The organism is Paenisporosarcina quisquiliarum (assembly GCF_043641925.1).
GTDB lineage: Bacteria > Bacillota > Bacilli > Bacillales_A > Planococcaceae > Paenisporosarcina > Paenisporosarcina quisquiliarum_A.
This window is the reverse complement of record NZ_JBHZRU010000002.1, coordinates 1-57,671: the sequence shown is the minus strand read 5'-3', so window position 1 is coordinate 57,671 and position 57,671 is coordinate 1. Positions and strand designations below refer to the sequence as shown.

Sequence of the window (57,671 nt, the reverse complement as noted above, 5' to 3'; positions counted from 1 at the left end):
GTTTTGAATAAAAAGCACTAATTATAGTAATGTCTCATTGAATATGTAGACATTGTCTATCAAAAAAAGAAAAGGTGATTTTCATGAAGATGGAAGCTTCTATTGCTAATGAAGCCAGTATTTCAAAGTAGCTGTCTTGTGATGTGTTGGGCTTAAATCTTTAATAATCTAAAATCAAGTAACCGCTCTTGATTTCCCTGGAAATAAATCGGATAACAATATTTTGGTGTTATATACCAGAGCTATTGCTAAACAATCGATGTTTATATACTCGTGGTGCGACTCCTGGGGGAATTAGTACGTGCTTTATACCCTGGACTGAGCACCGCGAGGGAAGCGGCTAAGCACGTGCTCCCGGAAAGCGTACACCATAAAGATAATCACCTGCTAAGTTCTGATATAAAAAAGACCATCTCTAAGTCACTAAACGACTTAAGAGATGGCCCCGTAATAATTATTTAGCAAAGATTGCTTTGATTTTTGAAAATACACCTTTACGTTCTAAATCCATAGACATTAATGGAACCGATTCACCTAAAATACGTCGAGCAATATTTCGGTAACCTAACGCAGCCCGATTTGTAGGATCCATAACTACAGGTTCCCCTTTATTAGAAGAAGTAATGACACTTTCGTCATCAGCAACAATTCCTAATAAATCGATTGATAAATGAGTCGTAATTTCATTAATATCTAAAGCATCTCCAGATTTCATTAAATGTTGTCGAATGCGATTGATAATAAGTTTAGGTGGAGCAATATCTTCTTGTTCTAACAATCCGATGATACGGTCAGCATCTCGAACAGCAGATATCTCAGGAGTTGTTACGACAATCGCACGATCAGCTCCAGCAATGGCATTTTTATACCCTTGCTCAATACCAGCGGGACAATCAATCACAACATAATCGTAATCGCGTTTTAATTCTGTCACTAATTCTTTCATTTGTTCAGGATTAATAGCGTTTTTGTCAGTTGTCTGTGCTGCGGGTAGTAGAAATAACTTGTCATCAAAACGCTTATCTTTAACAAGTGCTTGATGCACTTTACAACGACCCTCAATAACGTCAACGAGGTCATAAATGATTCGATTTTCTAAACCTAAAACAACATCCAAATTTCTTAAACCAATGTCCGTGTCAATCAAACAAACTTTCTTGCCTTGAAGTGCTAATGCAGTTCCAAGGTTAGCGGTGGTCGTCGTCTTACCGACCCCCCCTTTCCCTGAAGTTATAACGATGGCTTCTCCCACATCAGCTTCCTCCTTTAAATGTAGATAATTGCGGTCTTAATAAACGTAATTCTTGCAAACGATCAATCGCAATAAAACCATTAGCATGTAAATAAGCACATTCCATTTCAGGTTGCTCTGATAATATGGTTAATTCATCTGTCATAATCTCAAGAGCATCAGCAATCATTAAATGCGTAGCTTCTAACCAAGAAGCAGCAATGACAGCATCTGTGTTACCGTTAGAACCTGCGTGAGCAATCCCTTTTAATCGACCAAGCACGAAAATATTTCCGCCTGCTACAATTCGACCGTTTGGATTAACGTCACCTACAACAACTAAATCACCTTCAGCTGTAACAACTTGTCCAGATCGAACAATTCCTACATACGTTTCGGATTGTCGTTCTAAAATTCGTCGATTGCTTTCTTCCACAGAAATCACATCGCTTTGAACTTTAGAAACCCGAAGATGCGGAGAAGTATGAACGCAGGCTATTAATTCTTTGATTTGTTCTTCTGAACAATATCGATGTCCCACTTGCAATAGAACCTCTGCTTGTCCTTCAATACCTTCGTCAGATACTTTGTTTTTAAGTTCTTCAACTATATCAGCGTAAGCGCATTGATCATCTAGCCGAAGCACTAGGCCGTCTTTTGTCCCTTTAATATAGACAAGTTGCTTTTTCGTCAAATGCGTCACCTCACGCGTAAAATTCGAATTTATGATGGTTGATTCAAACGTTGAATGAACCTTGCATTTATTAAATACTTAAATGCCCATCCTAGCATAATAAGAAAAATAGAATTGGCAATCATCGTTGGAATCAGTTTTCCATAAACAAAATTGCTCATGGACATATCAGTTAATCCGATTAATAAGAAAAATTGATACAAAACAAACTCAAGTAAAGCTACCAACAATAATGACAATGTGGTCGTGACCAGTAAATGTTGATGAATATATCGAACAATGAAACTCGCAATTAAACATATTAATGGATATAAAAATGAATACAATCCAATAATATCAATGTAAGTCACATCATACAATAGACCAAATACTAAACCGTAAATCATAGCTACATTCCGGCTATAGTAAATCGAGATAAAAATTAAGTACATAATTAAGAATCGAGGGACTAAAAAACGGTATTCTCCATACAATTCAATTGGAGAAAACAAGCCAAATACCGGTTCTAAAAAAAACAAAACTATGGCGATAAGAGGAACAACGAATCGAATCATGAAGGATCCTCTTCTTTTTCTGCTTCCTCTTCAACAATAACTTCCCCATCAATTCCACTTGCACTAGGCATTGATCTCTTGGCTACCATTACATGATCTAATAATGCAAAGTCTGCTGCTGGTTTGATATACGCCATTTTAGTTAAGCCAAAATCATCGGTTGTCACTTCCGTAATCTCCCCAATATATAACCCTTCAGGGAAGATTCCACCTAAACCGGATGACATTACTTTTTGTCCTGCTTTAATTTCAATATTTGAATCAATTCGTTTAAGTATCAATTCGTTTCTTTCATCATCATACCCTTCAATTAAACCGAACACTTTTTTCTCTCCATCAACTGTTACCATGGCAGAGACACGATAATTAGGGTTTTGAGTCGATAACAACTCTACTGTTGATGTAAACGATGTCGTTAAAAACACTTTACCAATTAACCCTTGAGAAGTCATGACCGCCATATTAACCTCAACACCATGAATTGTCCCTTTATCAAGTACAACTTTTTCTTCCCACTGATCGGGGTTTCTTGCGATAACTGTTGCTTGAATCGGCTCATATTTTCGAAGGTTTTCTTCTTTGTCTACAATTTCGCGTAATGTCGAATTCTCTAAAGTTAAAACATTTACGTCAGCCTGCAATTTAGCAAACTCTTCTAAACGACTTTTTAATCGTTTGTTTTCATCGTAAGTATTTAACAAAGAATCAACATTTTCGAAAACACCTGTTATGTATTGCGTCGGTTTAGAGAAAATAGATTGTCCAAAACCAACTACATCTTTAATAAATTGTTCAGGTAAAGAAGCATGATCACGATCTCTGAGAGAGAAACTGATCAAGGCCACAAGAAAAATCACCCCGACAAGCAACATGATCAATCGCTTATTCGAAAAAAATTGCGGCATTGGAGCAAACCTCCTTAATGTTTAGACTGTTGTCGAATGACATTCATATGATCTAACGCCATACCTGTACCAATTGCCACACAGTCTAAGGGATTTTCTGCGATAAAGACCGGCATACTCGTTTGGTCGCTGATTACTTTATCTAGATTTTTAAGAAGTGCTCCACCGCCAGTTAAGACGATTCCTCGTTCCATCACATCAGCTGATAATTCAGGAGGAGTTTGTTCCAACGTTTTTTTCACACCCTCAATTATTGCAGCAACTGATTCCTTAAGAGCTTCAGCAATTTCTTGTGATGTAATTTCAATCGTTTTAGGTAATCCTGTAACTAAATCACGACCACGAATTTCCATAGTCTCAATATTATCTATTACTTTAGCAGAACCGATTTCCATTTTAATAGCTTCAGAAGTTCGTTCACCAATTGTTAAATTGTACGTTTTACGAATATAACCTGAAATGGCATGATCCATTGCATCTCCAGCTACACGTACTGATTCGCTAGTTACAATCCCACCAAGAGATATAACAGCTACTTCAGTAGTTCCTCCACCAATATCAACAACCATACTACCTGTAGGTTCCCAAACTGGTAAGTTCGATCCAATTGCAGCTGCAAATGGTTCTTCAATCGTAACAGCTTCACGTGCACCCGCTTGTCTTGCTGCGTCAATAACTGCACGTTGCTCAACTGAAGTTATTCCATAAGGTACACAAATCATGACGTTTGGTTTTTTCCATGATCCGCCAGCTACTTTCATAGCCTCTTTTAAATAATACTGAATCATAGCAGTTGTGATATCAAAATCTGCAATAACCCCATCCTTCATCGGACGAATTGCAACAATCGAACCTGGTGTTCGACCTATCATATTTCTAGCATCTTTACCAACAGCGACGATATCGCCATTATTCGTATTTTTAGCTACTACTGAAGGTTCGCGTAAAACGATCCCTTTTCCTTTAATAAATACCAAAGTATTTGCTGTGCCAAGGTCAATCCCGACATCTTTTGCTCCAAATCCAAACACGTAATTTTCTTCCTTTCTATCCTTAGCCAGTTGTTCTCAGCTTACTTGAAATCATAACTTTCATTATAACGGATAAATGAAGAAAATTATAGTGTCACATGTACCCCTTTTCTTTTAAGCTAATGAATTGATGGTCACCAATGATAACGTGGTCCAATAATTCGATTCCCATAATTTTACCAGCTTCTTGTAATCTTTTCGTTACTTCAATATCTTCGGGTGATGGTGAAGGATTGCCTGAAGGGTGATTATGAGCACATATGATGGAGGCAGCAGAACGTTTTACAGCTTCTCTAAAGATTTCTCGTGGATGAACAATACTGGCATTTAAACTGCCGATAAAAATAGTTTGTCTATGCAAAACTTGATTTTTCACGTTCATGAAAAGAACAACAAAATTTTCTTGTTTTAATGATGTCATGTCTGCCATTAAAAAAGTAGCCGCATCCTTCGGTGAACGAACTGTAAATTTTCCGTCTGTTTTTTGCTGAGCTAAACGTCTTCCTAACTCAATTGCCGCTAATAATTGCACCCCTTTTGCTTCCCCAATCCCTTTAACTGCAGTCATCTCTTCAATCGTCGCAGTTTTTAGTTCGTGAAGTTGTTCAAAATAGGTTAAAACACGGTTTGCTAAATGAAGAACGGATTCTTGCTTCGTACCCGTTCTTAAAAGAATCGCGATTAATTCTTGATTAGATAAACTTTCGGCACCTTGCCTAATTAAACGTTCTCGTGGTCGATCTGCTTCATGTACATCTCGAATCATTAATGTCGGAAAGATTTCAGTTGTCATAGAATTCAACCTCGTCACCAAAGGAAATTAAACCTAAAGACTTTAGCTCTTTAAAAAGTTTCCCAATTGGTAATCCCACAACATTATGATAATCCCCTACAATCTTTTCTACAAAAAAACCTCCAGCACCTTGGATGCCATAGCCTCCTGCCTTATCTGCCCCTTCACCGCTTTCCACATAACATTGAATCCACTCTTCCGTTAATGGATAAAATTGAACATTCGTATGTTCAAAGAATGTATGACATTTTCCTGAATGAAAAATCGAAACACCTGCATATACTGTGTGAATATTTCCAGATAACCTTTTTAAATATTCACTGGCCACTTTATTATCGATTGGTTTATATAAAGGGTCTTCATTCAAAAAAACAATCGTATCTGCGCTTATAACAATGGCATCTTGATATTTTTCCGCAATCGGTAAACCTTTAGCCATCGCCGTATTACATACTTTTTCTCCAGGTGTCGCTCCAAGTATATTTGATTCATCAACCTCAACAGTTTTCACTTTAAAAGGTATTTCTAATAATGATAGTAATTCAAATCTTCTGGGTGAAGCACTTGCTAATATGAGTGGTTTTTTAGTCGTTAATTTAATATCAAACATCTCCTTTTTGACATCATACAAAATCACACAGGAAATGAAAATTAATCGTAAATGGAGATAACTTAAAAACCACAGTTTTTTAGGTATTAAAATTCAATTTTGAGACATTCATTTTGTGTTCCGTAATGTGATAATAGCTGTGCACGAACAACGTTAATTTCCTTTGAAAGCGTAGATATTGCTGCAATGTTCGACTTCCAGTCTTCAGGAATCTTAACGCTCGCCTCTACCCCTTCAAAATAAAATTTTGCACGATCTGTTTCACTAAGCAAAAGAGGTATATTTTTTAAATGATCTTCCGTACAACCAGATGCTGATAATTGAAAAGGCTTAACAAAAGAATCTTTGCTTTCTGCATTTTTCACTTCAGCTTCTACTACACTTACCGCTGACCATACATAATATTTATCCTCTGCTAAAATAACAGCTGAAGATGCTAAAGAAGGATTAGTCTGCATCAAGTTTGCCGCTGCTTCAGCCGTTGAAAAAACACCATACTGTTTTGCGTAAAAAGGAAATACGGTTTTATCATCCGTTGGTGCAACAACAGGTTCTACTTCTTCTTTTTCTTCTACAGGCGTGACTAATTCTGGTGTATCCACCTTTCGAATATCTTGCCACTGAATTAAAAGTGCAAACAAACCGATGGATACAGCTCCAATTAAAAAACCGTGGAGAAGTGCTAGTGTGTAAGAAAACTTTGAAAATGTTCTAGAAATCCGCATATGGTCACCTCATTTTTCTCCACCCTATCACGTCGCCCATAAAAAAAGACGAGACTCATGTCGTCTCGTCAAAAAAAGTTTTCGTCTTATATAAACAAATTTGTATACCATTCGAGTATTATCTCTCCATAAAAATAAACAATCAGTGCAGATGCTGCAATAGATGGTCCAAAAGGTACTGGCGTTTTCTTATCCGCATTTTTTATTTTCAATTGAATAAATCCAGCAATCATCCCAATAAAAGCAGCCAGAAATAAGGTCAGTAAGGTTGGAATCATTCCGAGCACCCAGCCAATCACAAAGAACAGTTTTATGTCCCCTCCACCCATACCACCTTTCGACAAAATGGCAATTAATAATAAAATACCAAATCCTATAAAGGCACCAACTACACTATCCCACCATGGAGTAAGTGGTGAAAGTATTCTTGATACTATTAGTAGGACACCAAAGAAAACTAGTATCTTATCAGGAATTAACATATAAGCTAAATCTGAAACGGTGATGATGACTAACATGGAAATGAAAAGGAGAGCAACGATAAGTTCTTTAGAGAACCCTAGTTTTAAATAGGCAACGGAAAATAGGATTCCCGTACATAATTCCATCACCGGGTAGATCCAGTGAATTTTTTGTCCACAACTACGACATTTTCCATTTAGAAAAATATAAGAAAATACGGGAACCAAATCTAAAATTGTTAATCTCCTTTTACAATTTGAACATGTTGAAGGAGGACTAACAATTGACTGTTTTTTTGGAATCCTTAAACCAACTACATTAAAAAATGAACCAAATAGTAATCCATATAAGAAAAAGAATATGGAAATTGTGATTGTCATAAAAAACCTCAATTCTTTAATAGGAAGGGATTCGTAAAACTTCTCCGACAAATACGGTATTCACTTTTTTATTATTCGCTTTCATTATGATGGTTTCGCCATTTCGATTGCCGTAATAATCCATCGAAATTGAAAACAAGGTTTCCCCATTTTTAACAACATGACTTTTTTCAGCAGGTTGTTGTGATGCTGCAGGTTGTTCTGTAACCTCTGAAGGAGGATCTAAAACTACTTCCTGTTCAGTTATTTCAGATACACTTGGATCACTTGCAGAATTGTTACTACCTTCTACGGAACCAACCGTTTCTTTTACTTCTGTAACATCATGTAAAGGATTCATTTTCTCCGCTTCTTCTGAAGACGCAGGATTATCCATCTTTATCGGTAAATTGATATCAGGAGCATAATACGTCACAAGTTGAATGGAATAGTTAAATAAATCTTCCATTGGACCTACTCTCTCTTCTCCTTCACTAAATCCTGTAAACGCAAATGTTTCAATGGAATAAATTCGATTTAGCTTTTCCATTTCTTCTAGAAACAGCAACATACTCTCATAATCTTTCGATTGAATTTCAAGCTCAACAACAATTGTTTTTAAATCAGGAGGAGCTGTAACTGGTTGCGTTTGTTGGACTGTGTCATCGCTAGTATTAACCAATTCTGTATCTGTTTCAGATGGTGAACCATCTTCATTTTCAACATCAGTGAATTGTTCATTTATCAAACCATCATACTGAAATACAATTGAGTCTAATATTGTGTCAGAGACTAAAGCCGATTTTTCCAAGTCTAATATAATGGATTCTTCTTCTCTAGTAATCGGCACTTTTTGGGTCAAAAGGGCAACTTCACTCTCTGAAAAGGAAACAGCTTCTTCATTCACTGGCTCACTAACTTCAGTTTTTAGACTTTGTGTTTTTAATAGCTCGATACGATCATTTGCTGGTCTTACTAATAAAAAATAAAATAAAACGCTTAAAATAAATAATGCACTAAACACACCTATGATCACTTGCCAATGTTTTCGTTCAAATACAATCATGGAGACCCCTCCTGTTCGGAATCAAGGTCTTTCAATGCAACTTGATTTAAAAGAATTGAATACACTGCAATCGTCCTAGGTTGAACAAATGTTTCTTCATTAACAGCATTTTCTTGGGAAAGCGTATCTTTGGTAACGGATAAAATTCTCGCCTCATTTATGAATGGGGATTGTTGAATCGAAGTTAAATAGAAAGCTGCTTCAGCATGCGTATCAAATTGAACCTCTAACTCAATTGAATTATCACTAAATACATAAGAGGTGAAATACCCACGAACTGGTAGTTTTTTTGATAACTCTACTAGTATTGCAAGTTTAGAATACGGCTGAGTTGATGCCCATTCTACTGCGGATTCATAACGATCAAATTCTACCACCACAGGATCCTCTTCCGTTGCAACTGGAATTGACACTTGAGATGCAATTAAATTCTCTAAGTTCTCAACTTGTTGTTGTTTTTCATGATAAATCGACCATAACCAGGCAAATAGACACAATAGAAGAATCACTAAAAAAACCGAGATAAAAAGCCATTCTTTCGGTCTAGTTTTAGTTTGTATGAGATTGATATCGACATGTCGCATATGTAATACCCCTTTTACTTCCAAGAAAGGCCAACTAATTCTGCAAATGAGTCTGGAATCTTATACCCTGTCTTCGTTCCCCAAGATTGTTTATGTAAGAGAAAAGCATTGATGTCTTCTGAATCTGAATAACTTTCTTTTAACTCAACTAAATGAGGATGATCGCCTGCTAAACAAATCGTGTCGATTTTTTGTTTACCTTGTTGTAAATTGAATTGATAAAATGACTGTAATCGTTCAATTTCTTTTTTCATCATATTCATATGTTCGGTAAACACGACATCTTCTTTTGGGACTTCTATGTATTGAAAACCTGTTCTTGATTCAAAAGCCGTATATTCAGTTGGTGGAGCTAACGTAAATGTTCTAACATAAACCGGTTCATGATTGTGGAACATACTTAACTGAACTCCATCTAACTCCGCATGAATTAATAATATATTCTGTTCTTCAGTTAAATGAAATTGTTCTTGGAATAAACGATAGAGGTTTAAAAATGGAACATCCATAACGATTGGCCGTAGTTTTGACTTCTTAAGTAAGGCCACCATTTTATTGACACCTTCTTCCGGAACAGCCAATGCACGAACCTCTCTCTCTCCATCAACTTCTTCAGTCCCAACGATTTCAATAATAGGATCTTGAAAAGGAAGTTGGAATGATTCACCAAGCGCCATATATAAACTACCTTTTAACTCTTCAACCGGAATACTCAGCGGCAATTTTGTTGAACGAAGTAATAATTCATGTGAGGAAAAGGAGACGTATGTTTTTAATCCTGCCAATTTATATTGTTTTACAACCGAAGTTAAAGCACGAACCAATTGTTCATCTTGAATAATTTCACTTTTGTCAATCCAACCATCTTCAATAATACGTTGAATCGCATGCGTATATTGGTGTTTCCGATTGCCGACCAAAATACGGATATATCGTTTCGTGAATGTAATAAACACTGCTGCATGATTTCCCCAATATGTCGACAATCTTTGTCACCTCTAATTCTATGTATATGTATGTATTAACTATAATAATAGCCCCCTGCTTAAAAGCAAAGGGCTATTTATATCAGATAGTTATGGAGTTGGGTCTGCTCCAGCATTTATTTCGGTTTCTGTTTTTTGGTAATAGTAAGTTTTTGCTGTGGTTTCATCGCTCTGTAGTGTAATTAAATATTTTGCTCCAGTACTATTTGAAGCCGGAGTATATGCAACAAAAGAACTTGATTTATAAGTTTTGCCATCAACTGATGGATCTGCAGGAAGACCATCTAATACTCCTGCTGCAACTAATTCATCTAAAGAAATTTGGTTGTTAGTATCAAGCATTGTTGATGTTACTTCACCACTAACAATACCTAATTTAGCAGCATTTATAATCAACAAAGCATTTGAACGATGTGCATCATCTTTAGAATTATTAATAATATTCCCAATTGCCGGTACAGCGATTGCTGCAATAATTCCTAGAATTACGACTACTGCTAATAGTTCAATTAGCGTTAACCCTTTTTGATTTTTTAAGTGCTTTAACCATTTTCTCATCTAAATCTCTCCCCTAAATGTTTTCAATGGGTGGGTGCACTATTTGCTCAAAATTACCCAAGTGCCCACATACAGGTAATTTGTCCTTGCGTCCATCATTCTTCCTATTACCTATATTATCGGTTAGTAAACAATTATTTCAAGTCGAAATATGTCGAAAGTTATAAAATTATTGAACTTCAGATAAAATCGAGAACATCGGTATCATGATAGATGCCACAACTCCTCCGATAACGACAGCTATAAACAATATAAGCATAGGCTCTAACAATGTTTTCAATTGTTCTGCACTTTGATCGACTTCTTGTTCATAAAAATCTGCGACTTTATCTAACATAAAATCAAGAGTACCTGACTTTTCTCCTAAAATCATCATTTGGGAAACAAATGGTGGCACGGCCCAATGTCCTACAAATGGTTTAGCAATTGAATTCCCTTCTTGCACACTTACACTTGCCTCTCTCAATAATTTTTCAATTACAACGTTTCCTACTACTTTTTGAACTATTTCAAGCGCTTGCGTTACTGGAACACTCGATTCATATAGCGTACTAAGTGTGCGTGTCATTCTCGCGAGAATTGCTTTTTTCATGAGAGGACCAAACACAGGAATTTTCAATATTAAAGAGTCAATTTTATAACGGACAGTAGATTTATTTTTAACCGTTTGATAAACGAATATCAAAATTGTGATAACAAGTATTAACATCCACCAATAGGTTGTTACAACTGAACTTAATGACAAAAGTAATTGAGTTGACCAAGGAAGTTCTGCTCCAAATGATGAAAACATTCCTGCAAATCGAGGAACAATGAATCCAATCATAAAGACAATGACCAATATCGAAACCGCTAACAAGACAAGTGGATAGGTCATTGCTGATCTCACTTTTTGACGAGTCGTGTGAGATTTTTCATAGTACAGGGCAAGTCGATCTAAAATTTCATCGAACTGCCCACCTGCTTCACCTGCACGTAACATATTTGAAAAGAGAGTTGGAAAAACTTTCGGGTGTTTGGAAGCAGCTTCTGAGAAGGGGTAACCCTCCCGTAAGTCATCTAATATTTCCCCAAGAACAATTTTCATTTTTTTAGATGTAGATTGATCTTTTAAAATTGATGTTGCGTCCAAAATTGTAATTCCAGCTTTAATCAAAGTAGAAAACTGTCTAATGAATATAACGAGTTCTTTAAAAGGTATGGATTTTTCCAATAAAGGAATCTCCGTGTAAAGAATCCCTGTTTTTTCTTCAATTTTCTTTGTAGAAATACCTTTAACCATCAATTTTTGTTTTGCATCGGTTATTGAAGTAGCTTTAATATTACCAGCAATCACTAATCCTTTTCGATCTCGACCTTCATATCCATAGTATCCCATTAAATCGTCTTCTCCGATAAATATGGACTAGCACTATCAAAACTAACTTTTTCTTCTTTAACCAAACGTTCTATTTCTGACTCCATTGTTCTCATTCCAATATTTCTACTAGATTGCATAACCGAAGTAATTTGATGAATTTTCTCAGTACGGATTAAATTCTTTACAGCCGGTACATTTAGTAACACTTCAAATGCCCCAACACGACCCTTCCCTTCCTTTTTAGGGAATAATCGCTGAGAAACAACTGCTTGCAGAACAGATGCAAGTTGAATTCGAATTTGCGGTTGTTGACTAGGTGGAAAAACGTCGATGATTCGATCAATGGTCATTACTGCACTCGTCGTATGCAAAGTTGCAAAAACTAAATGCCCCGTCTCAGCAGCGGTAATTGCCGTAGAAATGGTTTCTAAATCTCGCATTTCTCCAACTAAAATTACATCTGGATCCTGTCTTAAAGAGGCTCGTAAACCAGATGAAAATGACTTCGTATCAAAACCTACTTCACGCTGATTAATCATACAGGTTCCATGACTATGTAAATACTCAATTGGATCTTCAAGTGTAATAATATGTTTTTTCATCGATTGATTCATTTCCGATATCATTGAAGCCAATGTCGTTGACTTACCAGAACCAGTGGGCCCAGTCACTAAAACTAACCCTTGGGGACGAGTTGAAATATCTCGAAGGACTGGTGGCAATGATAGTTCATCATAAGTAGGTATATGTGTTGGAATCACTCGAAAAGCAAGACCAATACAATCCCTTTGATGATAAGCGTTTACTCGAAAACGCGAAACGCCAGGTAAGCCATGTGAAAAATCAATTTCCCCTTTTTCAATAAACTTTTCCCACATTTCATTAGTCAGAATGGATCGGGTCATCGTTTCAATATCCTGTGGTTTTAAAACATCTTGTCCAAAACGCTTCAACTCACCATCTAATCTCATAATAGGTGGCATACCGACGGTCAAATGTACATCAGATGTCCCGAGATCGAATGCAGCTCGAAGTAATTGACTTAGTTGTTCATTCATACCAACGTTCCCTTCTTAATTCACTTTCGCGACTTTTAATACTTCTTCTAAAGTAGTGAAACCTGCTTTAACCTTTAATAACCCATCGTCAATAAGCGGAATCATACCTTGTCTCATGGCTTCTTTTTGAATGTCAAACATACTTGCTTCATTAAATAAAAGGTCACGTATTTTTTCATCTAATATAAACATTTCATGTAACGCAATTCGGCCCTTATAACCTGTATTTAAGCATTTACTGCATCCAGACCCTTTATAGATTTTTTCAATTCCGATAAAACGTTTGTCAAACACCACTTTTTCTACTGCAGATGGAATGTGTTCAACCCTACAATTTTCGCAAATTTTTCGAACTAATCGTTGAGAAATGACGCCATTTAATGCGGATATGACTAAGTATGGCTCAATATTCATATCAAGTAGACGTGGCACACTGCTAATCGCATCATTTGAATGCAGCGTACTCATAACAAAATGTCCGGTTAATGCTGCTCTAATAGCGATTTCAGCCGTTTCTTCATCACGAATTTCTCCGACCATTATTATATTTGGATCTTGCCTTAATATCGCACGTAAGCCACTAGCAAAAGATAAATTAATTTGTGGATTAACTTGAACTTGATTGATTCCTTCTATCTGATACTCAACAGGATCTTCGATCGTTATGATATTGGTTGTGTCTCGATTAATATGTTGCAGAGCGGAGTACAAAGTCGTTGTCTTACCTGAACCAGTTGGTCCAGTTAATAAAACCATTCCCGAAGGCTGCTCCACCATTTTTATAAATGCTTGTAAATAACGTTTATTAAAATCTAATTGGTTCATTGGTTTAATCGCTTTGTTTTTATCTAAAATACGTATAACGACTTTTTCTCCATTAACGGTTGGTAAAATCGAAACACGTAAATCGATAATTTGTTCACTTTGAGTAAGCCTAATTCGGCCATCTTGGGGTAATCTCGATTCCGTAATATTCAAATTAGCCATGATTTTTAAACGTGCAATAAGTGACGCGAATTGGGATGCTTGGAGAACTCGATCTGTTTTCAATAAGCCATCCACACGATATCTGACATGTATTTTATCTTCAAGTGGATCAATATGTATATCACTCGCACCTAGTGCTAAACCTTGCATAAATAATTGATTGGTTAGTCTTATGGCAGGTGCTTCTTCTTGACTTTCATCGTCTAGTCTACTGGAAGTTTCAACATGTAAATCTTTATTTACTTGTGAAAATTTATCAATTGATTCTAAAATATCATTTTTTGACGATATAACAGGCATAACAGTAAAACCTGTCCGCAATTCAATATCATCAATTGCTACAAAATCTAATGGATCAGCCATAGCAACTTTCAATTGAATTCCATTTTTTTCGATGGGCAATGCAAAGTTTCTTTTGCAATACTCTACACCCAAAAGTCCCAATAAGGTTTCATCTATTGGAAATAAATTCAGTGAAACATGAGCAATCCCAAGCTGGAATTCAAGAACCTCGATTAGTTGTTGATCAGTAAGAATGCCCCTCTCTAAAAGTGCATCACCAAGACGTTGATCTGCTGACTTTTTTTCAAGAGTTTCCATTAATTGTGTTTCAGTAATAATATTTGCACTAACTAAAATATCTCCTAAGCGTTTACGCTCCAAATTACTCACACACCTTCCATTGGTAAAAGTGTAGTATACTTTCTAGTATATAAGATTCATGAAGTAAATAGATACATAGAACTTAAAAGGATGATTGAAATGCAAAAATCCATCAAGAATGAACAAGGTTTAACGTTAATCGAAGTTCTAGCCTCGATCGTTTTACTTTCAATAGTGATTGTGTCTTTTCTATCATTATTTCCACAAATCACTAACTTCAATAAATCGACTGAAGAGAACTTACAAGCTGCAGCAACTGCTAAGGAAGTTCGGGTTTTAGTGAAAGAAAAATTCACTAATTTCGACTCACCTTTACTGCTAAATGTTTTAGAAAGTGAAACTATTGAAATCTCGGATACTACTATTGAATACAAGGGCACTTATAATAACTTCCCAGTTGGCGTAATTATATGGAAAAATAAAAAAGATGTTTCAGGGGAATTTGAAGATTTATATCAGATGAAAGTCTCTGTATACAATGAAAAGAGTAATGAAATTAGTTATACATACGGATATATATCAAACAGGAAATGAGCGAATAATTAATGGTACAAAACGAAAAAGGAGTAACATTAATAGAATTGCTTGCTGCCATAACAATTTTCGGCATTTTTTCAACTATTATTTGGGCATTTTTCTTTCAATCATTTCACGCGAACAATGTTGAATTGACAAAAAATAGTCTTCAACAAGAAGCAAATTTAATAATAAATACTTTTCAAGAAGTTCATAGGAATTCCGAAAGCTATTTAATTGTAATAGATGCCGACTTTAAGACACTTGAAATTACACCAGATTCTGAAGCGAGTTATCTTTTCAATAAATCAGGGGTACTATATGAAATTTCATCAACAAATTCATTTGAATCAGGTGATCGGATATATCCAAATAATTTCGACTTTCCAATGACACTAATTTTAACTAGTTCTGAAAACAATAATTTGCAAATTAAAATTCAAACCGTATTTTCAAAAATTAAGTAAGGAGTGTTTTCATGAAATCGATATCAAATCAAAATGGTTATACACTCCTCTTAACTCTACTTCTAGTTGTAATCATATCTGGATTTATAGGCACTTTATCATTTTTAACATTAACTCAACAAAAGCAAGTTGAAAAAACGGATGATAGATTGCTTCTTTCTGACATTACAGATATGGGAGTTGAAGCCTACAAAGCTCAAGTGTTAAATCTTTTTTTTGAAGAAGTAAATAAGGCTAAGCTCGAGGTGTCCTTATTGGAAAAAGATTTAGATTTTGAAAAAAACGCAAACGATATTGAAGATTACGCTTTATTAACTATCAAAAATAAAATATTAAACTTAACGAAATATCCTCCCCCAATCTCTGACAATATAAAATATCAACTTGATAAAGAACCAATAATTACTGATAGCGGTAATAACCTATTAGTAACTATGTATATCTCAGGTTTAGTAAATAATAAAACAGAACAATATTTAGTTAAATTTAAGTTACCAAACAATATTTATAATATTACGGTAACCAAAGATGGTTCTACTGGCGAAAGTAACGAATCATTTGTAATACCACCCAATTTTGAAGATACCCTGCCTACACCATTCCCACCAACTGAAAATGATCTTTGTCCATCCAAAAAGAATGAATGGTTCTCAGGGATAATCTGTAATTCCTCAAGTCCTTTTGATATTGATTATTTATATAATTCTACTGTTTATTTAACCAAAAGCTCAACATTTTCTAATGCAAATAATAATAATTATGGAAAATCAACTTTATATGTAAATGGCAATTTAAATATGAGTAATCTAAATTCAAACGGAAATATTTCTTTTTATATTAAAGGAGAAGCTGATTTTGATAATTTAAATAATGCTGAAAATGTTATCATTCAAGGAACTGATAATGCGTCATTTAACAATTTAAATAACATCAATAGTTTATCCATAATGTTAAATGGTTCGGGTTCATTTCATAATATTGGCGGGCAAAATTTCACACTTTACACAAAGGGTGATGCAAGCTTTGGAAACATTAATAACTTATCTGAAAGTAATATAGAAGTGAGAGGAACTACTGTATTTAATCAGAACATACAGTTCAAAAATGTAAAAAGTCACCATGTAGATTCTTCATTAGCTCAACAAATTCAGTTGGATAATACAATAATGATTTTTGAATCATCTCTTTCTCAAAAAGGTGCTTTTCAATTAAAAAATAATTCAAAGGTATGTATTCGTAATTCGTCCTCATTAGGTATGCTTGATATAGATGCAACAAGCAAATTTTATATCAAAGACACTTCATCGGTGACTTATTCACTACAGGGAGGATCTAGACTACCTATTATTTTAGATTCAACAAAATTCGAAGAGTTTTGTACTTTAGGTTCTTCAGGTGATTCAGAAGGACAAAACTATGAAGTAGAGCTAGATGGTTCAATTAATCTCATTTCAATTGAAAATCAGATAGAATATGATATTCAAAATTAAGGGAAGTGCCAAATCGGCACTTCCCTTTTATTTTGTATTTTTAGTTTGATCTTCTTTAAGGATTTCATCTGAATCAGATTCTGTTGACGTTCCCCCTGGAGGAATAATTGGTGTTGGGTTGGGCGTTACTCCACTACCTCCTCCAATAGGAACACTAGGAGTCGGAAATCCATCAACTGAATTATTATTTGTTCCTTCTCCTGTTGACGAATCATTTGAGGTAGGAGGCGTCATTTCAGTTGCTTTGACTTCATGTCGATATTGTATTTCGTGTTTAGGAAAATATAAATCGTTTGCTACATGGAAGGTTGCTTTTTTCTCTCGATTCAAAAATACGGTTCGAGTTAACTTAACCTCAACACCTTCGACCCCCTCATCTGTTTTCTGAGGAACAGATTTTTCAATGGTTTGGATTTGAACGCGATAAGGCAAAACTTTTCTCTTAAGTGGGTCTAGATCAATTTCAATACCTACATCGGGCCCACTGATTTTAACTACCAGTTGATTACCTGATTGTGTTGTTTCTATATTTAAAGGAAACCCATACACATTCTCAATTACAAAATCTTTATTATCATCAATAAAAGCCTCAAATCCTGCTTGAATTTTAAAAGGATTGGTTTGACTAATATTTCTTTCCAAAATCTGAAAAGGACTTTCTAAAGCTGCCTTATATATCGTTGAAGCCAAAATGGTTTTGAATTCATCTGAATAAAGTCCTTCAGGTTCAGAAATGAAAATATCATTAAGTGAAAGAGATTGATTAGGTTCTACTTTAATAGTTGTATGCTTTCGAATCCAACTAGATATACTAGCATCGCTTAATGAAAACGGCATGGATGCTTGAGCAATTTCAGATACACCAGTTTCTTGTGGATTTATGTATGAAGTTAAATTAAAGTTTCCGCTATTTGGTTGTAAGTCGGTTGCAAAAGATAAAATATCTTGTTTAAAGTTGACGAAGTCTACTATATCTTCTTGTCCTGTAAAACCTAATTCTAATAAATGATCATTCCATAAATTCTCATTTAAATTAACTTGCATCTGATTCCTTTGTCCATTAAGAGCTGTGTTCACAGAACCTTGGACGTCAAACGTTAAAGTTTCGGGATCCATCTTTGCGCTTTCAAATAGAAATTGGGTGGCTATTTGATTTTTTTTCTTCCAATCATTCGTTTTCTTAGATAAGAGTTGTAAAGACTGCTCCTTATTTAAACCAGACACATCAATGGGACCAATCCAGGAATTTTCTTTAAAATGAGTAAAAGAATCAGGGTTTAGTACGGCTTTTGTTAAGCTCGTGAAAGAAAATGTCCCCGCAAGTAAAATAATTCCTACTATAAGAGATAGAATGAAAAATTGAAGACTATTCTTTTGAGCCATTTTTTCCACTCCCGCTTTGATTAAAATATCCTTCTGACAAATCTTCATATCTTGAATTATCCAAGTCACCTATGTTTTCAAATGAATTTTCTTTTATAGCATCAGCACTAATTTTTTCATTATCGAATAAGGATTGAAGTCTTTTTTCCATCCATTGATCAGATAGTTCATCGTTAAAAACTATTTGATTTTCTTGTTTTATATCGTCTTCACTGTCAAATTGATAAAGTATTTTTTCTTCCCTGATCTCATTAACTTCAATGTTTGTTTCATCTTTATATTTGATTTCATCTGATGATGCTGCAACTTCATATTCACCTAGGTTAATATCACTATGCATACCTTTCAAATCTATTACACTTTGAGGACTTTGTGATTCAACAAAATGATCATCTTTTGATTTGTGGTAAAGCATATGGTCATCTACTGACGATAAATTCTCTAAATTAGTTCCTTCGATAACTGATAGTTCCTTAAATCTTTTTCTTCTTGATGACGAAGCCTTTTTATTTGTAGTAGTTTCAAGCCACATACGTTTTTTGCCAATTAATAATGATAGTGAACCTATAAGTAACAGGAAAATTCCAATCCCGATTAATGGTGAATAAAGATTGGCCATTAATGAACTAAGAACAAATGCAAGAGTAGTGATAATTAGTAAAACACTTAAACTAATTTTATTTGAAATAATAGGTAGAACATAAATAAATAAACTTAAAATAATAAAACTAATCGTTAAACCTATTGCAAATGTCATATTGGGCACCTCACTTCACTATTAGTATACCGTTTAAATTAATGAATAAGAAAGAAAAGACAGGCATTTTCCCTGTCTTTTCTCGAATTTATTTAATATATTCAGCAACTCGATTTCGTCCAGCTCGTTTGGCACCGATGTAAAGTGCTCGATCGGCGTTTCGAATGAGTGCCATTGCCTCATCACAATCTTCAGGCGCAGTTGATACTCCTATACTTGTTGTGATTTGCACTTTCGTTAGATCACGTTTTTCACCTAAGTCTGTGCGTATTTCAAATGGTGTCGACTCAATCAGTTCTCTCAAGTCTTCCGCAAGTTTCAATGATTGTTGCTTCGAATAATTTGGCAACAAGACCACAAACTCTTCCCCACCGTATCTAGCAATAATGCCTTTATCCCCAATTTCTTTCTCAATGAGTCTCGCAAGCCCATACAAAATGTCATTTCCACTTTGATGGCCGTATGTATCATTGATACTCTTGAAATGGTCAATGTCCATCATCATTAGTGAAAGCTGTCGAAGGTTACCATTTAACAAATCATTCATCCTTTTCTCTAATTCTTGATCAAAATAACGATAATTATAAAGTTTAGTTAACCCACAACGTTCACTCTTCGATACAGCATCTTGCACAAATCTAGCTTTCTCAAGTGATACGGCAAAATATGAACAAAGTAGATTTAAAATCTGTAATTGATGTAATTCAAACGCATGCTTTTTACGTGAGGCAATCATTAAAATGCCTTCTACTTTTTGATTTCGACTAATAGGGACGGCAATTATACTCTCGGTCTTGTGTGGAAGAAACTCTGCTTTAATATCTTTCCATTCTGATTTCTTCGAGAAAAATATGGATTTGTCTCTCTTAAACACAATTCCAGGAATACTTTTCGATAATACTTCATGAGAATGCTCCAACTTCTTTTCTTCACCACGTTCAATGGCTCTCATCACGTAAAATTTGTCATCTTTAAAATCAATTATATAAAGATAATCTAAAGGCAACATTTCGCCGATATTTTTCACGAATAAATCGATAATCGTTTCGGAACTTAGTCGATCTGCCAATTCATGTCCGATTTTACTTGCGCGACCTAAGTCGTCATTTACTAAAGCTGAGTTATTGTACATACGTAACACGAGGGTAATCATTAAAAATGGTAGACCTAATAATAAAAACGCTATTTGGCCAACATGGATTTGTAATAAATACAGCGTAATACCAAAAGGCAAGGTAATGATAAGACCTGTGTAATCCCAAAACACGTCTTTTTCCCAGAATTTTCGATCTTTCACTTCAAGTTTCACATAAAAATGCAATATGATATGATTCACTATTACTAATGTTATTAAGTAAATACAGCTATAAATTAAAATTTCGGATAGATTCGTGCTCCCTACCTCGTATCCTAAATACATGACAAAGCTGCCTGTTATAAACGAAATGGCAAAAAACATAAATGAGTTGAATAGTACACGATGAAAATCAACAATTTGAAATTTCATACGATACATCAACGGAATGATTGCAATTTGGGTAATAATCATTTCGACAAAAAGTCCATATGTTAAAAATGTCGCAAGATTGATCCATTGGATTAAAAAAATCGTAGTTCCCGCCACTTTAAATGGAAAAATAACTGTTAATAATGCTATTGCAATATAAGCTAAAACCAATGTCCACTCGACTGACGATGGTGCGAAATTTATATAGGAAAAATAGAGACCAATTGGGACGGTTACAAACCACAATATCCAAATATTGATTTTTGCTTGTTTCGATATGTTCATATAAGCCCCTTTCAAATTGGTACATTTTATCTAGTTCGTAGTTCATCGTATCAAAGATTGAAAGTTTTGTCATTACTGTTTTCTAAATATTCGTAAACATTTTTAAAGCTTTTTTTCGAATATTTGCTAGTAAATATAAGGAACCTGTTACTATTATCTTACTATTTCCGGAAAATATTTTTTCGATTTCTACGATAGGGTCTTTAGTCACACTTTTAATAGTAGCGTTACTTAAATTTAGCAAATTTCGCGCACTCATCGCTCTCTCATCTGGGAAATCAACGAAGGTAAATTTTGCATCAATCTCCTCTAAAATGCTTAAAATCTCTACTGCATTTTTGCCTTTTATTAACCCAACAAAAAAATGAATCGGGTCATTAGGAAACTCTTTTTTAATCGTGTCTACTAAAACTCGAATACTTGCTGGATTGTGAGCACCATCTAAAATAAGTTGATTGTTTATTTTTTCAAATCTACCTTGCAATGAGACATTTAGAAGTGCATCTCGAATTTTTGTTTCATCGACAGTTTTATTTTTCATTTTTAACAAATAAATAATCGCACGGATTGCAATGGCTCCATTTAAAAGCTGATGTTGCCCTTTCAATCCTATTTGAATTCCATCCATCTGATTTCCTTCAAAATCTCGATAAACATCTTGTTTTAACATAAAATCTTTAGATTCAATCCAACAAGTCGTTTTTTGTTTAGCACATTCTTCTTTCATTACATTTAAAGACTCATCATCTAAATTTCCAATAATGACTGGTACCGCTTGCTTTATAATCCCTGCTTTATGATAGGCTACTTCACTTAGGGTTGTCCCTAGGAATTGCTCATGCTCTATCGCAATACTTGGAATAATGGATAGTAAAGGAGTTACTACATTCGTACTATCAAATCTCCCCCCCATACCCGCTTCCACTAGCACAATATCAGCTTCAAATTCCTCAAATGCCATAAAAGCTAAAACGGTTAAGAGTTCGAAATCTGTTAAAAAACCACTTAAACCAGCTTGTTTCACTTTTTTAAATAAAAGATCTAATTGAGTTTCGGAAATATACCGACCATTTAATTGAATTTGATCATGGACGTCAAAGAAACATGGGGAATAAAAACAGGCTGTCTTCAACCCATGCACAGATAACATCGCTTCCATCATCGCAATTGTAGAACCCTTGCCATTTGTTCCAGCCACGTGAATAATATGTAAATTCTTATGAGGGTCCCCTACTTTTTCAAGTGCCTCAATCATTCGATCTAATCCAGGTTCAATTGTATTTCTACTCTCCACTTCCCAGCGTTCTTTATACTCGTTAAATTTAGCAATCATGATTTTTTCCTTTCTGAGACTTATTTGATTAAGCACCTAAATTAAAAAGAACCCCACCTTGTTTAAAAGGCAGGGGCAATATTAAAAAATTTCTACATGTGCTTTTTGTTTTAAATAAGGACGTGCTAACGACATAAAATATAAAGAACCCGTTACAACAACCACACTTTGATCATTAACTTTTTGCAAAGTCTTTTCCAATGCTTCTTGCCAATTCAATTCTAATTCCTTGTGCGGGTGTTTTGATGCTTCATAAATGTATGTTCCTGAAGCAGCATTCTTTAAATGAATCTCTGTAATCATGACGCTTGTTGCCACTTCATCGATCATGTTCAGAACCGATTTAATGTCCTTATCATCTAGAGCTGTAAAGACAACATGGATCTCTTCAGTAAGGTAACGTTGTTTTAAAGTTCTAATAAGTACTTCCATTCCCGCTGGATTGTGTGCACCATCAATGATTACATTCGGCAACACTTCTTCAAAACGAGCAGCCCAACTTGATGTTGCTAATCCTTGTCGGATGTTTTCTTCTGAAATAGTAAAGCCATATAAGCTATTAAGCAAAAGAACAGCCGTTATTGCAAGCGACGCATTTTCAATTTGATGATGTCCTGCCATTTTTATGGTTAACTCTTTCAATTGCATATCATTTAATTGATAAGTAAAGTGTTGAACTTTTATATTTTGAGTCACATCTTCAATTATAAAATCTTTATATAATTGAAAAATTGGAGATTGTTCTAATTTAGCTTTTTCTTCAATAACTTGTACTGCTTGGCTATCTTTAACTGCGCTTATTACAGGAATTTCAGGTTTAATAATTCCGGCTTTTTCACGCGCAATCGCTTCTATTGTATCGCCTAAAATTTGTGTATGATCTAAAGAAATCGAAGTTATTATTGATAATAATGGAGTTAATACATTTGTCGAGTCAAATGTGCCGCCTATTCCTGTTTCGATTAGGGCAATGTCTACTTCCATATCTCGATAATAGACAAATGCAATGACTGTCAGGATTTCAAAAAAGTTGGATCCTTCTCCAACTTGACCTTCTTGAAGGTATGGATAAATATCATTCATATATTGGATTAACTGATCATCTGTAATCATTTGATTGTTGATCATCATTCGTTCGTTGACAACTTCTAAATGCGGAGAAATAAAGCTTCCGACTCTCAATCCTTCAGCCATTAGGATTTCTTTTAAAGCATTTAAAGTGGAACCTTTGCCGTTAGAACCTGCAATATGAATCGAGCGAAACTGTTCATGTGGATTACCCAATGCTGATAAAATCGATCGAATTCGACTTAATCTACTATTACGTTCCGTTTTTTGGTTCATGTTATAAATGTATTCAGTTACTTGATCAACAGATATAAACACATTGGTCACTCCTCAATCTCAATATTCTCAGAATTTCCGAGAATTCAATTTATTCTATCACGTTCTCTCGAATAAAAGATATCACTTCTTAAAAGAAAAATGTCCCAAATTATAAAACTTGGGACATTATATCCAAGGTAACTTGTGCTTGAGACCATTTTGACGAGTAAATGCATAAAGTTGACGAGTAAAATCGAAGAAGTGACGAGTAATCATCAAAAGTTGACGAGTAAAACGCCGGAAGTGACGAGAAAACGCGTCTAAAGCCATGCCCCCAGAAATCGTCTGTCCTAATTGAAATCAACCTTCATTCCAAGTCCATATAAAAATGCCCCAAACACAAAAGTTTGGGACATTCACTAAAATTAAAGATTTTTAAGCTCAGCTAATCGTTTTTCAACAGTTGCATACTTTTCAAGATAATCTTGTTCTTTTGCACGCTCTTCAGCAACTACGGCATCAGGAGCTTTTGATACGAATCGTTCGTTCGATAGTTTTCCTTGAACGAGTTTAACTTCTTTTGCCCATTTTTCTAATTCTTTTTCTAATCGAGCTGTCTCTGCCCCAATATCAATTAAACCTTCTAATGGTAAGAATAGTTCAGCTCCTGAAACGACACTCGACATAGATTGACCAGGTGCTTGAATATCTTGACCTAATACAAGTGGCTCAGGGTTACAGAACTTCTCCAAATACATTGCATTTTCTTCTAAGATCACTAATGTTTCTGCATCTTTAGTTGAAATAAACAATGGCACTTTTTTGCTCATTGGCGTTTGAACTTCTGCTCGGATTGTACGAACTGCACGAATTATATCAGAAAGTAATTTCATACTAGATGCTTTTTTACTGTCCGTTAATGATTCATTAACCGTTGGCCATGCGGCAATCGTAATAGATTCACCTTCGTGCGGTAGGCTTTGCCAAATTTCTTCTGTTATGAATGGCATAAACGGATGTAGTAAACGCATCGTATTGTCTAATACGTAAGCCAATACCGATCTTGTCATCTTCTTCGCTTCTTCATCTTCACCGTATAATGGCAATTTCGCCATTTCAATATACCAATCACAGAAATCATCCCAGATGAAGTTATACAAAGCACGACCTACTTCACCGAACTCGTATTTTTCAGCTAGCTTCGTTACTTGATCAATTGTTTCATTTAAACGAGTTAAGATCCATGCATCTGCAACTGATTTTTCTCCAGACAAATCAATATCTTCGAACTTCATGCCTTCCATATTCATCATTGCAAAGCGTGATGCATTCCAGATTTTATTGGCAAAGTTCCAAACGGACTCTACTTTTTCAATAGAGAAACGTAAATCTTGTCCTGGAGACGAACCGGTTGAAAGGAAGTATCGAAGAGCATCCGCTCCGTATTGATCGATTACGTCCATTGGATCCACACCGTTACCAAGTGATTTCGACATTTTGCGACCGTCTTCTGCACGAACTAATCCATGAATTAAAACATCGTCAAATGGACGTTGTTCAGTGAATTCGATTCCTTGGAAAATCATACGAGATACCCAGAAGAAAATAATGTCATAACCTGTCACTAAAACATCAGTTGGGTAATATCGTTTAAATTCAGCATTTTCTTCATCCGGCCAACCCATAGTTGAGAAAGGCCATAACGCTGAAGAGAACCATGTATCTAAAACATCTTCGTCTTGCTTCCAATTTTCAGCATCTACAGGTGCTTCATGTCCCACATAAATTTCACCTGTTTCGTTATGGTACCAAGCTGGAATGCGATGTCCCCACCATAATTGACGCGAAATACACCAATCACGGATATTTTCCATCCAACGCATATACGTATTTTCAAATCGTTCAGGTACGAAATTAACTTTATCTTCGCCTTGCTGCAATTGAATTGCTGCATCTGCAAGAGGTTGCATATTAACAAACCACTGTGTTGATAAATAGGGTTCAACCACTGCACCACTGCGTTCAGAGTGTCCAACTGAATGCGCATGTTCTTCAATTTTGAATAATATGCCCGCTTCTTTTAAGTCTGCAACAATTTGTTTACGGCATGCAAAACGATCTTGCCCTTCATATTGAGCTGCATTTTTATTCATTGATCCGTCTTCATTCATAACTAGAACTCGTTCTAAATTGTGGCGATTCCCAATTTCAAAGTCATTTGGGTCATGTGCTGGTGTAATTTTTACCGCACCGCTTCCAAAATCCTTATCCACATAGTCATCTGCAACAATTGGAATTTCACGTCCAATAATCGGCAATGTCACCGTTTTTCCGATCAAGTGCTTGTAACGATCATCTTCAGGATGAACCGCTACAGCCGTATCCCCTAGCATCGTTTCAGGTCTAGTTGTCGCAACTTCAATATGTCCAGTACCATCTGTTAGTGGGTAACGCATATGATAGAAAGCACCCTGTACATCTTGGTGAATTACTTCGATATCGGATAAGGCTGTTTTAGTCGCTGGATCCCAGTTAATAATTCGTTCGCCGCGGTAGATTAAACCTTTGTTGTACAGTTTCACAAATACTTCTTTTACTGCATTTGAAAGACCATCATCTAAGGTAAAACGTTCCCGTGAATAATCGAGACCTAAACCAAGTTTCGACCATTGCTGACGAATATGACCTGCATACTCATCCTTCCACTTCCATGTCTCTTTGACAAAGGCTTCACGACCAAGATCGTAGCGAGATTTGCCTTCTGAGCGAAGCTTTTCTTCTACTTTCGCTTGAGTTGCAATTCCTGCATGGTCCATCCCTGGTAACCATAATGCATCATAACCTTGCATGCGCTTCATTCGAATTAAGATGTCTTGCAATGTTGTATCCCATGCATGGCCTAAGTGAAGTTTACCCGTAACGTTCGGTGGTGGAATAACAATCGTATAAGGTTCTTTATCACTGCCAGGTTGAGCTTCAAAAAACTTACCATTTAGCCACCATTCATAGCGTCCTTGTTCAATGGATTTCGGATCGTACTTTGTTGATAATTGAGGTTTTTGTTCAGTCATTTTCAGTTCCTCCTTATTTTTGGGAAATAAAAAAACTCCTATCGTCACAAAAAGGACGAAGGAGTTGTTCGCGGTACCACCTTTATTCGCAGATGACAAAAAAACATCATCACGCTCTCAAGATTCTTAACGGTTTTAAACCGGCATCTGCTACTCAAGTTCGTTCACAGATACTGCTCCTGGGCGACATTCAAATACGCGCTAACGGAAACTTTCACCAAATGTTTCCTCTCTAATGATAACGACGTGATTTTACTCTTCCCAATCAAAGCATCGATATTTAATTGAACCAATTGTATCGGAACTTCCAATATGAAGTCAAGTTTTTTTGAAAGGAGATTTTTATGAGACGAGGATATAATCCCTACCTACTTCCCCCATGGTTACGAAAGACCCGATTTTATTGTAAAAATATCATTTTGCCGATTACCGTGTTTGAATTAATTCGAACGATTTTTCTTCCAACAACATTTGATTTTTTATTATTATGTCTATTAATTGCGATTTTATTTTTATTCCAAAAAGATATTATTTGACTTGGTAAACCGAATAGGTTTCTTTCAATTCTTTTAAGAAAAACGGTTTGGATTTACCCGTCACTTCTGATGATTCGATCACTTCGTGACTTGAAGAAGACGATGAAGAAGATGAACTTTCTTCAACCTGCAATTCAGGCTGAACCAACCTTTCATAAGCACAATCCACTGCCCAGTCAATCTGAAGCGTTTTGTCATTTGTAACGATTGGATCAATTTTCGTAATCGTAAACTCCGGAACGTTTTGACTTTGATTGTAATCCGCTGGTAGCTCAATGGAGTGAGGAACGGCATATTCAAAGTAACCGTGTTCACCATTCATCTCTAAATCTTCAATTGATACCCAATCTGATATCCCATGATGGTCACATTGACCAGGTTCAAACGCCACATAAGCAGAAATATGGTAAATTCCATTTAGACAACAATATCCGTCCTTTTGTTGAAATTCGAATCTAGGTTTTACTTCTACAAGCGTCGTTCCGGTCGGTGTGCCAAAACTTTCTGGAAAATAAAAAACTTCTTGGAATGACCAATTTACTTTTTCCAATTCTTGTCCTCCTTCACAACTATCTGTGAAAGATTGTATGCGAGGGAACATAGAATTATGATTTAACCCATTTTTTTAAAGCCATTGTCACAAGAGGTCCTGCCAATAAAAGTATGAAAAAGATGCGAAACAAATGAAAACTTGTAACGGTGGATAAATCTGCTCCAGTTTCAAGTGCCGTAATTGACATTTCCGCAATGCCTCCTGGTGCCGCACTTATAAAGAAGTCGAGAAAAGAATTCACCGGATGGATGAACATTAGTAAATAGGCCATAAATGCACAAAATGTAATGAGTAAAACATTCGTTCCTAATATCGACCAAAATAATCGGAATGTAAAAAGCTCAGATACTTTTTCAAGTTGCAATCCTAAGTGCGCTCCGACGAAAATTTGGGATACGATCAGAAGCAGCGTAGGTACTTCTACAACAGAATGATCCGTGATAAATTGAACAATGGCCATAGATAGGATTGGGGCCATTAATTCAGGTAAAGGAAAATGAATTCTTTTCATGAGGATAAAGAAAGTCACACCCATTCCAATAAAAAATAAAAAATGTGAGACATTAAAAGATGTTACGTCAGTTAATGACAACTCATCAAAGTGAGTCCCTTTCGGAATCCATGCGGTTAAAAATGGAACAATCGTTACAACAGCAAAAATACGGAAAGTTTGCATTAAGGTCACGACCGTAGAATTAGCTGTTTTTACTTCTTCGCTCAATAAAACCATTTGAGAAAGTCCACCAGGAAGTGAACCTAATATGGAAGTAGCTAAAGATTCACCAGACATCTTCATAAACAAGATGCTTAATACTAAAGCCATCCCCACAACTGAAACGGTTAATAGAATCATTAACGGAAAATCATACCACATAAGCTCTATTGCTTGTTTTGTAAATGAAGAACCAATTTGAACACCTAAAATAATCAGTCCTATTTGTCTTAATAGCTTTGGCCAAATAAACTCAAGTTTCGTGACCTGTCTTAAAAGTAATAAAGCAATCATCGGTCCTAGTAACCATGGTAAGAATATACCGATTTTATAGAAGGCTAACCCACTTAATGCGGCAATTAAGAACGTCCGAAAAATCAACCACTGTTTTTGCATTCTTTACACCTCATATTCACTGAAAGTCTCTGTTATGTACTGAGACAACATCCCCCTTAGGATTAGTCTTTCGGATTAAAAGCTCTTCAAAGAAAGACCTAGATTTTATTTAACACGAACTGTCTGTTAAGATGATCCATCAGATTTTCCAAATAGGAAAGGATACACAACGAATCTCTATATAGTTTTTGTTAACTAAGCCCATTGAAAAAAGCCCTGGTACTCATAGGAGTACCAGGACAAAAAAGTTAGACTAATTGAGCAAATACTTTATGGAATGTTTCAACTGTTTTTGCAATATCTGCTTCCGTATGAGCAGCAGATAGGAACATCCCTTCAAATTGAGACGGTGGTAAGAAAATGCCTTCTTCCGCCATTAGTCGGTAATATTTTGCAAATAACTGAAGATCTGACGTCTTCGCGATATCATAATTTGTTACGGTTTCATTCGTAAAGAAGAAACCAATCATAGAGCCAGCTCGGTTAACTGTGTGTGGAATATTGTATTTCGTTGCCGCTTCACGGAAACCAGTCTCTAAAAGATCAGCTAATTTATTGAAATGACCATAAGTCTCAGGTGTTAATCGAGACAATGTCTCAAGCCCTGCAGTCATAGCTAGAGGATTTCCTGACAATGTTCCCGCTTGATATATTGGACCACTCGGTGCAATTTGAGACATGATCTCAAGCTTACCGCCATATGCCCCTACAGGTAGTCCTCCACCAATTACTTTACCAAGACATGTGAGGTCAGGTTTTACGTTGAAATGACCTTGTGCACAATGATAACCAACACGGAAACCTGTCATAACTTCATCAAAGATAAGAACTGTTCCGTTCTCTGTTGATAAGTCACGAAGTCCTTCTAAGAAACCTGGTTCCGGTCCAACTACACCCATATTCCCAGCTACAGGTTCAACAATGATGGCAGCTAAATCATCACCATGTTGTTTGAAAGCTTCTCGTACGCTTTCTAAGTCATTGTAAGCTACTGTGATAGTATTTTTCGCCACTGATTCAGGAACACCAGGACTGTCTGGTAAGCCTAGGGTAGCAACACCTGACCCAGCTTTAATCAATAAGCTGTCGCCATGTCCGTGATAACAACCTTCGAATTTCAGTATTTTATTGCGTCCTGTAAATCCTCGAGCTGCGCGTAAAGCACTCATTGTAGCTTCTGTGCCAGACGAAACCATTCGAACCATTTCGATCGATGGCACTCTTTCCATTACAAGCTTCGCTAAATCATTTTCAACAACAGTTGGAGCACCAAAGCTCGTCCCTGTTTCTGCAACTTTTTGAATAGCTGATACTACATCTGGATGTGAATGTCCTAAGATTAGAGGTCCCCATGATAAAACATAGTCAATATAGTCATTGCCATCAATATCAGTGATTGTTGCGCCTTTTCCACTTGCCATGAAGATTGGATCCATATCAACTGATTTAAATGCACGGACTGGACTATTTACTCCACCTGGCATTAATTTTACGGCTTCTGAAAATGCTTGTTTTGATTTTTCGTAAGAACGTCCCATTATTTAGCCCCCAACCAACGTGCCACGTCTTTTGCATGGTACGTCATAATTAAATCTGCGCCTGCACGCTTCATACTTGTTAACGTTTCAAGAACAATCTTTTCTTCATCAATCCAGCCATTTTGTGCAGCTGCTTTGACCATTGCATATTCTCCACTTACATTGTAAGCAACAACTGGAATGTCAAAGTTATTTTTCACATCACGTACGATATCTAAATACGATAATGCAGGTTTTACGATTAAGAAATCTGCGCCTTCTTCTACATCAGATGTAGCTTCTCGCATCGCTTCATTCCGATTTGCGTAATCCATTTGGTATGATTTACGATCGCCAAATTGAGGTGTACTGTTAGCTGCATCTCGAAAAGGACCATAATAAGCTGACGCGTATTTTACTGCATAAGACATGATTGGTAAATGAGCAAACCCTGCTTCATCCAACCCATATCGGATTGCTGCTACGAAACCATCCATCATATTAGATGGGGCGATAATATCTGCGCCAGCTTTAGCTTGTGCGATTGCTGTGCGTGCAAGTAAATCCAATGTCGGATCATTTAACACTTGGCCATTTTCGATAATGCCACAATGACCATGGTCTGTGTACTCACATAAACATGTATCGGCAATAACCATTAAGTTCGGTTGACGTTCTTTAACAAACCGAATGGCTTCTTGAATGATACCGTGATCATGATAAGCTTGTGTGCCTTCTGCATCCTTTTCTAGAGGAATTCCAAAGAGTATGACAGATGGTATTCCTAGTGCTACCACTTCATCAATTTCTTCCCCTAAATTATCTAGAGATAGTTGATAAACACCGGGCATTGAAGAAATAGGGTTTCGTATTTTTGAGCCTTCTGCAACAAAAATTGGATAGATTAAATCATTCGTATGTAAGGTCGTTTCACGTACCATCGCGCGAATTGTTTCATTGTTACGTAAACGACGATGTCTGTTAAATTGAAGATCTTTCATTTACTTTCAACATCCTTCCATTTTGCAATTTCATCAATTAGTGCTAAATAAGTGTACGATTTAGCTTGTATATGGACAGGCAAGCCGTGGTCAATTAAGCTTTTAGCCGTAATATGACCAATCGCAGCAAATCTTACTGTTGTTAAGAGCACTTGTGAATAAACATGGTTCGAAAAATTATGAACAGCTGACGGACTAGCAAATGTTATACATACTCGTGGATTAGATTTTAAGTATTTAGCTAACTCCACTGCATTTTTAACATTAGGTGTCGTTTCATACACAGTCCACTCATCTACATGTTCTAATCCATTTCTAATGGTATCTTTCGCAAGTGATCCTTTTAAAAACAAACATCGATCTGTGTCTTTTAAATGAGATGAAAATTCTTTAATAAAAGTGTCTGCACTATAAATAGTCGGAATAAATGACACCTGCAGTCCGATTGCTTCTAATGCTGAGGCGGTTTTAGTTCCGACTGCCGCCACTTTAAAAGACAATTCACTTACTGACATTCCGAGTCTATTTAGCTTTTTACGAAACATTTCTACCGCATTTTGGCTGGTGAAAATAAGCCATTCATAGAGAGATAATCTTCCAATAAAAACTTCATCTTGGCTATGGAATTCAATAACTTGAATTAACGGAAAGCAAGCCACATCCCCGCCTAAACGTTCAACTAATTTAAACGGCTCATCAGACTTTGGTTGACTTGTAAAGACAATCGTTCGCCCTTGCAAATCATTCTTATTACACATTCAAATCGGCTCTCACTTGTTGAATCAAATCATATGCCCCTTGTTCACTTAATGACTTCGCTACTTCTTTACCAGCGGTTTCAGGCTCAACATTTGAAGAAGATTCTTTGTATACTTGCTCTGCATCAGGCGATGCAACCAAACCAGTAAATTCAATCGTATCGTTTTGTACCGTTGCAAATCCTGCAATCGGAACTTGACACCCACCATCCATCGCATATAAAAATGCACGTTCTGCATGGACAGCTTTCCAAGTATCTTGATGTGTTAGCTTGCTAAGTTCATCTAATAGTTCTGCATCATCACCACGGCATTCAATCGCAAGGGCACCTTGTCCAACTGCTGGCAAACAATCTTCAACAGACAAATATTCAGTAACTACATCGTCACTCCAACCTAAGCGTTTTAAACCTGCTGCAGCTAAGATAATCGCATCATACTCATCCGTTTCAAGTTTTGCTAAACGTGTATCTACATTCCCACGTATCCATTTAATATCAATGTCCGGACGCATTAGTAATAGTTGGGCAGAACGACGCAAACTACTTGTACCTACAACAGCTCCAACTGGTAAATCCATAAACTTCACATGACCAGTGGATATAAACGCATCTCGTGCATCCTCACGTGGAGGAATACAACCAATCACAAGTCCTTCTGGTAACTCAGATGGCATATCTTTCATGCTATGAACAGCAAAATCAATCTCTTTGTCATATAAAGCTTGCTCAATTTCTTTTACGAACAACCCTTTTCCGCCAACTTTCGAAAGTTGAACATCAACGATTTGATCACCTTTTGTGACAATCTCTTTTACCTCAAATTCAAATGGAGCACCTGCTTGTTTCATTTGATCAATAAACCAATTCGTTTGTGTTAGTGCCAATTTACTTCTTCTAGAACCTACAATAATTTTTCTCAATGTTGTAACATCCTCTCTTAATACCAAAAATGAAAATCAGATAGGCGACTTCCTAAGAAGAAATTAACTAATACGAGGAGAAATGCATACACATGCCCCCAAGCATAGCTTGTCCCATGAAGTAGTCCCTTCTGACGTCTATAAAATAGAAAACCATATACAAATAATATGAAGATAGATCCAAATATTTTTATATCCAATATGGTGAATTCATTAAGCGATACATATGCCCATTGTAATCCGAGAATTAAACTGACTAATAAAAACGGAATACCAATTCCGATTGAGACTGTCATACCTTTTTCAGCTTGACCAAGGGATGGCAAATTCCCATACTGCTTAGTCCATTTCTTTTTCTTTAATAAGCGATACAAGATATGATACAAAGCTGAAAATACAAAGGACAGTGAAAAAGCTACATAGGACAGTATGGCAAACGTTATATGAATAAATAACAACTCGGACAATAAAGAGTCTCCTACTGAAGACTGTTCAATTTGAACTGGAGCAAATGTATGGATGGTTATAAAAATGAACCCAATCACATTTAAAAAGAATACAGGCACTTTTTCTCGAAAAGTTACATGTAAAATAATCGACAGTGTGATTAATAACCAAGCATAAAAGTATATTCCCTCAAATAATGTGAGAATCGGAAATCTCTGCGTTTCCACTATGTACAAGACTAAAAATACTGTTTGCAAAATCCATACCGTACTAAGTATCCAAAAGGCAATACGATATGCTTTTGAATCTTTATCTAAATAATCGATGAAGTAAAAGACAAGACTAATTGCGTAGAGGATGACCATTCCTTCATGCAACCTTGTCATGGTTATATCCACCACTGCTTTACCCCTCTCTTTTCATCATGAGAAAAAGCGTTTTCGCATGTATAGTTTAACATACATGAACGAAAACGCCTCCCTACTAGAATTTAATATGAGTACCCTGGATTTGTTACTTTCTTCGTTTCTTCAGGAAAGTCTACTGACTCTTTTGCAACAGCCATTAGTTTTTCTTTCTCTTGTTTAACTTCTTCTTCAATTCCAAAAATCTGTTGGAATAAATCGAGTTGTTCTTGTGATTTTGGTGAAGAAGCTAATTCTTTCGCTTGAAGAATCGGATCTTTTAGTAATTGATTGATAATAGACTTTGTATGCTTACTTAATATTTTGCGTTCACGATCAGTTAGGTCCGGCATTTTATTTTCAATGCTTACCATTGTATCCGATTGAATTTGCAACGCTTTTTGACGAAGTGCCGAAATAACAGGGACAACGCCTAGAGTTCCAAGCCAATCTTTAAATTGGACTAATTCATCTTCAATCATCAACATGATTTCATTTGCTGCACGTTGACGCTCAGCTAAATTAGCTTCTACAATTCCTTGAAGGTCATCAATATCATATAAAAACACATTAGGAAGTTCCCCAATTCGCGGATCCAAATCACGCGGTACGGCAATGTCCACCATGAATAATGGTTTTCCTTTGCGTAAACGTTCTACGTATTGCATAAGGTCCAAATCAATCACAAAATCCGTTGAACCTGTGGAGCTAATTAAGATATCTGCTTCTAATAAAGCACATTGTAATTCCTGCATAGACTTAGCTTGTCCATCAAATTTAGCAGCAAGTAATTGAGCTTTTTCAAATGTTCGATTAATAACAGTCACTTTTTCAGCACCGCTACCATGAAGGTTTTTAATCGCCAATTCACCCATTTTTCCTGCACCTAAAATGACCACATGTTTATTCTTTAATGAACCAAATATTTTCTTACCGAGTTCAACAGCTGCATAAGAGACAGAAACAGCATTCTCACCAATCGCTGTTTCAGCATGTGCTTTTTTAGCGAGTGTTACAGACTGTTTAAACAATTGATTAAACACAGTTCCAGTTGTTCCACGTTCTTGAGCATCTAAAAAGCTTTTTCTCACCTGACCCAAAATTTGTGTTTCCCCTAAAACCATTGAATCAATTCCAGCAGTTACTCGGAACAAATGCTCCATCGCTCCATCTGCTTCATAGATGAAAAGATATGGAGAAAAAGAATCGATTGGTAGCTTGAACCATTCGGCAAGGAATTGTTTAATATAATATCGTCCTGTATGTAACTGATCGACAATCGCATAGATTTCCGTTCGGTTACACGTAGACACGATGACATTTTCTAATATGCTTTTTTGCGTTTGTAGTGCTTGCATCGCCTGCGGTAAATCGGATTCAACGAAGGATAATCGTTCGCGAATCTCTACCGGAGCTGTACGAAAATTAACACCTACGACTATGGTATGCATGGCCTCATGACACCTCTCACGTTCTATTTCATGCCTTTTATTATAACATAACCATTCATAAAACAAGGTTTTAAATGTGAACAAGCTATGAAATCAAGGATGAGTCATGTTCTTATTTATAATAATTATAAAGTAAGTGTATCAAAACGAACGGATGCATACAAACGTTATGATTACATAATTCATTTTGCCTCGAAAATTGTTGTAAATACAGTGAAGTTGACAAATATTATGTACGATGCCCTTAATTGAAGTGATTATAGATTAAAAAGAGGTTGCTGATTTTCATTGCAGCGGACGCTTTCCGGGGGCACTCCCTCTAGCCGCTTCCCTCGCGTTGCTCAGTCCAGGGTCTAAAGTGATTGCTATTCCCCTGGATTCGCCGCCTCCATTTCAATCAGCAAAAAAATATTAGTTTAACATAAATGGAAATATGAAATTTTAACTCATATAAGTAAAGTATATCAATGGTCTAGACATGAAGACCGAGTGAATTGCCAGATGTCCTAGTTTCCATAAGACTCGAGTAAATCATCATCCTGACACGAAAACCCACTATAACGGTTTAAAATTTCCAATAAAAATAGAAAAACCACTCTATCTCAATTTAAATCGAGATAGAGTGGCTTTGAAAAAAAATTAGGGAATGCAAATTTACTTACTCAGATTCAATTTCTTCAGTCGGTAACATACGACGTTCGATTTCTGCCCATGCTGCATCGAAGCCCATACCTGTTTCTGATGAAAATAAAATCATTGTATCATGCGCTTCCATGTCTAATTCTTCACGTACCATTTTCTTATGTTTCTCCCATTTGCCTTTAGGGATTTTATCCGCTTTCGTAGCAATTACGATACACGGGATATTATAATATTTCAGAAAATCATACATCATGCAATCATCATCTGACGGTGGGTGACGAAGATCGACAATCTGAATAACGGCTTTTAGTAAATCACGTGTCGTAATGTATTCTTCAATCATCTTGCTCCATGCTTCACGTGATGTTTTTGATACTTTTGCATAGCCATATCCAGGTACATCTACAAAAAAGAGTTTTTCCTCAATTTTATAGAAGTTTAATGTCTGCGTTTTCCCTGGTTTAGATGATATACGAGCCATACTTTTACGGCCAATCATTTTATTAATAAATGAGGATTTACCTACATTGGACCGTCCAGCTAAAGCAAACTCTGGCAACCCACCCTCTGGATATTGTGCTTGTCTTACAGCACTTATGACTAATTCTACGTTATGAACTTTCATTGCACGCCTCCTTCTAATGCTATTTCTAGCACTTCATCCGCATGCGAAACAAGTTTGAACGTTAAATCTTCACGCACACTTTCCGGTATATCTTCTATATCACGTTCATTGTCTTTCGGTAAAATAATGGTCGTTAAACCAGCACGATGTGCACTTAGCGTCTTCTCTTTTACACCACCAATCGGAAGTACGCGACCTCTTAATGTGATTTCTCCAGTCATTCCTACTTCACGTTTAATTGGACGTTTTGAAAGAGCTGATACTAATGCAGTAGCTATGGTTATACCTGCTGATGGACCATCCTTTGGAACTCCGCCTTCAGGAACGTGGATATGAATATCACACTTCTCATGGAAGTCTGTATCAAGACCCAATTCTTCTGCTTTAGAGCGCACAAACGATAATGCTGTTTGAGCAGATTCCTTCATAACATCACCTAACTTACCAGTTAAAAGGAGTTTCCCTTTACCAGGTGATAACGCTACTTCGATTTGTAAAGTGTCTCCACCGACCGTTGTATATGCTAGTCCTGTTGCAACACCCACTTGATTCTCCGTCTCTGCTTGTCCATAACGGAATTTATGCTTACCAATTACTTCTTCTAAATTTGTTGGAGTCATGACAATTCGTTTTTTATCAGTGGAAACCACTTGTTTCGCAGCTTTACGACAAATCGCTGCGATTTGTCTTTCTAAACTACGAACGCCCGCTTCTCGCGTATAGTAACGAATTAAATCCAAAAGTGCATCATCACGAAGTTGTAATTGTGATTTAGTTAAGCCATGTTCTTTTAATTGTTTTGGCAATAAATGATTTTTGGCAATTGACTGTTTTTCCATTTCTGTATACCCAGCAATTGTAATGATCTCCATGCGATCGCGTAAAGGACCTGGAATTGTACTTAAATCATTGGCAGTTGCAATAAATAAGACATTAGATAAGTCGTACGTTTCTTCAATATAGTGATCACTAAATGAATGATTTTGCTCAGGATCTAATACTTCAAGCATAGCGGCACTCGGATCGCCCCTAAAATCATTAGACATTTTATCAATTTCATCTAATAAAAATACCGGGTTAATCTTACCTGCTTTCTTCATACCTTGAATGATACGTCCAGGCATAGCGCCGACATACGTACGTCGATGTCCTCTAATTTCAGATTCATCTCGAACACCACCTAATGATATACGAACGAATTGGCGTCCAAGCGATTCAGCAATTGAACGAGCTAGAGAAGTTTTACCGACACCCGGAGGTCCAGCAAGACATAGAATTGGACCACGCAATGATTTTGTTAATTGACGAACTGCTAGGTATTCCAACACTCGTTCTTTGACAGTTTCTAAACCATCATGATCACGGTCTAATATTTTTTTAGCTCGATTAATATCTAATCGATCGGCAGTCGAATCTTTCCAAGGGAGAGATACAAGCCAATCTAAATAATTTCGAATGATGCCACTTTCTGCAGCAGCAGAAGGTAATTTCTCATATCGATCGAGTTCCTTAATTGCAGCTTTAAGTGTAGCTTCGGGCATTCCGGATGCATCAATTTTCTTACGAAGATCTGATACTTCACCTGTCTTCCCTTCTCGATCACCAAGCTCAGTCTGAATCGCTTTCATTTGTTCACGCAAATAGAATTCCTTTTGTGTCCGTTCCATCGCTTGCTTCACACGAGCATTGATTTTCTTTTCCATATCTAACACTTCTTGTTCATTGTGTAGGCGATTGACCAACCACTCTAAACGCTCTTTCGTATCAAATATTTCTAGAACTTCTTGCTTACCACTAACTTTAAGCGGCAAATAAGAAGCAATCATATCAGCTAATCGACCAGGTTCTTCAATATCAGACACAGTATCATATGTTTCAGTGGTTACTTTTTTAGAGACTTTCGAGTATTTTTCAAAATACTGTAATAACATTCTCATTAAAGCTTCATGCTCTGCTGTTTTTTCTGGTTCATCCGGAGAAGTTTCTACTTGTACGACCGTATAATTCTTGTCTTCTTTATAGTTTTTCCAAGAAGCACGCTCAATACCTTCAACCAATACTCTAATTGTTCCATTTGGAAGTTTAATCATTTGATTCACATGAGCAAGTGTACCAATCTCATACAAATCATCTTCCACAGGCTGTTCTACATTCATCTCTTTCTGCGTTGCTAAAAACACCATATTATCTGTTAACAATGCTTGCTCAAGTGCCGCGACTGATCGTTCTCGTCCAACATCAATATGTAATACCATTGTAGGGAAGACAAGAAGCCCACGAAGTGGCAATAATGGAACTTTTTTTTCCTCTTTTTTCTTTGGCATGCGGGAATTCACCTCCATCCGATTCTGTCCGATTTACCCGCAAATCAAACATATGGAAGAAAAAGCTGACATCCGATTTACGCGTATGCACACGCATGCTCGAAGCCAGCTTATCTGTATCAGCTTATTTTATGCTGAAGTTTTTTTATTATCCTGATTTAAAACTGTACCGTCAGCTAAAATTAATTTTGGCTGTGCATTGTCAGTAACAGTCTCTTTCGTAACGACACATTCGACAATATCTTCACGTGAAGGTAATTCAAACATTACATCTAACATTAAGGATTCGATAATAGAACGTAGTCCACGAGCACCAGTTTTACGATCAATCGCAAGTTTAGCAATTTCAAGTAATGCATCATCTTCAAATGTTAATTTCACATCATCCAATTCAATCATTTTTTGATATTGTTTTACCAAAGCATTTTTAGGTTCAGTTAAAATTTGAATTAAAGCATCCTCATTTAACTGTTCCAAATTAGCCAAAACTGGTAAACGGCCGATGAATTCAGGAATTAATCCGAATTTCAATAAATCTTCAGGGATTAATGAAGATAATAAAGACGCATCTTCAATTTCTTTTTTATTTGGATCTGCTCCAAAACCAATAATTTTTTGGCCCAAACGACGTTTGATGATTTGATCAATTCCATCAAATGCTCCACCAACGATAAATAAGATGTTTGTTGTGTCAATTTGAATAAATTCCTGATGAGGATGTTTACGTCCACCTTGAGGAGGTACACTCGCTATTGTTCCTTCTAAGATTTTCAATAAGGCTTGTTGAACACCTTCCCCTGAAACATCACGAGTAATCGAAGGATTTTCAGATTTACGTGCAACCTTATCAATTTCATCAATATAAATAATTCCTTTTTCTGCTTTTTCCACATCATAATCGGCAGATTGGATTAATTTAAGTAAAATATTTTCAACATCTTCCCCAACATAACCAGCTTCAGTTAATGAGGTTGCATCTGCAATAGCAAATGGAACATTAAGTATACGTGCAAGAGTTTGTGCCAATAACGTTTTACCACTACCAGTAGGTCCAATGATGACGATATTCGATTTCGAAAGTTCTACATCATCAATCTTACTGTTTGAGTTAATACGCTTATAATGATTGTAAACTGCAACAGCTAATGATTTTTTAGCTTTATCTTGTCCAATTACATATTCATCTAATATAGACATGATTTCTTTTGGCTTAGGTACTTCTTTAAATTCTGTTTCTTCTTCCGTACCTAGCTCTTCCTCAACGATTTCTGTACATAATTCTATACATTCATCGCAAATATATACACCTGGTCCAGCGACCAATTTACGAACTTGTTCTTGGGATTTTCCACAGAAGGAACACTTTAAATTCCCTTTTTCATCATTAAATTTGAACAAAATATTCACCCCTATTCAAGCAACAATCTTACAAGATTCTATAACGGGAATCAACTAATAAGATTGACGAAAACTTAATCAATTTGTTTTCATCGCTATTCCTTCTATTGTATCAATCATAATCATTTCTATGTATGTGCAAAACAAGGCACGGGCTAAATGTCCGCGCCTTGTTTCAGTATAACTTATGATTCTTATAATTATGAAATTTTAGCGTTTTCAACTAAAAATTCAACTGTTTTTTGCATACGTAGGTCATTCTCTAAAGCTTCAGTTCCACCAAGTGCAGTGCGAATTTGATCTACTGGCATGTTGAATTGTTCAGCCATTTTCTCTAATTCAGCATTCACATCTGATTCAGAAACTTCGAAGTTTTCAGCTGCAGCGATTGCTTCTAATGTTAATGAAACGCGTACACGCTTAGTTGCATCTTCTTGCATTTGTGTGCGAAGAGCATTTTCGTCTTGACCAGAGAATTGGTAGTATAAATCTAAATTCATACCTTGAGATTGTAAACGTTGACCAAAGTCATTTAACATACGGTCTGTTTCTGAATTAATCATTGCTTCTGGAATATCGATTGTCGCGTTTTCAGCAGCTTTTTCAACTAACTGATCACGTAGAGATGAATCAGCAGCTAATTTTTTGTCAGCAGCTGTTTTCTCTTTTAATTTCGTACGAAGTGCGTCAATACCTTCAACTTCGCTGTCCATTTCTTTAGCAAAATCATCATTTAATTCAGGAAGTTCTTTTCCTTTAACTTCTTTCACAGTTACTTTGAAAGTAGCTTCTTTACCTGCAAGCTCTGCTGCATGGTACTCTTCTGGGAAAGTGACAACAACGTCTTTTTGGTCTCCTGATTTAGAACCGATTAATTGCTCTTCAAATCCAGGAATAAATGAACCAGAACCGATTTCTAGTGAGTGATCTTCACCAGCTCCACCTTCAAAAGCTTCTTCTCCTAAGAATCCTTCGAAATCGATAACAGCTGTATCTCCATTAACAATTGCTTCGTCTTCTTTAATAACTAATTCTGCAAGACGAGTTTGTTGCTCTTTTAATTGAGCTTCAATTTCTTCATCCGTAACTTCAGCAGATTCTTGAGTTACTTCAAGACCTTTGTAATCACCTAGAGTAACTTCAGGCTTAACTGTTACTTTAGCTGTGAATACTAAGTTTTGACCTTTTTCCATTGTTTCGATATCGATTTCAGGACGATCAACAGGATCGATTCCCGCTTCATCAATTGCATTAGCATATGCATCTGGAAGGATGAAATCTAAAGCATCTTGATATAAAGACTCAACACCAAAGCGTTTTTCAAACATTTGGCGAGGCATTTTCCCTTTACGGAAACCAGGAACATTAATTTCTTTTACAACCTTTTTAAATGCTTTGTCTAAACCTTCGTTAACTTTTTCAGCAGGTACCTCAATTGTTAGAATACCTGTATTACCTTCTTGTTTTTCCCATTTTGCAGACATATATTCAACCTCCATCGTTTTATTCAGCGAATTTCATGCTTATCTATGATTTTGACAACCATTCTAGTATAGCACACATGTGCATACTTTCAACTTATTTCACATCTCACGCAATTCAAAAAGGATATCAATTTTTATAATAAAATCGTAAAGCTTCCCTTCTAATGAAACATCTTCACCTAGCATACCACTAACATAATCAATATACATATTCCCAACCTCATCAGCACCATGTTCAAACCAGTCAAAAGGATAAGTGGCAAACGAATGACGTAAAATCAGATCCTCTACCATTTCTAGCTTAGAAGGATTTTGAACAAGTCTATCCTTCACCAGTTTTAAAACGTCTAGAACCACTGTTGTTTCTGCTGGATCGGATAACAATTTCGGGTTGATGGCAGCTGAGCGTCCAAATTTTTCTATGGTCATTTCTCGATCCATATTGGCGTGCACCATCAACAGCAAGGCAAAAGACTTGGTAATTGGGGATAATAAATCATGTTCCACAATCGCAACTAGTTCTTCCTCGACTTGAGTTAAATCTGATCCCTCTAGCTCCACTAAAAGCTGTTGTTGTTTGTCTTCAGAAAATCGACTAAACGTATGTATTTCAAATAAGGTTGTATCAATTACATGTGTTTCTGGAAGGTCAGATAAAAATTCATTACTCTTTTGTTTAGCGAGTTTATTCCCAAGTTCAAGCAGTTGCTCAAATTTTTCAAGTTTATCAGCAGGAATTGGTGCTTCATCAATCACTGCGGATAAAATCTCTTCCATTTTTTCAAATTCACGCAACTCCATTAAGATAGTGACATACAATTCAACCGTTTCAAAGTAATACGTGGGTCCAATTTTTAGCAATTCTTCACAAATCACTTTTGCTTCTTCAAATTCTCGTGTTTCATATAAAGAATATGCAAAGACACCAAGTGTCTGTTCGTCTGCTTCACGGTACGTTAACGCTTGCCGTATTGATTTAACCGCTAAATCATATTGAAATTCTTCAGCGTGCTTAAGGCCATCAGAAATTAATCGGTCCACCATCCCTGGAAAGACGATTACATTTTGATGTTTTTGAATTTTTCCATGCTTTTTACGCAATGTAATGACCGCCTTTCTCTTGTGTATATAGTAGCACAAAACGAGAAAAGCATACGCATACTAAACAGGTAATGTGATAATAAAAGTTGTTCCCTTATGCTTTTCGCTGACTACCTCAATTTTGCCCTTCAACTTGCTAATCGTTCCATAAACCATCAACATACCGAGACCCGTGCCTTCAGTTTTCGTAGAATAATATGGTTTACCTAATTCTAAAATTTCATCCGAAGTCATGCCAACACCATAATCTTGAACTTGTATGACGATTGCTCGCTGTTCTTCAGTCACCGTGATGAGTAGTGTCCCCCCGGTTTCTTTCATTGATTCTATTCCATTCTTAATTACATTAATCATGCTTTGTTGAATTTGATTTTGATCGTATTTCTTCGTTAAGGTATTAGAAAACCGAAAATCAAAGTTCACTTGATTCATATTTGCATATGGACCAAGAATATTTAATACATATTCCATATCTTCTTTTAGATTGCTGTTAACCATATTTTCAGATTGTGGTTTGCCATAACTTAAGAAATCACTCACTATCTTTTCGGCGCGTTCTAATTCGAGTAAGGAATAATCAATAAATACTTTTTCGTCATATGAGATTGTCTTAGATTCTTTTAACAATTGAAGAAAACCATTCGTTACAGTCAATGGATTTCGAATCTCATGAGACACACTTGCTGACAATTCACTCATGACATGTAATCGTTCCGTGTGAAGAAAACTTTCCCGATTATTAATATTTGAAATGACTTTTTCAATCATCAATACATTTAAGGAAATAATAATGACATGTGTTATAAGAGAGTACGTCGCAAGTGTCCAATACTCTCTCGTTAATTCTTCAAAAAATGTACTTAATGTCGCTAAATAAAGAATCATCGTAAATAGGGCAGCTGAAACCGCCATATATAATCTTTTCTTCGTATTTGCTTTTAAGAATCTTCGATGGAAGAACGGAATGACTAAGAGGATTGCAGTCGAAAATAAAAATGATTGCCATATCCCATCGCCACCTATCATAAATCGATAAAAATTTAACACCATAAAAAGAGGAATCACTTTTTGATACCCTCCGTAAAGGGCAACGATAATAAACGGAATGTAACGTAAATCGAAAATAAATCCGATTTCAAGTTTAATCGGATAAATCATACACAAAATCATTGATATTGTGGAAAATAAGACGAGAAAGGTTTGATTATAAAAGTGACGTCGACTATCAAAAAAGATAACAAAAATTAAAATAGGAAAGATTAAAAATAAAATATTTATTAAGATGCTTTCTAACATATTCATTCCTCCCCCATTCGTTATCTTCAACAGTGAAAATTATACCTGCAATTTGATATATACGATATTTCTGATAGGCAAAAAAACGAACAAAAAAACCTTCTTTTCAAAAAGTGTCTCCTTCAAGTCTCGAATGACTCAAAAAGGAAATACCAGTTTGGAAAAGAAGGTTTTTTATTCTTTACGTCCCAGGAGGGATTCGAACCCCCGACCGACGCCTTAGAAGGGCGTTGCTCTATCCTGCTGAGCTACTGAGACTTGTGCAAATTCACTTCGTTTCAGAAATGAAAGACAATATTTATTATAGAAATGCTACAGGCAAAAGTCAACGTTAATTTTCATTTAATGAAAAACTCACCGACTCTAACTCTAAATGGGTATCTGAAAAGAATGTTACTACCCATTGGGAAGATGACTTTTCAATGATTGCATAACTCTTTTCTTTTCGTCCTCTAGGAACTTTTAAACTCCCTGGATTGACAAATAGTACGCCGTTTATCAATTCGGCACCAAGCACATGTGAATGGCCAAATAATACTAGATGAGCCTTGAGTTCTTGTGCTAGATAATTTAATGACATCAATGTAGACTTCACTTGAAAAAGATGACCATGTGTCATCAAAATATGTGTACCCTTAATAGTAGTGTTAACTTCAATGGGCATAGAAGAATCCATATCGCAATTGCCTAATACAACTTGAACGCCTTCCAATGAAGAATGATGTATGTCCAATTCACTATCTCCACAATGGAAAACAGCGTCAACTGAACCTACATGTTCCTTCACTCTGTCAATAACATCAGAATCTCCATGCGTATCAGACATAACTAAAATCTTCATACAAGCTACCTCCTTATGTAAATAAGTTTGGCAATTCGGCTTGGATTTTCTTGATAGCATTTCCTCTATGGGAAATCGACCCTTTCTCTTCAGCAGAAAGCTCTGCCATCATTTTCCCAAGTTGAGGTACATAAAATATTGGATCGTATCCAAAGCCATTCGTACCCTTTTTCTCTTTTGCAATTACCCCTTCACAAGTTCCGTAAACGGTTTTTGTTTCGAAGTCAGGACCAGCTAATGCTATTGCACAATAAAACCGAGCTGTTCGAGCTGGATCGTCAGTATTCGATAGTTCTTCTAACACTTTATCCATATTTGCGTCATCGCTCTTTGATTCACCTGCATAACGTGCAGAATAGACGCCTGGTGCACCGTTTAATGCGTCAATTATTAATCCACTATCATCTGCAATCACAAACATATCAAGACGTTGTGACAGTGCCTCAGCTTTTAAAATGGCGTTCTCTTGAAACGTTTCACCCGTCTCTTCAATATCCATATCGTCAGCGACATCGTGCAATGTCAGCACGGAAAATCCGTATGGATGAAATAGTGCTTCAAAATCTTTTGCTTTACCTTTATTTTTCGTTGCTACAATGACTCTTTTCATAACAAAGATTCGATTCTGTTGATCAGTCTTTCAGAAATCTCACCTAATGCAACTTTTTGTTGTTCAATCAATTCTTTTATTCCGATATCACCAAGATCAAGTAACTCATTTAATTGTTGTCTTGTGAACGTTGATTCTTCACCGGTACCTTGTAATTCAACAAAATTACCTGATCCTGTTTGAATGATGTTCATATCGACTTGAGCAGATGAGTCCTCTAAGTAGTTCAAATCTAAAATAGCACCATGTTCAGCATCAATTCCTACGCTTGTTGCCGCTAAAAAATCTGTTACTGGGAACAAAGGCAGTTGTTTTGCATCTTGTAATTTAGCAAGAGCCATTGTCATAGCAACAAAAGCACCCGTAATTGAAGCGGTTCTTGTTCCACCGTCTGCTTGGATAACATCACAATCAATCCACACTGTGCGTTCACCTAATGCTTCTAAATCTACAACTGAACGTAGCGCACGGCCAATAAGTCGCTGAATTTCCATCGTACGTCCTCCGATTTTCCCTTTAGATGCTTCACGTTGGGTTCTAGAATGAGTTGCACGAGGTAACATCGAGTACTCAGCTGTAATCCATCCTTTTCCTTGTCCTCTTAAAAAGTGAGGTACACGATCTTCAACTGTCGCTGTACATATTACTTTAGTTTGTCCTACTGTAATTAGAACAGAACCTTCAGGGTGCACTAAATACTCTGTATCAATTTGAACCGGTCTAATTTGCTCTTTCATACGTCCATCATTTCTCATTTTCATATGCCTCCTCGAATACTATCGCGAACTTTATCGTATCACATTTTGCTTAAACGAACCAAAACCCGACCATTCCTTTTTATGGGAACGTCGGGTTTATTTAAATTCAATGGATTGAATATTAGGCTCATCTATTTCAAGCCATTTTGTGACAATGGATTTGAACATAGGTATAGAACCAGTTGTATAAAATACATGTGGTTCTGTTGATGATGTTTCTTGATGTAGGTGGTAATATGTTAACAATTCCATTACGTCTTCAGCTGTTTCTTCAGCAGATGACAAAACTTTAATATGATTTCCCACCGCTGCTTCAATATGCTTTTGAAGTAATGGGTAATGCGTACAACCTAAAATCAACGTGTCAAAGGAGGCTTTTTTTAAGGGTTCAAGTGTTTTTGCCACTAACTCCCTTGCAAATTCACCTTCATATTCATCACTTTCAACTAATGGCACAAATGAAGGGCATGCAAATGGAACAATTGAAGTTGAGGATGATAAAGATTTAATAGCCTCTTCATAAGCTCCACTTCGAATCGTACCAGTCGTACCTAAAATACAAATCTCGGAACGAGTTGTCGCTTTAATAGCGGCTCTGGCACCAGGAAAAATAACACCTACTACAGGAAAAGGACAGTTTTTTTGTAATGATTCAAGTGCAACAGCGGTTGCTGTATTGCACGCAACTACAAGCATTTTAATAGACTGGTTTTGTAAGGCTTCTGCCATTTGCCAGGTGAATTTTCTCACTTCATGAGCAGCACGAGGACCATATGGGCATCTTGCCGTATCGCCAATATAAATGAATTGTTCATTGGGCAAACGATGTATGAGTTCTTTTAGAACTGTCAAACCACCTACACCTGAATCGATTACACCTATTGGTGCATTCACTCGATTCGCCTCAATCCTCTTTCATTTCATGGTGCAATTTTTTCAATAAAGCTGATAATTGTGTCACTTCTTGCTCGTCAAAGTCTGATAAAACTTCACGCAAATAATTTTGGCGTTTAACAATTACTTCTTCAATAATTCGTTCGCCTTCTTTTAAAAGGTGAATTTGAACAACTCGGCGATCTTGTTCATTACGAACTCGTTGAACCAGCTGATTTTTTTCCATGCGATCTACTAAATCAGTTGTTGTACTAAATGCTAAATACATTTTATTGGATAAATCACCGATCGTCATATCTCCATGTTCAAACAGCCATTGCAGTGCAATGAACTGAGGTGGTGTAATTGTATAATTACTTAGAATTTCTCGACCTTTTTGTTTAATGATTCCTGATATATAACGGAGTTCTTTTTCTAAGAAAGCCACTTGTTCTGAATTTGGTGCAGTATTTGTCATATGTTCTGTCATGTAAATGGTCCACTCCCCGAAAACGATTGGTTACATGTTTATTGTGACTTCTTTTTGTGAAAATGGCAAGACTTACTCATTCAAGAGCAAGCTCGCCAAGTCTTAGTAATTCTAAAATCGCTTGTGCTCGGCCGGAGACGCCGAGTTTTTGAATCGTATTCGAAATATGGTTTCGTACCGTTTTTTCGCTGATTTTCAACTGAATAGAGATATCCTTGGTTGAATAATCGCGCACTAACAATTGAAATATTTCACGTTCTCTACCAGTTAACAATGAACGATGATGTGCTCTTTCTGACAACATACGCCCCTCCTATCCGCTCTTCCTTGTAACGTATGTAAAAAGGATGTGAGCGGTGACGGCTAATTAGTAAAAAGAACTTTTTCTTCTTCTGACCATGGAGTACCCTTCCCAGTAGACTTATTAATTTGAACAATCGTCCCTCTACCAACGAAACAGGTTTCCCCTTTTGAATTTGTTGCATGATAATGAATATCTACTGAGGATGATCCAACAGAAGCTGCTTTTACATGGATGTTTAATTGTTCATCAAAAAACACTTGTCTCACATAATCACATTGTAAGTCGGCAACAACAGGTATTGTCGAACCTTTTGGATTCAACCAATCATTCATTAAACCAACATGTTTTAAGTATTCAATTCTGGCATATTCAAAGTAGGAAAAATTAACGGTATTATTTAAATGACCATACATATCTGTTTCTGAAAATCTAACCGTAACTGGCACGGAAAAAGTAAATTCTTTTGACCATTGCTCGAAATCCTCGATATATGTTGCTCTCATTTTTCATTACCCCTTTGATTCATAATATGAATGAATATTCATTCGTTTTTTATTGTATCAAAGCTTTCAAGTTTCTGAAATTAATAAAGATAGAATTTTTAAAAGGGTTCCACATTTTTATAATTAGTTTTTTAACATAAATGGATGATTTCTGTTACGACTTCTCTTCATGTTAGGGAACTTGCATAGCGATGAGTATCACAGAGTCACAAATCAACAAGTCAAAACAAACCAATAAAAAAAGCCTGCGATTAAACTCGCAGGCTAGAATATTAGTCAACCATATGGTCGCTTCCGAAGAAGTTTTTAAACATTTGAACTGTTGTATCACGGTTAAGAGCTGCAATAGAAGTTGTTAAAGGAATTCCCTTTGGACAAGCGACTACACAGTTTTGAGAGTTACCACAGTTAGCAAGTCCACCTTCACCCATGATTGCATTCAATCTTTCGTCTTTATTCATAGCACCAGTTGGATGTGCATTCATTAGACGAACTTGTGATAATGGAGCTGGTCCCATGAAATCAGAACCACTATTTACATTTGGACAAGCTTCCAAACAAACACCACAAGTCATACATTTAGATAATTCATATGCCCACTGACGTTTGCGTTCTGGCATACGTGGACCTTCACCTAGATCATACGTACCATCAATTGGAACCCATGCTTTAACTTGTTTCAATGAATCAAACATTCTTGTACGATCAACGATTAAGTCACGTACTACAGGGAATGTTTTCATCGGTTCTAAACGAACGGGTTGCTCTAATTGGTCGATAAGAGCCGTACATGATTGACGTGGACGGCCATTAATGACCATAGAACACGCCCCACAAACTTCTTCCAAACAGTTCATATCCCAGTTAACGGGAGTCGTTTGTTTACCATCAACGTTGACTGGGTTACGACGAATTTCCATTAATGCAGAAATGACGTTCATATTTGGTCGATAGTTTAACTCGAATTTTTCCCAATATGGTGTTGAATCAGTAGAATCTTGGCGAAGGATCTCAAGAACGACGGTTTTAGTAGCTGTTGCGTCCATTATTAATGATCCCCTTTCGACGAGTAGTCACGTTTACGTGGTGGAATTAAGGAAACATCGATCTCTTCATAATGGAAAATTGGAGCACCTGTAGCAGGGTCAAATTTTGCCATTGTAGTCTTCATAAATTGCTCGTCATTACGTTCTGGGAAATCTGGTTTGTAATGAGCACCACGACTCTCATCACGGTTTAAAGCTCCCAATGTAATTACGCGAGCCAAGTATAGCATATTTTTCAACTGACGCGTAAATGTAGCACCTTGGTTAGACCATTTTTGCGTGTCATTGATATTGATATTATTATAACGCTCAAGTAATTCTTGAATTTTTTCATCTGTTGCTTTTAAACGGTCGTTATAACGAACAACTGTTACGTTATCTGTCATCCATTCGCCAAGCTCTTTATGCAAGACGTAAGCATTTTCAGTACCATTTAAAGCCATTGTTTCATCCCATTTTTGTTGTTCAGATGCAATATGTGCATCAAAAATAGTTGAAGGCATATCTTCTGCACGAGTTTTAAGACCACTCATATAGTGAACTGCATTTGGTCCTGCGACCATACCGCCATAAATAGCAGATAGTAATGAGTTTGCGCCAAGGCGGTTTGCTCCATGCTGAGAGTAATCACATTCACCAGCAGCAAATAATCCCGGAATACTTGTCATTTGATCATAATCAACCCATAATCCACCCATTGAATAATGAACAGCCGGGAAAATTTTCATTGGAAGTTTACGTGGATCTTCACCTGTGAACTTCTCGTAAATCTCGATGATTCCACCAAGTTTAATATCCAGTTCTTTTGGATCTTTATGTGAAAGATCCAAGTACACCATGTTTTCACCGTTTACACCAAGTTTTTGATTAACACAAACATCAAAAATTTCACGAGTCGCAATATCACGTGGTACTAAGTTTCCATACGCTGGATATTTTTCTTCTAAGAAATACCATGGTTTGCCGTCTTTATATGTCCAAATACGTCCACCTTCACCACGAGCTGATTCTGACATTAAGCGAAGCTTGTCATCACCAGGGATAGCAGTTGGATGTATTTGAATGAACTCACCATTTGCATAATGAGCTCCTTGTTGATAAACGATTGATGCTGCAGAACCTGTATTGATTACAGAGTTCGTTGATTTTCCAAAGATAATTCCTGGTCCACCAGTAGCCATAATCACAGCATCACCGCGGAATGCACGAATTTCCATAGTCGTTAAGTTTTGAGCCATTACACCACGACAAACGCCATCGTCATCTAAAATTGCTCCAAGGAATTCCCATCCTTCATACTTCGTTACAAGACCATCTACTTCATAACGACGAACTTGTTCGTCAAGTGCGTACAATAACTGTTGACCAGTTGTTGCGCCAGCAAAAGCCGTACGATGGTGCATAGTACCACCAAAACGACGGAAATCTAGTAATCCTTCAGGTGTACGATTAAACATTACACCCATACGATCTAATAGACGAATAATACCAGGTGCCGCTTCAGCCATTGCTTGTACAGGTGGTTGGTTTGCTAAGAAATCCCCACCGTATACTGTATCGTCAAAGTGAATTGCAGGTGAGTCACCTTCACCTTTTGTATTTACAGCTCCGTTAATCCCGCCCTGTGCACAAACAGAGTGTGAGCGTTTAACAGGAACTAGAGAAAATAATTCTACAGGCGTGCCTTCTTCGGCCGCTTTAATTGTTGCCATTAAACCGGCTAAACCGCCACCGACAACAATCAATTTACTTTTTGCCATGATTTTTCTCACTCCTCTTTCTAGTAGTAGTCAAGCGCTTTCAATTCATTTAACTTTTTACACGAATGCAAGAAGTGCTCGAACGCCGACTACAGTTAATGCTAAGAAGATACCTATTGTCACATATGTTGAAATTCGTTGTGAAGTAGGTGATTGAGTGATACCCCAACTTACTAAGAATGACCATATTCCGTTTGCTAAGTGGAATGTTGCAGACACAACACCTATCACGTAAAATGCAAACATTAATGGACTCGCTAAAATATCAGCCATCATGTTAAAGTTAACTTCTTGAGCACCAATTGCTTTTTGGAATCTGGTTTCAAATATATGCCATGCGATAAACACAACAAGAATGATTCCGGTAATACGTTGTAAAACAAACATCCAGTTTCGGAATGTTCCATAACGTTGTGGATTGTTTTTCGCTGTAAAAGCTATGTACAGACCATAAAACGCATGGAACATTAGTGGAATGTAAATGACAAACCATTCTAAGAATAATACGAATGGTAAACTTTCCATAAAGTGAACTGCTGTGTTAAATGATTCTGCTCCTTTAGTTGCGAAATGGTTAACAACTAAATGTTGTGCCAAAAACAAACCAACTGGAATTATCCCAACAAGTGAATGTAATCGACGCAAATAAAATTCACGATCTTTCGACAAGACTGTTACCCCCCTTAGTACTTAAAATAGACAGACCAATATTTGCCTCCATATTTATGAAAGCAGATTGACTGCATATTTCATCATGGTACAATATTATGACATGTCCATTGTACTCTTCACACAAAGGAGCGTCAAGACAAGGTGCGTGAACATTCACGACTCAAAAAAGCAGAAATATGCTCAATTTTGACAATAAATCCTGCCTTGTTCAATGAAAATTCTAAAATCGAATATTTTTTCCAATGAAAATTCAATGAAAGCGGGATTGATTATGACAGAAAATGAAGAAAAAACAACTATGCCTACATTTGGGTACGAATTAATTAGAGATCATGTTTTAGCTTCTATCCTAGGCAAACATGAAGAGGATATATTATATTGGTCGGGTAAAGAGCTAGCTCGAAAATTTCAAATGTTCTCTATGGATGAAGCGATTAGCTTTTTTAAGGAAGCTGGTTGGGGTGATCTTCGTCTCGTTAAATTGGAGAAAGACGAAGCTTTTTATGAATTAACTGGTGATGCTGAATTATTGAATATGCAACAACGTTGTTTTAAATTAGAAGCCGGTTTTCTCGCACAGCAACAACAAAAACTAGGTGGATTCTTAACTGAATGTTACGAAGAAAAGGCTCTAAAGAAAAACCATATTCTTTTCCATGTGAAGTGGGATTTAAAAGAAGCAATTTAAAAACTGGCAAGACACGCTTTTAACGTGTCTTGCCAGTTTTTTAATCCCACTTCAACTTCGCATCAATTTGTGATTGATATTGTTTAAATGCATTGCTATTTGTTTGGATACCTTTTTTCGATAATAGCTGGTTCATCTGAGTCAATTTTTGATTATACTGTTTCTCAAGCTCCGTTTTCTCTTGATGAGTTGCGCGTTTCATTTGTAGTTGTAATTCGCCCATTTCTTCTTTAACGAACTGAGCTTCATCATCATGCCCCGAATTTTTAAGAATGCGCATGACCATTCGAATATCCTCTGGATAATGAGCAAACTCATCTGGTGGTAAGGGTTTCCCTGCACCGGGAAGATTTTCAAATTGCCCCTCACGTTGTGCTTTTTTTATTAAGTCCTCCACGATATGCCAGTTCAAATTCACCACAGCCTCTCATGATCTATATGGACTGATTATACCATGAAATTCCATTAAACAGTAATTGCAGCTAAACCGAATTCATCATGTAAAGCTTTAGTTGCTCGAATCATATCCACTTCCGGCACTACAACTGATACTTTAATCTCTGAAGTGCTTACCATTTTAACTGGGATACGTTCAATTCGTAAACGATCAAACATTTGGGCAGCTACACCTGGATTGGAAACCATTCCAGACCCAACAATCGATACTTTAGCTAATCCAATTTCAAAGTTTGAAGATTGGTATCCCAAGTTTTCTTTATTCGTTTCTAACACTTGAATACATTCAGCGAAATCTTCTTTTTTTATGGAAAATGAAACACTTGGTTTTGTCCCCTCCATGATACTTTGTACAATAATATCTACGTTAATATGGTTTTTTGCTAACGTCGTAAATATTTTTGCCAGTGATCCATTAAAAGGAATCTCATAACCGATTGTTAATCGCACAATCTCTGTTTCAAATGCAACTCCACGGACAATTAGATTTTTTTCCATTGTTGGTTCCTCCAATAATATTGTGCCTTCTTCGTCAGATAAACTTGAGCGGACGCTAAGCGGGATGCCATAATTTTTCGCGAATTCAACTGCGCGAGGGTGTAAAACTCCCGCTCCTAAGTTAGCGAGTTCCAACATTTCATCATAGGATAACTCGGATAATTTGCGTGCATGATCAACATATCGAGGATCGGAAGTATAAATTCCATCAACGTCCGTATAAATATCGCATTGTTTTGCATTCAAAGAAGCAGCTAATGCTACTGCAGTTGTATCAGATCCTCCTCTGCCTAAGGTTGTTAACTCACCAAATGAATCCATCCCTTGAAAACCAGCAACCACTACAACTTTTCCATCACGCAACGATTGTTCAATGCGTGTTGAATCAATATGTTCAATGCGAGCATTCGAATGAATAGATTCCGTACCGATTCCAGCTTGCCAACCTGTATATGAAATCGCGTCCTGCCCCATATGTTTAAGTGCCATCGTTAATAATGATATCGTTACCTGTTCTCCAGTAGAAAGTAGCATGTCCATTTCCCTCTTGGATGGTTCAGATGCCAAATCCTTTGCTAACTTAACTAATTCATCCGTTGTTTTACCCATAGCAGATACAACGACTACAATCTCATGTCCTTTAGCTGTTTCACGAATGACACGTTGTGCTACATTTCGAATTCTTTCTGTATTCCCAACTGACGTTCCACCAAATTTCATAACAATTCGACTCAATAGTAACTCTCCCTTATATCCAAAGAAGCTAAAAAAAAGACAACTTATCCACGATTTTTCGTAGAAAGCTGTCTCTAATCATGTACGTTCATAAGAAGCGTCCATGTGAGATAGCCCTCCAGAATCGATTAGATTCTGACAATCTTGCATTTATTCAATGCAAAACCAGCGCGACAATTTAAACAGGATTGTCGAACTTCGGCGAATTTCCCTTTCATCTGCAATCATAGGATCTGTTGTATCCTCCTGCAGGGTACTAATGATTTTCGCGCCTCTATCATCACTTTTCAAGTGATTCAATTTCAGTGTGTTTACAATATCATAATATTACTCATTTGACAATGACTCGTTTTTAAAATAGGACGATACTGATTCTGCAATTTGTTGTGGTAAGCCAGAAGCTTTAAGTTCTTCAATTGATGCTTCTTTAATTCGTTTAACAGATCCAAAATGTTTTAATAACATTTTTTTGCGTTTTGGACCTATGCCTTCAAATCCATCAAGAGCAGAGGCAATGGTGTTTTTCCCACGTTGTTGTCTATGGAAAGTTATCGCAAATCGATGGACTTCATCTTGAATGCGTTGTAATAAATAAAAGGCTTCACTTGTTCGCTTCAATTGTATAATTTCAATTGGATTGCCATACAACAACGAAGCGGTTTGGTGTTTCGTGTCTTTTGCTAAACCCGCAATAGGAATCGACAAACCAAGCTCGTCTTCAATAACTTCCCTGGCGATTTCCATTTGTCCCTTCCCACCATCAATAATGATTAAGTCAGGAAGAGGTAATCCCTCTTGTAATACTCGAGTATATCTTCTTCTTACCACTTCACGCATAGCACCGTAGTCATCATGACGGGCTGCCGTTTTGGTTTTGTATTTTCGATAGTCCTTTTTGTAAGGTCTACCATCTACAAATGTAACCATGGCTGATACAGCGTCAGCACCATATATATGAGAATTATCAAAAGCTTCGATTCTTAGAGGTGTCGCTATGTTCATAGCTGCTCCAAGTTCCTCACATGCACCGATCGTTCGTTGATCTTGACGCTCGATTAAATGGAATTTTTCTTTTAGCGCAATTTCAGCATTTTTAGTAGCTAAATCAATCATTTCTTTTTTCTTTCCTCGGCTTGGTGAAGCCACTTTCACATTCAAAAGTTGATTGACCATATTTAAATCCACACTCTGTGGAACATAAATTTCTCTTGGCAAAATATGATGTGGTTTATCATAAAACTGGCCTAAAAATGTTAGGAATTCATCATCGGGATCTTGGTACAAAGGAAAAAGGGAAACATCACGTTCAATTAGCTTTCCTTGTCTTACAAAGAAAACTTGAACACACATCCATCCTTTATTGACAGAAAAACCAAAAATATCTCGATCCGTAAAATCATTCGTCGTGATTTTTTGTTTTTCCATTACCGTTTCGATATGCATAATTTGATCTCGATATTCTTTTGCCCGCTCAAATTCCAAGTTTTCTGCAGCTGAGGACATTTTCTCCGTCAACTCTTTTTTCACTTGTTGGTATCCACCATTTAAAAACTTGGTTATTTGATCGATAATTTCTCGATAAGAATCCTGCTCAATCGGTTTAACACAAGGAGCTAAACATTGCCCAAGGTGATAATATAAACACACGCGATCGGGTAGTGTTGGACATTTTCTTAACGGATACAGGCGATCAAGTAACTTTTTAGTAGCACTTGCTGCATAGGCATTAGGATAAGGACCGAAATACTTCCCTTTGTCTTTCTTAACTTGTCTTGTAGTGATTAGCTTCGGATGCTTTTCGCCTGTAATTTTAATATATGGATACGTTTTATCATCTTTTAACATGATGTTGTATTTAGGATCATGTTTTTTAATTAAATTTAATTCGAGAATCAGTGCTTCGATATCGGAAGAAGTCACAATATATTCAAAATCAGTTATTTCATTGACTAATCTTTGTGTTTTACCATCATGGCTCCCAGTAAAATAGGAGCGGACTCGATTTTTTAATACTTTGGCTTTGCCAATGTAAATAATCGTCCCTTGACGGTCTTTCATTAAATAACAGCCTGGTTGATCTGGTAGGATAGAACATTTTTGTTCGATTAATTCATTTATCATTATCATCACCTGTAAAAAAAACCGGGGCCCTTAGGGTTCCCGGTTTTTGTATTATGCGTGTTTTTGTACTAATTGAGCTAATGCTTCTTTTGGTTGGAAACCTACTACTTTATCAACTGGTTGCCCATCTTTGAAAAGTACTAATGTAGGAATTGACATAATTCCAAAGTTGCTAGCAGTTTCTTGGTTTTCATCAACGTCAACTTTGACAATTTTCACTGTTTCGCTCATTTCACCATCTAATTCTTCTAATACTGGAGCGATCATTTTACATGGCCCACACCAAGGTGCCCAAAAATCTACTAATACTAAACCGTTTGAAATTTCATTTGAAAAACTCTGATCTGTTCCGTGTACAATTGCCATAATAAAATTCCTCCTTAAAAATACAAACTCTAGACGTAGTATATCATGCGTCAAATATCCATGCGAATTTTTTGCTCACTATTAAATGAGTGAGAAAATCACTTATTGCTACCATATTAACACCTAATCCTTCGGCTTTTTTACCTGTGTTGATTTCCATTGCGGCGGACGCTTTCTTACCATTAGTCAATCTTTTTCCTTGGAATTTTATAAAATAATATAGGTAGTTCACTGATATAAGCCTATTGCTTTCCGTTTCGGCACTCGCTTTCCGCGGGCACGGCTTCAGACGCTTCACTCGCTCCGCTCGCTGCAGGGTCTTCAGCTCGCGCTGTTCCCGCAGGAGTCACGCGCCTACACTCCAAGTATCACGAAATCTGTATAAATAAGCATGCCAAATAAACCTGACGGTTAATATTTTTTTCGCAGGGGCTAATATGCTATAATTTTAAATAAATTCAGTTACGATGCTTTGCCTGATTCGTACTGGTACAGAAGGCCGTTTTGAATAAGGTGAAATGCCACTTTCAAGAACTTATTCATAGACGCAATCATCGCAACCTTATGGAGCTTTCCATTGGGTTGCTTTTTTAATTTATCGTAATAATCCACAATTGTATTT

55 protein-coding genes, 1 tRNA gene, 1 pseudogene, 2 riboswitches and 1 other annotated feature are annotated in these 57,671 nt (G+C 36.5%); of the genes and pseudogenes, 5 read left to right on the top strand and 52 right to left on the bottom strand.

Annotated elements, in window-relative coordinates:
* Nucleotides 1–454 precede the first annotated feature (454 nt).
* The 16 genes from minD to ACHUE4_RS01915 form a co-directional block, all read right to left on the bottom strand.
* On the bottom strand, nucleotides 455–1,252 hold the full coding sequence (gene minD, locus ACHUE4_RS01990) for a septum site-determining protein MinD (RefSeq protein WP_394187613.1): 798 nt from the start codon (nucleotides 1,250–1,252) through the stop codon (nucleotides 455–457).
* A gap of 1 nt (nucleotide 1,253) precedes the next feature.
* Nucleotides 1,254–1,925: a septum site-determining protein MinC gene (minC, locus tag ACHUE4_RS01985; RefSeq protein WP_394187612.1), complete on the bottom strand. Its 672-nt coding sequence runs from the start codon at nucleotides 1,923–1,925 to the stop codon at nucleotides 1,254–1,256.
* Between the two features lie 29 nt (nucleotides 1,926–1,954).
* Nucleotides 1,955–2,479: a rod shape-determining protein MreD gene (gene mreD, locus ACHUE4_RS01980; protein ID WP_394187611.1), complete on the bottom strand. Its 525-nt coding sequence runs from the start codon at nucleotides 2,477–2,479 to the stop codon at nucleotides 1,955–1,957.
* Entirely contained in the window at nucleotides 2,476–3,384 is a 909-nt protein-coding gene (mreC, locus tag ACHUE4_RS01975; protein WP_394187610.1) for a rod shape-determining protein MreC, read from the bottom strand. Before mreC ends, mreD begins: the two co-directional genes overlap by 4 nt.
* Nucleotides 3,385–3,398: 14 nt before the next feature.
* Complete coding sequence (locus tag ACHUE4_RS01970) at nucleotides 3,399–4,415, bottom strand: rod shape-determining protein (protein ID WP_394187609.1); 1,017 nt, start codon at nucleotides 4,413–4,415, stop codon at nucleotides 3,399–3,401.
* A 94-nt stretch (nucleotides 4,416–4,509) separates the two neighbouring features.
* Nucleotides 4,510–5,208, bottom strand: coding sequence for a RadC family protein (gene radC, locus ACHUE4_RS01965; protein ID WP_394187608.1), 699 nt, complete (start codon nucleotides 5,206–5,208; stop codon nucleotides 4,510–4,512).
* On the bottom strand, nucleotides 5,198–5,818 hold the full coding sequence (locus ACHUE4_RS01960; protein ID WP_394187607.1) for a Maf family protein: 621 nt from the start codon (nucleotides 5,816–5,818) through the stop codon (nucleotides 5,198–5,200). The genes radC and ACHUE4_RS01960 overlap by 11 nt, the downstream gene beginning before the upstream one ends.
* Before the next feature lie 86 nt (nucleotides 5,819–5,904).
* The gene (locus ACHUE4_RS01955) at nucleotides 5,905–6,543 is read right to left on the bottom strand and encodes a hypothetical protein (RefSeq protein WP_394187606.1); all 639 of its coding nucleotides are present in this window, start codon (nucleotides 6,541–6,543) and stop codon (nucleotides 5,905–5,907) included.
* A gap of 86 nt (nucleotides 6,544–6,629) precedes the next feature.
* Nucleotides 6,630–7,385: a prepilin peptidase gene (locus ACHUE4_RS01950; RefSeq protein WP_394187605.1), complete on the bottom strand. Its 756-nt coding sequence runs from the start codon at nucleotides 7,383–7,385 to the stop codon at nucleotides 6,630–6,632.
* Nucleotides 7,386–7,401: 16 nt separating this feature from the next.
* Nucleotides 7,402–8,430, bottom strand: a complete 1,029-nt coding sequence (locus tag ACHUE4_RS01945) for a LysM peptidoglycan-binding domain-containing protein (protein ID WP_394187604.1) — start codon at nucleotides 8,428–8,430, stop codon at nucleotides 7,402–7,404.
* On the bottom strand, nucleotides 8,427–9,014 hold the full coding sequence (locus tag ACHUE4_RS01940) for a PilN domain-containing protein (RefSeq protein WP_394187603.1): 588 nt from the start codon (nucleotides 9,012–9,014) through the stop codon (nucleotides 8,427–8,429). Before ACHUE4_RS01940 ends, ACHUE4_RS01945 begins: the two co-directional genes overlap by 4 nt.
* Nucleotides 9,015–9,028: 14 nt before the next feature.
* Nucleotides 9,029–10,000, bottom strand: coding sequence for a type IV pilus biogenesis protein PilM (pilM, locus tag ACHUE4_RS01935; protein WP_394187602.1), 972 nt, complete (start codon nucleotides 9,998–10,000; stop codon nucleotides 9,029–9,031).
* A gap of 90 nt (nucleotides 10,001–10,090) precedes the next feature.
* On the bottom strand, nucleotides 10,091–10,558 hold the full coding sequence (locus tag ACHUE4_RS01930; protein WP_394187601.1) for a type II secretion system protein: 468 nt from the start codon (nucleotides 10,556–10,558) through the stop codon (nucleotides 10,091–10,093).
* A 19-nt stretch (nucleotides 10,559–10,577) separates the two neighbouring features.
* Nucleotides 10,578–10,661, bottom strand: a riboswitch (cyclic di-GMP riboswitch).
* Nucleotides 10,662–10,727: 66 nt separating this feature from the next.
* Complete coding sequence (locus ACHUE4_RS01925) at nucleotides 10,728–11,936, bottom strand: type II secretion system F family protein (protein WP_394187600.1); 1,209 nt, start codon at nucleotides 11,934–11,936, stop codon at nucleotides 10,728–10,730.
* On the bottom strand, nucleotides 11,936–12,976 hold the full coding sequence (locus tag ACHUE4_RS01920) for a type IV pilus twitching motility protein PilT (RefSeq protein ID WP_394187599.1): 1,041 nt from the start codon (nucleotides 12,974–12,976) through the stop codon (nucleotides 11,936–11,938). Before ACHUE4_RS01920 ends, ACHUE4_RS01925 begins: the two co-directional genes overlap by 1 nt.
* 15 nt (nucleotides 12,977–12,991) lie before the next feature.
* Nucleotides 12,992–14,635 (bottom strand): GspE/PulE family protein, encoded by a 1,644-nt coding sequence (locus ACHUE4_RS01915; protein WP_394187598.1) that lies wholly within the window; start codon nucleotides 14,633–14,635, stop codon nucleotides 12,992–12,994.
* 90 nt (nucleotides 14,636–14,725) lie between these two features.
* Between ACHUE4_RS01915 and ACHUE4_RS01910 the strand changes: the two genes are divergently transcribed.
* From ACHUE4_RS01910 to ACHUE4_RS01900, 3 genes are read left to right on the top strand one after another with little or no spacing between them, the layout of a single operon-like run.
* Nucleotides 14,726–15,160, top strand: coding sequence for a type IV pilus modification PilV family protein (locus ACHUE4_RS01910; RefSeq protein ID WP_394187597.1), 435 nt, complete (start codon nucleotides 14,726–14,728; stop codon nucleotides 15,158–15,160).
* Nucleotides 15,161–15,171: 11 nt separating this feature from the next.
* On the top strand, nucleotides 15,172–15,609 hold the full coding sequence (locus ACHUE4_RS01905; RefSeq protein WP_394187596.1) for a PulJ/GspJ family protein: 438 nt from the start codon (nucleotides 15,172–15,174) through the stop codon (nucleotides 15,607–15,609).
* Nucleotides 15,610–15,620: 11 nt separating this feature from the next.
* Complete coding sequence (locus tag ACHUE4_RS01900) at nucleotides 15,621–17,099, top strand: hypothetical protein (RefSeq protein WP_394187595.1); 1,479 nt, start codon at nucleotides 15,621–15,623, stop codon at nucleotides 17,097–17,099.
* 27 nt (nucleotides 17,100–17,126) lie between these two features.
* Here the strand turns inward: ACHUE4_RS01900 and ACHUE4_RS01895 are convergent, their stop codons facing one another.
* The 6 genes from ACHUE4_RS01895 to ACHUE4_RS01870 form a co-directional block, all read right to left on the bottom strand.
* Nucleotides 17,127–18,482, bottom strand: coding sequence for a VanW family protein (locus ACHUE4_RS01895; RefSeq protein ID WP_394187593.1), 1,356 nt, complete (start codon nucleotides 18,480–18,482; stop codon nucleotides 17,127–17,129).
* A complete protein-coding gene (locus tag ACHUE4_RS01890) occupies nucleotides 18,466–19,239 on the bottom strand; it encodes a hypothetical protein (RefSeq protein ID WP_394187592.1) in 774 nt (257 codons plus the stop codon). Before ACHUE4_RS01890 ends, ACHUE4_RS01895 begins: the two co-directional genes overlap by 17 nt.
* Before the next feature lie 88 nt (nucleotides 19,240–19,327).
* On the bottom strand, nucleotides 19,328–21,031 hold the full coding sequence (locus tag ACHUE4_RS01885; protein ID WP_394187591.1) for a sensor domain-containing diguanylate cyclase: 1,704 nt from the start codon (nucleotides 21,029–21,031) through the stop codon (nucleotides 19,328–19,330).
* An 82-nt stretch (nucleotides 21,032–21,113) separates the two neighbouring features.
* Nucleotides 21,114–22,364, bottom strand: coding sequence for a bifunctional folylpolyglutamate synthase/dihydrofolate synthase (locus tag ACHUE4_RS01880; RefSeq protein ID WP_394187590.1), 1,251 nt, complete (start codon nucleotides 22,362–22,364; stop codon nucleotides 21,114–21,116).
* A gap of 81 nt (nucleotides 22,365–22,445) precedes the next feature.
* Nucleotides 22,446–23,750: a bifunctional folylpolyglutamate synthase/dihydrofolate synthase gene (locus ACHUE4_RS01875; protein ID WP_394187589.1), complete on the bottom strand. Its 1,305-nt coding sequence runs from the start codon at nucleotides 23,748–23,750 to the stop codon at nucleotides 22,446–22,448.
* A gap of 365 nt (nucleotides 23,751–24,115) precedes the next feature.
* Nucleotides 24,116–26,761 (bottom strand): valine--tRNA ligase, encoded by a 2,646-nt coding sequence (locus ACHUE4_RS01870; protein WP_394187588.1) that lies wholly within the window; start codon nucleotides 26,759–26,761, stop codon nucleotides 24,116–24,118.
* A gap of 48 nt (nucleotides 26,762–26,809) precedes the next feature.
* Nucleotides 26,810–27,039 (bottom strand) — a binding site (T-box leader).
* A 66-nt stretch (nucleotides 27,040–27,105) separates the two neighbouring features.
* On the opposite strand from ACHUE4_RS01870, the gene ACHUE4_RS01865 reads away from it, so the two are divergent.
* Nucleotides 27,106–27,297: a hypothetical protein gene (locus ACHUE4_RS01865; protein ID WP_394187587.1), complete on the top strand. Its 192-nt coding sequence runs from the start codon at nucleotides 27,106–27,108 to the stop codon at nucleotides 27,295–27,297.
* Here the strand turns inward: ACHUE4_RS01865 and ACHUE4_RS01860 are convergent.
* From ACHUE4_RS01860 to ACHUE4_RS01740, 25 genes are all read right to left on the bottom strand, one after another.
* Complete coding sequence (locus ACHUE4_RS01860; protein WP_394187586.1) at nucleotides 27,290–27,847, bottom strand: hypothetical protein; 558 nt, start codon at nucleotides 27,845–27,847, stop codon at nucleotides 27,290–27,292. The genes ACHUE4_RS01865 and ACHUE4_RS01860 overlap by 8 nt on opposite strands.
* A 55-nt stretch (nucleotides 27,848–27,902) precedes the next feature.
* On the bottom strand, nucleotides 27,903–28,958 hold the full coding sequence (locus ACHUE4_RS01855) for an AbrB family transcriptional regulator (protein WP_394187585.1): 1,056 nt from the start codon (nucleotides 28,956–28,958) through the stop codon (nucleotides 27,903–27,905).
* A 248-nt stretch (nucleotides 28,959–29,206) separates the two neighbouring features.
* Nucleotides 29,207–30,496: a glutamate-1-semialdehyde 2,1-aminomutase gene (hemL, locus tag ACHUE4_RS01850; RefSeq protein ID WP_394187584.1), complete on the bottom strand. Its 1,290-nt coding sequence runs from the start codon at nucleotides 30,494–30,496 to the stop codon at nucleotides 29,207–29,209.
* Entirely contained in the window at nucleotides 30,496–31,476 is a 981-nt protein-coding gene (hemB, locus tag ACHUE4_RS01845) for a porphobilinogen synthase (protein WP_394187583.1), read from the bottom strand. Before hemB ends, hemL begins: the two co-directional genes overlap by 1 nt.
* Entirely contained in the window at nucleotides 31,473–32,234 is a 762-nt protein-coding gene (locus ACHUE4_RS01840; protein WP_394187582.1) for a uroporphyrinogen-III synthase, read from the bottom strand. Before ACHUE4_RS01840 ends, hemB begins: the two co-directional genes overlap by 4 nt.
* Nucleotides 32,227–33,156 (bottom strand): hydroxymethylbilane synthase, encoded by a 930-nt coding sequence (gene hemC / locus ACHUE4_RS01835; protein ID WP_394187581.1) that lies wholly within the window; start codon nucleotides 33,154–33,156, stop codon nucleotides 32,227–32,229. The genes ACHUE4_RS01840 and hemC overlap by 8 nt, the downstream gene beginning before the upstream one ends.
* A gap of 17 nt (nucleotides 33,157–33,173) precedes the next feature.
* Nucleotides 33,174–34,004 (bottom strand): cytochrome C assembly family protein, encoded by an 831-nt coding sequence (locus ACHUE4_RS01830; protein ID WP_394187580.1) that lies wholly within the window; start codon nucleotides 34,002–34,004, stop codon nucleotides 33,174–33,176.
* 89 nt (nucleotides 34,005–34,093) lie between these two features.
* Nucleotides 34,094–35,458, bottom strand: coding sequence for a glutamyl-tRNA reductase (hemA, locus tag ACHUE4_RS01825; protein WP_394187579.1), 1,365 nt, complete (start codon nucleotides 35,456–35,458; stop codon nucleotides 34,094–34,096).
* A 658-nt stretch (nucleotides 35,459–36,116) separates the two neighbouring features.
* The gene (gene yihA / locus ACHUE4_RS01820) at nucleotides 36,117–36,725 is read right to left on the bottom strand and encodes a ribosome biogenesis GTP-binding protein YihA/YsxC (protein WP_394187578.1); all 609 of its coding nucleotides are present in this window, start codon (nucleotides 36,723–36,725) and stop codon (nucleotides 36,117–36,119) included.
* On the bottom strand, nucleotides 36,722–39,049 hold the full coding sequence (gene lon, locus ACHUE4_RS01815) for an endopeptidase La (protein WP_394187577.1): 2,328 nt from the start codon (nucleotides 39,047–39,049) through the stop codon (nucleotides 36,722–36,724). The genes yihA and lon overlap by 4 nt, the downstream gene beginning before the upstream one ends.
* A gap of 129 nt (nucleotides 39,050–39,178) precedes the next feature.
* Nucleotides 39,179–40,447, bottom strand: coding sequence for an ATP-dependent protease ATP-binding subunit ClpX (clpX, locus tag ACHUE4_RS01810; RefSeq protein ID WP_394187576.1), 1,269 nt, complete (start codon nucleotides 40,445–40,447; stop codon nucleotides 39,179–39,181).
* 200 nt (nucleotides 40,448–40,647) lie between these two features.
* Entirely contained in the window at nucleotides 40,648–41,931 is a 1,284-nt protein-coding gene (gene tig, locus ACHUE4_RS01805) for a trigger factor (protein ID WP_394187575.1), read from the bottom strand.
* A 99-nt stretch (nucleotides 41,932–42,030) separates the two neighbouring features.
* Nucleotides 42,031–43,032, bottom strand: coding sequence for a tetratricopeptide repeat protein (locus ACHUE4_RS01800; RefSeq protein WP_394187574.1), 1,002 nt, complete (start codon nucleotides 43,030–43,032; stop codon nucleotides 42,031–42,033).
* A 60-nt stretch (nucleotides 43,033–43,092) separates the two neighbouring features.
* On the bottom strand, nucleotides 43,093–44,328 hold the full coding sequence (locus ACHUE4_RS01795) for an ATP-binding protein (RefSeq protein WP_394187573.1): 1,236 nt from the start codon (nucleotides 44,326–44,328) through the stop codon (nucleotides 43,093–43,095).
* 184 nt (nucleotides 44,329–44,512) lie between these two features.
* Nucleotides 44,513–44,586, bottom strand: a tRNA-Arg gene (locus ACHUE4_RS01790).
* 73 nt (nucleotides 44,587–44,659) lie between these two features.
* The gene (locus ACHUE4_RS01785) at nucleotides 44,660–45,169 is read right to left on the bottom strand and encodes a metallophosphoesterase (RefSeq protein ID WP_394187572.1); all 510 of its coding nucleotides are present in this window, start codon (nucleotides 45,167–45,169) and stop codon (nucleotides 44,660–44,662) included.
* A gap of 13 nt (nucleotides 45,170–45,182) precedes the next feature.
* Nucleotides 45,183–45,779 (bottom strand): XTP/dITP diphosphatase, encoded by a 597-nt coding sequence (locus ACHUE4_RS01780; protein WP_394187571.1) that lies wholly within the window; start codon nucleotides 45,777–45,779, stop codon nucleotides 45,183–45,185.
* The gene (gene rph / locus ACHUE4_RS01775; RefSeq protein ID WP_394187570.1) at nucleotides 45,776–46,534 is read right to left on the bottom strand and encodes a ribonuclease PH; all 759 of its coding nucleotides are present in this window, start codon (nucleotides 46,532–46,534) and stop codon (nucleotides 45,776–45,778) included. The genes ACHUE4_RS01780 and rph overlap by 4 nt, the downstream gene beginning before the upstream one ends.
* 99 nt (nucleotides 46,535–46,633) lie before the next feature.
* The gene (gene racE / locus ACHUE4_RS01770) at nucleotides 46,634–47,431 is read right to left on the bottom strand and encodes a glutamate racemase (protein ID WP_394187569.1); all 798 of its coding nucleotides are present in this window, start codon (nucleotides 47,429–47,431) and stop codon (nucleotides 46,634–46,636) included.
* A 10-nt stretch (nucleotides 47,432–47,441) separates the two neighbouring features.
* Nucleotides 47,442–47,900: a MarR family winged helix-turn-helix transcriptional regulator gene (locus ACHUE4_RS01765; RefSeq protein ID WP_394187568.1), complete on the bottom strand. Its 459-nt coding sequence runs from the start codon at nucleotides 47,898–47,900 to the stop codon at nucleotides 47,442–47,444.
* 76 nt (nucleotides 47,901–47,976) lie between these two features.
* Entirely contained in the window at nucleotides 47,977–48,204 is a 228-nt protein-coding gene (locus ACHUE4_RS01760; protein WP_394187567.1) for a helix-turn-helix domain-containing protein, read from the bottom strand.
* A 59-nt stretch (nucleotides 48,205–48,263) separates the two neighbouring features.
* Nucleotides 48,264–48,707, bottom strand: a complete 444-nt coding sequence (locus ACHUE4_RS01755; protein ID WP_394187566.1) for an acyl-CoA thioesterase — start codon at nucleotides 48,705–48,707, stop codon at nucleotides 48,264–48,266.
* A 272-nt stretch (nucleotides 48,708–48,979) separates the two neighbouring features.
* The gene (sdhB, locus tag ACHUE4_RS01750) at nucleotides 48,980–49,753 is read right to left on the bottom strand and encodes a succinate dehydrogenase iron-sulfur subunit (protein ID WP_394187565.1); all 774 of its coding nucleotides are present in this window, start codon (nucleotides 49,751–49,753) and stop codon (nucleotides 48,980–48,982) included.
* A 2-nt stretch (nucleotides 49,754–49,755) separates the two neighbouring features.
* Complete coding sequence (gene sdhA / locus ACHUE4_RS01745; RefSeq protein ID WP_394187564.1) at nucleotides 49,756–51,513, bottom strand: succinate dehydrogenase flavoprotein subunit; 1,758 nt, start codon at nucleotides 51,511–51,513, stop codon at nucleotides 49,756–49,758.
* Nucleotides 51,514–51,570: 57 nt separating this feature from the next.
* A complete protein-coding gene (locus ACHUE4_RS01740; protein WP_394187563.1) occupies nucleotides 51,571–52,182 on the bottom strand; it encodes a succinate dehydrogenase cytochrome b558 subunit in 612 nt (203 codons plus the stop codon).
* Nucleotides 52,183–52,456: 274 nt separating this feature from the next.
* Between ACHUE4_RS01740 and ACHUE4_RS01735 the strand changes: the two genes are divergently transcribed.
* Nucleotides 52,457–52,873, top strand: coding sequence for a YslB family protein (locus ACHUE4_RS01735; RefSeq protein ID WP_394187562.1), 417 nt, complete (start codon nucleotides 52,457–52,459; stop codon nucleotides 52,871–52,873).
* Between the two features lie 40 nt (nucleotides 52,874–52,913).
* Here the strand turns inward: ACHUE4_RS01735 and ACHUE4_RS01730 are convergent, their stop codons facing one another.
* The 5 genes and pseudogenes from ACHUE4_RS01730 to ACHUE4_RS16605 all read right to left on the bottom strand — a co-directional run.
* A complete protein-coding gene (locus tag ACHUE4_RS01730) occupies nucleotides 52,914–53,291 on the bottom strand; it encodes a DnaJ family domain-containing protein (RefSeq protein WP_394187561.1) in 378 nt (125 codons plus the stop codon).
* A gap of 47 nt (nucleotides 53,292–53,338) precedes the next feature.
* Nucleotides 53,339–54,562 carry an aspartate kinase gene (locus ACHUE4_RS01725; protein WP_394187559.1) on the bottom strand — a complete coding sequence of 408 codons (1,224 nt, stop codon included), beginning with the start codon at nucleotides 54,560–54,562 and terminating at the stop codon, nucleotides 53,339–53,341.
* 103 nt (nucleotides 54,563–54,665) lie between these two features.
* A riboswitch (Lysine riboswitch) is annotated at nucleotides 54,666–54,847 on the bottom strand.
* 42 nt (nucleotides 54,848–54,889) lie between these two features.
* Complete coding sequence (gene uvrC, locus ACHUE4_RS01720; protein WP_394187845.1) at nucleotides 54,890–56,680, bottom strand: excinuclease ABC subunit UvrC; 1,791 nt, start codon at nucleotides 56,678–56,680, stop codon at nucleotides 54,890–54,892.
* Between the two features lie 54 nt (nucleotides 56,681–56,734).
* The gene (trxA, locus tag ACHUE4_RS01715; RefSeq protein ID WP_394187558.1) at nucleotides 56,735–57,049 is read right to left on the bottom strand and encodes a thioredoxin; all 315 of its coding nucleotides are present in this window, start codon (nucleotides 57,047–57,049) and stop codon (nucleotides 56,735–56,737) included.
* Between the two features lie 462 nt (nucleotides 57,050–57,511).
* Nucleotides 57,512–57,671: pseudogene (locus tag ACHUE4_RS16605) on the bottom strand (IS110 family RNA-guided transposase); the annotation flags it as partial.

Excerpts from the sequence above, each read along its gene's own strand:
- mreD (WP_394187611.1), bottom strand. The coding sequence starts at position 2,479 with ATGATTCGATTCGTTGTTCCTCTTATCGCCATAGTTTTGTTTTTTTTA.
- mreC (WP_394187610.1), bottom strand. The coding sequence starts at position 3,384 with ATGCCGCAATTTTTTTCGAATAAGCGATTGATCATGTTGCTTGTCGGG.
- radC (WP_394187608.1), bottom strand. The coding sequence starts at position 5,208 with ATGACAACTGAAATCTTTCCGACATTAATGATTCGAGATGTACATGAA.
- ACHUE4_RS01960 (WP_394187607.1), bottom strand. The coding sequence starts at position 5,818 with ATGTTTGATATTAAATTAACGACTAAAAAACCACTCATATTAGCAAGT.
- ACHUE4_RS01955 (WP_394187606.1), bottom strand. The coding sequence starts at position 6,543 with ATGCGGATTTCTAGAACATTTTCAAAGTTTTCTTACACACTAGCACTT.
- ACHUE4_RS01950 (WP_394187605.1), bottom strand. The coding sequence starts at position 7,385 with ATGACAATCACAATTTCCATATTCTTTTTCTTATATGGATTACTATTT.
- ACHUE4_RS01945 (WP_394187604.1), bottom strand. The coding sequence starts at position 8,430 with ATGATTGTATTTGAACGAAAACATTGGCAAGTGATCATAGGTGTGTTT.
- ACHUE4_RS01940 (WP_394187603.1), bottom strand. The coding sequence starts at position 9,014 with ATGCGACATGTCGATATCAATCTCATACAAACTAAAACTAGACCGAAA.
- ACHUE4_RS01930 (WP_394187601.1), bottom strand. The coding sequence starts at position 10,558 with ATGAGAAAATGGTTAAAGCACTTAAAAAATCAAAAAGGGTTAACGCTA.
- ACHUE4_RS01925 (WP_394187600.1), bottom strand. The coding sequence starts at position 11,936 with ATGGGATACTATGGATATGAAGGTCGAGATCGAAAAGGATTAGTGATT.
- ACHUE4_RS01920 (WP_394187599.1), bottom strand. The coding sequence starts at position 12,976 with ATGAATGAACAACTAAGTCAATTACTTCGAGCTGCATTCGATCTCGGG.
- ACHUE4_RS01910 (WP_394187597.1), top strand. The coding sequence starts at position 14,726 with ATGCAAAAATCCATCAAGAATGAACAAGGTTTAACGTTAATCGAAGTT.
- ACHUE4_RS01905 (WP_394187596.1), top strand. The coding sequence starts at position 15,172 with ATGGTACAAAACGAAAAAGGAGTAACATTAATAGAATTGCTTGCTGCC.
- ACHUE4_RS01900 (WP_394187595.1), top strand. The coding sequence starts at position 15,621 with ATGAAATCGATATCAAATCAAAATGGTTATACACTCCTCTTAACTCTA.
- ACHUE4_RS01895 (WP_394187593.1), bottom strand. The coding sequence starts at position 18,482 with ATGGCTCAAAAGAATAGTCTTCAATTTTTCATTCTATCTCTTATAGTA.
- ACHUE4_RS01890 (WP_394187592.1), bottom strand. The coding sequence starts at position 19,239 with ATGACATTTGCAATAGGTTTAACGATTAGTTTTATTATTTTAAGTTTA.
- ACHUE4_RS01885 (WP_394187591.1), bottom strand. The coding sequence starts at position 21,031 with ATGAACATATCGAAACAAGCAAAAATCAATATTTGGATATTGTGGTTT.
- ACHUE4_RS01880 (WP_394187590.1), bottom strand. The coding sequence starts at position 22,364 with ATGATTGCTAAATTTAACGAGTATAAAGAACGCTGGGAAGTGGAGAGT.
- ACHUE4_RS01870 (WP_394187588.1), bottom strand. The coding sequence starts at position 26,761 with ATGACTGAACAAAAACCTCAATTATCAACAAAGTACGATCCGAAATCC.
- ACHUE4_RS01865 (WP_394187587.1), top strand. The coding sequence starts at position 27,106 with ATGAGACGAGGATATAATCCCTACCTACTTCCCCCATGGTTACGAAAG.
- ACHUE4_RS01855 (WP_394187585.1), bottom strand. The coding sequence starts at position 28,958 with ATGCAAAAACAGTGGTTGATTTTTCGGACGTTCTTAATTGCCGCATTA.
- hemL (WP_394187584.1), bottom strand. The coding sequence starts at position 30,496 with ATGGGACGTTCTTACGAAAAATCAAAACAAGCATTTTCAGAAGCCGTA.
- hemB (WP_394187583.1), bottom strand. The coding sequence starts at position 31,476 with ATGAAAGATCTTCAATTTAACAGACATCGTCGTTTACGTAACAATGAA.
- ACHUE4_RS01840 (WP_394187582.1), bottom strand. The coding sequence starts at position 32,234 with ATGTGTAATAAGAATGATTTGCAAGGGCGAACGATTGTCTTTACAAGT.
- hemA (WP_394187579.1), bottom strand. The coding sequence starts at position 35,458 with ATGCATACCATAGTCGTAGGTGTTAATTTTCGTACAGCTCCGGTAGAG.
- yihA (WP_394187578.1), bottom strand. The coding sequence starts at position 36,725 with ATGAAAGTTCATAACGTAGAATTAGTCATAAGTGCTGTAAGACAAGCA.
- lon (WP_394187577.1), bottom strand. The coding sequence starts at position 39,049 with ATGCCAAAGAAAAAAGAGGAAAAAAAAGTTCCATTATTGCCACTTCGT.
- tig (WP_394187575.1), bottom strand. The coding sequence starts at position 41,931 with ATGTCTGCAAAATGGGAAAAACAAGAAGGTAATACAGGTATTCTAACA.
- ACHUE4_RS01795 (WP_394187573.1), bottom strand. The coding sequence starts at position 44,328 with ATGTTAGAAAGCATCTTAATAAATATTTTATTTTTAATCTTTCCTATT.
- ACHUE4_RS01785 (WP_394187572.1), bottom strand. The coding sequence starts at position 45,169 with ATGAAGATTTTAGTTATGTCTGATACGCATGGAGATTCTGATGTTATT.
- ACHUE4_RS01780 (WP_394187571.1), bottom strand. The coding sequence starts at position 45,779 with ATGAAAAGAGTCATTGTAGCAACGAAAAATAAAGGTAAAGCAAAAGAT.
- rph (WP_394187570.1), bottom strand. The coding sequence starts at position 46,534 with ATGAGAAATGATGGACGTATGAAAGAGCAAATTAGACCGGTTCAAATT.
- ACHUE4_RS01765 (WP_394187568.1), bottom strand. The coding sequence starts at position 47,900 with ATGACAGAACATATGACAAATACTGCACCAAATTCAGAACAAGTGGCT.
- ACHUE4_RS01760 (WP_394187567.1), bottom strand. The coding sequence starts at position 48,204 with ATGTTGTCAGAAAGAGCACATCATCGTTCATTGTTAACTGGTAGAGAA.
- ACHUE4_RS01755 (WP_394187566.1), bottom strand. The coding sequence starts at position 48,707 with ATGAGAGCAACATATATCGAGGATTTCGAGCAATGGTCAAAAGAATTT.
- sdhB (WP_394187565.1), bottom strand. The coding sequence starts at position 49,753 with ATGGACGCAACAGCTACTAAAACCGTCGTTCTTGAGATCCTTCGCCAA.
- sdhA (WP_394187564.1), bottom strand. The coding sequence starts at position 51,513 with ATGGCAAAAAGTAAATTGATTGTTGTCGGTGGCGGTTTAGCCGGTTTA.
- ACHUE4_RS01735 (WP_394187562.1), top strand. The coding sequence starts at position 52,457 with ATGACAGAAAATGAAGAAAAAACAACTATGCCTACATTTGGGTACGAA.
- trxA (WP_394187558.1), bottom strand. The coding sequence starts at position 57,049 with ATGGCAATTGTACACGGAACAGATCAGAGTTTTTCAAATGAAATTTCA.